Here is a 56,706-nt window from a genome sequence, read left to right on the forward strand (position 1 = left end):
GCCGCAGTTCGCCCGCAAAAGTGCAGAAGCCATTGCCGCCCATATCAACGGGAGCGTCGTAGTCGCAGACCCGCTGGCATACGACTGGTTTGCCAACCTGCGGGAAGTGGCCAGAAACCTTGCCGTATCCTTCAATCAATAGAACGGACAACGTACCAACCAGAGACACCAGATCATGTCTGAACAGATTCTCTCCATATCCGGCCTCAGCTTTGCCTACAACGGAGCCAGCGTGCTGGAAGACGTAAACCTTGCCGTGAACCGGGGCGACTACCTTGCCGTGCTCGGCCCCAACGGCGGCGGCAAGACCACTCTGATCAAGTGCATACTCGGCCTGCTCTCTCCACAGGAAGGTTCCGTTACGGTTTTCGGGCTCCAGCCGGCCAAGGTGCGCCACCGCATAGGATATGTCCCCCAATATGCCACCACGCAGGAAGGGTTCCCCATCTCCGTTCTGGATGTCGTGCTGCTGGGTGCCATGAACGGCACAAGCACCCTGTTTTCGCCTCATTGGAAACGCACCAAGGCCAATGTGGCCAAAGCCCGTGAGGCCCTGCACATGGTGGGACTGGATGGACACGAAAAAGACAGGCTGAACGACCTTTCGGGCGGCCAGCGCCAGCGCGTGATCGTTGCCCGCGCCCTGATGGGCGACCCCGATCTGCTCCTGCTGGATGAGCCCACGGCCAACATCGACCCGCAGGGCAAGTTCTGCTTCTATGAATTTCTGGCTTCCCTGCCACGCAAGATTACCACCATCGTGGTCAGCCACGACCTTTCCATCACCGCCTCGCCCTTTTCCGGCATTGCGGTAGTGAATCGCTCTCTCCGCTATGCCCCGGGCAACGCGCTGACGCAGGACCTGCTTGCCATGCTCTACGGCACGCACGAACCCACGTGCCCCATGGGCTCCTTCATCAACTCCGTTTCCAGCCTTTTTCCCGATGTGGCCAACCTTGAGCCCCCGCACATTGAAAGCAACGGCAGAACGGATGCTGCAGAACCAACCGGAGGAAAGGCCTGATGTGGCAGATGCTCAGTTTCGACTTCATGCAGTACGCCATTCTGGCGGGCATTCTCGCATCCATTGCCTGCGGCATTGTGGGCAGCCTTGTCGTGGTGAACAGGCTGGTATTTCTGGCGGGCGGAGTGGCCCATGCCGCGTATGGCGGCGTGGGACTGGCCTTCTACTTCGGCCTGCCTGTTCTGCCCTGCACAGTAGGATTTTCGCTGAGCGCTTCCATGCTCATGGCTGGCGTTTCCCTGCGCTACAAGGAAAAGGCGGATACGGCCATAGGCGTGCTCTGGGCCGCTGGCATGGCCTTCGGTATCATCCTGCTGGACCTGACCCCCGGCTACAACGTCGACCTGATGAGCTTTCTCTTCGGCTCCATTCTTGCCGTACCGGCACAGGATCTCTGGCTCATGGCCGTGCTGGACACGCTGGTGGTGCTCGCCACGGCCTATTTCTACCCCGGCCTTCTGCTGCTTTCATTTGACCGGGAATTCGCACGCGCGCGCGGCCTTGCCGTCACCTTCCTGCATTGCCTGATGATCGGCATGGCGGCACTCACAGTGGTTATGATTATCCGCGTTGTCGGCCTCATTCTGGTCATCGCCCTGCTGACCATTCCCCCATTCATGGCGCAACGCACTGCCAAGTCACTCGCAGGCATGATGATGCACGCCATCGGCTGGAGCATCCTCTTCTGCCTCGGCGGACTGACCATCTCCTACCACTTCGACATCACATCCGGCGCATCCATCATTGCCGTCGCTGCAGTGTGCTTCTTCACCGCCATGCTTGCAGATGCCCTGCGCCGTTCCCTCGCCAACGGCAAAGTATCCAGATAGCCATCAGCAGACTCTTCCGAAGCCATGGCGCCAATATTCCGGCGCCATGGCCCGCTCACAGCACTCTTATTCAAAATAAACAGCGCATTACAGACATGGCCCGATCATTGCTTCTGTTCCCCGTAAACAGGCGCGTTTCTGACGCTCACCGACAGCAAAAGCGCCTTAACCAATTGCATTGGAAGGGAAGCCATGAAACCAGAATCATCCGGACTGCTTGAAGAATTCGAAATGCTGGAGCGTATGCGTCAGGAACTGGGCGAAGCCCGCATGCAGGACGTAACGGACATGAATCTGCGTAACGCCATGATCACGGAATACAAACTGATGGCAGGCTCTTCACTGCAACTGCTGAACATGCTGGAGCGTTACGGCTTCATCTACAAACTCACGGAAGACGATCTGGCACGTTATCAACGAATTCTGCTGCAACTCGCCCAGTCCGGGTGCCGCTGTCAGGAATTTGTCGAACAGTGCCATTCCATTGATCAGGAGGCCCTGCTTGCCTCCATTCCGAAAAACGAATCCCGCGCCAATTAATCTTCACAAAAAAGATCATAAAAATCCCCCCGACCGTTTCCGGAAGGGGGGATTCTTGTTATCTTGCATGTCGCAGATAGCGCCTACCGCTCTGCCTACAGGTGCTGCCGCAGAAACTCCACCGCCCGCAGGTCGGACCAGTAGCAACCGTCCTCATGATTACGGATGAAGCCAACATGGCCGCCAGTAACCGGCATCTCCAGATGCAGGAATTCACTGGCTCGTGCCGTATAGACAGGATAGCACGTTGGGCTGAGAAAAGGATCGTTCTTCGCATTCACCAGAAGAGCCGGAACCCGCAGGGCAGAAAGAAACTGACCGCAGCCGCATCGCTGCCAATAGTCCATGGCATCGCGGAACCCGTGAATGGGGGCAGTGAACTGGTTGTCGAATTCCGCAAAGGTTTTCATATCATCCAGCCCCTCAATGTTCAGCTCCGGATGCAGCTCCTTTTTCTTGCGCATTTTCTCTTTCAGGGAACGCATGAAGTAGCGCATGTAGATCGAATTGGATGGACGATCCAGCACCTTGGCCGCCCCCACCAGATCGCAGGGGACGGAAAACGTCGCAGCAGCCACTATGGCGGGATGCACCGCGGCAGGATGCTCCCCCAGATACTTCAGTATCTGGTTGCCACCCATGCTGAAACCCGCCAGCGCAATGCGCGCATACCCGCGCTCTGCACAATATGATATGACCGTATGCAGATCGTCCGTAACGCCACTGTGGTACATGCGCAAGGCACGGTTGGTCTCCCCGCTGCACCCCCTGAAGTTCCATGCACACACATCCCAGCCTGCGGCGTTCATGCAGGCAGCCATGCCCCGCACGTACTTGCGGCGGGAATGACCTTCAAGGCCGTGGGAAATGATAACCAACGGCCTCGCCCTGACGCCGTCGGCATTCGGGCAGGCCGCTTCCGCCGTAGCCGGAAGGAAATCCAGATCGAGAAAATCGTCATCATGCGTGGCAATACGGACACGCTCGGCATCCAGAATCGCAACCTTGCGGAACAGCGGCGGATACAGAGTCTGCACATGCCCGTTGGAAAGCAATAACGACGTAGTGTAGGATGGGGTAGGTAGCAGGGGCATAGGAAGTCTCCGATAATCTATCAGCAACGAAAGAAAGGGATACGACGGAGAGCGCACGCAGCCCCAGCCTGTCGGCATGGACAATCCGCAAGGGAAAGGGTACTCACCCGCCATCGTTATGCCCGACGTACTCCTTTTTATCTGGAAAGGACAGCATGAATATTTTCGACGCAGTCATTCTCGGCGCAGGTGCCTCAGGCATGTGGTGCGCCCACACCGCCGCCGCACGCGGTCTTTCCGTGTGCCTCGTTGACCACGCCAAGCGCCCCGGCAAGAAGATCCGCATCGCCGGAGGCGGCAAGTGCAATTTCACCAATCTGGAAGTGACTCACGCCGATTACGTGAGCCGCAACCCACACTTCGTCAAATCCGCACTGGCCCGCTTTTCTCCTTGGCATATGGTGGAGTTTCTCTCCAAACACGACATTGCATGGGAAGAACGCGAGCACAGCCAGCTCTTCTGTCAGCGCAGTTCCGATGAACTGGCAACAGCCATTGAGGATACCTGCTCCATGCACGGCGTGGAGTGGCGGCTGCGTCACGCCATTTCCGGCATTACGCACACTGACGGGCTGTTCACCGTGGCAACCGATAATGGCCCTATCAAGGGCAGAAATCTCGTGGTGGCTCTCGGTGGCCCCGCATGGCCGCAGGCCGGCGCAACCGATTTTGGACACAGGATTGCTAAACAGTTCGGGCATGCCATCGTCGCGCCCTACCCTGCCCTTGCGCCCTTTGCCATGCCCAAAGGCTGGGCTCTGGAGGGGCTTTCCGGCATCGCCGTTCCGGCAACCATCGAGTGTGGGGAAAAACGCTTCACAGAGAACCTGCTCTTCACCCACACCGGCATCAGCGGGCCCGTTGTCCTGCACGCCTCCTGCCGGTGGAAGAAAGACATGCCCATCGTCATCGATTTCCTTCCTTCATCGCAGATAGAACAGGAACTGAAGGAAGCAGGCGGCAAGCCGCTGGTACGCACAGTTCTGGGCAGGCTGCTGCCCGACAGACTGGTCGCCGGACTCCTCCCTGCTGCTCTTGCTGACAAACAGGTAGCCCAGCTTTCACGGCAGGACCTGGACCACCTGACTCAGCGGGTCCACAGTTTCACTGTGACGCCCGCGCGCACAGAAGGCATGAAACGGGCAGAGGTAACCGGCGGAGGCGTGGATACCGACGGGATTTCCTCCAAGACCATGGAAAGCAAGCGGCTTAAGGGCCTCTATTTCACGGGAGAGGTTCTGGATGTGACAGGCCAGCTCGGCGGCTTCAACCTGCATTGGGCATGGGCATCAGGGCAGGCCGCAGGCATTGCGCTTGCGGAATCGGCGGAATCGATAAAAGCGTGAATGGATCAGGCAGACGAAAGAATCCCAACTACAACAGCGTAACCAGCCAAAGAAGTACGCCGCCGAGAACAGCCGCAATGCGGACATGCCGCAGCAGTGCATCAATACCGGCTGCATCCCATTGTCTGCCATAGGCTACAGTTTCGTCCCCCAAGCGCCGGGGGCCGAGTAGCGGCTTATCCTTGGCCTGTCCGAAATACCATGTCGTACCGCCCATGGAGCGCCTGTGCAGCCATGCGGCCATGGCCATGGGCCATCCGGCATTGGGGCTCTCCATCTGCGCTGCGTCGCTGGCAACATGCCGCCAGAGCCTGAAGACGGACATGCCTGCCCCCACTCCAGCAAGGGGAGCACTCAAGGCCAGAAGAAAGGCGGACAACCGCGCCGGAACATAGGCAAGCACATCATCAAGCCGAGCTCCGGCCCAGCCGAGCTCGCGCCACTGCTCCGTCTTGTATCCCCACATGGAATCGGTAGTGGACACAGCCTTGTACAGCCACAGCCCAAGCGGGCCTCCCAGCACCAGCCAGAAGAACGGCGCTACAAAACCGTCGTTGAAATTCTCGGAAAGGGTTTCCCCCAACGCGCGATACAGATCGCTCTGCTCCGCCTGCGAAAGATCACGGCTGACCAGCATGCTCACGGCAGCACGTCCGGCCTCAAGGTCCTGCTCTGCGACCAGCGTTGCGGCAGAACGGCACTCATGGAGCAAACTCCCCAGCGCAAGGCCGGACCACGCGAAATACAACGCAAGAAAAACACCCAATACAGGAATTGCAGTCAGACTCCAGACCGTCAGACCGACCGCAATCAATAGAACGGCCAGACACAGCGCTCCACTCAGCTTGGAGACATGGCAGGGCCTTGCGATACGTTCCAAACGATTCAGTGCCCACCCGACGGCCTGAACAGGATGCGGCAGGGCACAGGGGTCGCCCAGCACCACATCAAGGCCCAATGCCATCAATGGCAGCCATATGACCATGGCATCGCTCATGCTAACGCCCGTCCAGCACACCCAGAGAGGCATAGGCCTGATACAGCACGATGCCCGTAGCAGTGGAAAGATTAAGACTGCGCACTTCGCCCCAGATGGGAATGCGCAGATGGTCAGAATACCGATCCATCAACGACTCCGGAAGCCCGCGCGTTTCCGGCCCGAAGACCAGAGCATCATCGGGAGTAAAAGCGAACTTGTGCACGGCCGCTCCCTTGCGGGCGCTTGTCAGCACATGTCGCTTTCCGACACCGCCACCCGCAAGATACGCTTCCCAGTCCGGCCACACCTTGACCTGCACATGCGGCCAATAGTCCAGACCTGCCCGCTTGAGATAGCGATCATCAAGGCTGAACCCAAGCGGTTCAATAAGATGCAACGGCGTCTTCGTGGCTGCGCACAACCGGGCCACGTTGCCGGTATTGGGCGGAATTTCCGGCTCGAACAATACTATCTGCATAAATCTTCCTCAAAATGAAAAGGCCGGTTCAGGAATGCACCCGAACCGGCCCGAAAAGCAAGCTCAAATCAGACTAGAACTTGTACCCGACGGTGATACCGTAGATATCGGTACGGGCATTCTTGGAATGGGAGTCGGGCTGAACACCGGTAACACCGACAGTGTTGCCATAATCACGGCCCTTCATCCACAGGTAGGTATAAGACAGGTCAAGGGTCCAATCCTGCCAGTTGAAGCCCACACCAGCGCTGTAAAGCTGACGGTCATTGCCGGGAATGAGGTAGTCAAGACGGTTTTCGTTAAGCGGAGACTCGTCGTAGGTGTAACCGCAACGCAGGGTCAGCCAATCCAGAGCCTTGTATTCCACACCGATGTTGTAACGCCACACGTCCTTCCAATCCTTGGGGGTAACGCTGGTGTAAGAAGAGGTGGGGCCGACAGGATCATCGAATTCAAAACGCAGTTCGTTGTATGTGGACCAACGGGTCAGCACACCGCCGACTTCGATGCTCAGATCCTTGGTGGGATAGTAGGTCAGGCCAATGTTCAGCATATCGGGCAGAACCACAGAGCCTTCCACATCGGTGTCTACAAGATTGAAGGGAGCGCCATAGTTGGTGGCAAAGGACAGGTCACCTTCTGCATTGATTTCAGCTTGGCTATGATAGCCCACACCGAACTTCCACTGGTCATTGATCTGGTACAGCAAGCCGAGAGTCAGCGCATAACCGCTGCCTTCAGCCTTGGTCTGGCTGAGGTCATCCGGCAGAGGAGCCGGAGAAAGGTTCATTTTCTTCTGAATATCCATTTTGACGTTGATATACTCAACACCAACGGCCAGAGAAAGCTTGTCGTTTACCTTGTAGGCAACGTTCGGATTGATGGAATAGGTCTGAATGACAGCTTCGGTCACGTTATAACGGCCTGCCCAGTCAGCATCGAATTCAGTGCCAAGACCGAAACGGCTGTACAGACCAACGCCGAAGGACCATTTGTCATTATACTTGTGCGTGACGTAGAAATGCGGAGGTACCCAGATATTGTTCTGGCCATGCACCTCGTTTCCATTAACGGAAACGTCCATGTTGGGCATGATGAAGGAAGCACCGGCAGCTATCTGCGTTCCTTCAAGCTGGGTAATACCGGCAGGGTTGGTTACGATGGTGGACGGATCGTCAGCGCGACCGATAACAGCACCACCGAGGGCATTGCCTCGGGCACTGTATTCATACAGAGCAAAACCGGATGCGGATGCGGAAGAAATTCCCGCCAAGACAAACAGCAAGACAGCGGCAACGGAAATTAGACGTCGCTTCATGAGTACCCCTTGAGTTCTCGTCCGATGACGCATGGCATCCCAAAATCCGGTGCCCCGGATCGTCACCTGCCTCCTTCAACGAAACGCACTTCGCCAGATTTGGCAGATCGCCAGCCGTCCCCTACGGCCATCAGACAACATTATAGAGCCGCGGCACCGTAACCCCTCGCTTGCTGGCAACGCAGCGGGTGCGGGCGGCCTCCTCCTACAGACAAACTCTCGGGGTTATAATAGGAACACTCTCACTTAGGCAACACGTTAGAGGGCACTTTTGCGAAAAAAATGAAGTGAAGATCACAAAAAAGCAACAGTCACACTCATTATTTCGCAAGCACTTGCTCAACTATTGATACCAGGAGGGTAAAATCAACAGGCTTCGATATGTATTCGTCCATGCCGGCTTCGAGAAACCGTTCACGGTCTCCCTTCATGGCGTGCGCCGTCATGGCAATGATGGGTATGTTTTTATCCACATCGGGACTCTTGGATTCCCTGATGGCACGTGTAGCCTGAACACCGTCCATATCAGGCATTTGAATATCCATGAGAATGAGGTCAAAGGTCTCTTTTACCATGGCTTCCAGAACAGCAACGCCATTATTGACGCAGACAACCTCATGTCCCTGCTTCTCAAAAAAGTACAGTGCAAGCTTACGGTTGATGATGTCATCTTCCGCAAGCAGTATCCGTAACGGACGTCCGATTCCCCTGATAGTAGGCATGCCTTCCATTGCCCCGGTTTCCTCGTCCTTTCCAGCCTTGCGGAAACTTGCGGTAAACGTGAATGTGCTTCCATGACCGGAGACGCTCTCCACCTGAATATCGCCCCCCATCTTACGGGCTATTTCTCTTGAAATGGAAAGCCCGAGCCCGGCTCCGCCGTATTTCTTGGTCATGAAGCTCTCGGCAAGAGAAAATGGCTCAAACACGTATTCCAGTTTATCTGCAGGAATGCCCACTCCGGTATCCCGAACCACAAAGGCAAGGGTCAGCTCCTTTCGGGTGCTCTTCACCTTATGCACGTTGAGCGTGACTCCGCCTCGTTGCGTATACTTAATGGCGTTGACCACAAGGTTGCTGATGACCTGTTTAAGACGGCCGGAGTCTCCGGAAATCACCTCAGGCACATCCTCATCCACGACGGACTCCAGACGCAAATTCTTCCAACGGGCCTGAACATCCAGAACCTTCAGAACATCTGAAAGCGTATCGCGGATTGTAAAGGCAGATTCCCTGAGCACAAGACGCCCCGCCTCGATACTTGACATATCCAGCAGGTTGTTGACGATGGCCAGAAGCTCTCTGCCTGCCTGCTTGATCATCTGCAGGTACTCAGTCTGTTCGGCAGAGGCCTCTCCTCCCAGAAGCAGATCCGTCAGGCCAATGATCCCGTTCAGCGGCGTTCGCAGTTCATGGCTCATATTGGCCAGAAACTGCGATTTTGCCTTGCTTGCTGATTCAGCTTCGTCGCGTGCCTGCTCCAATTCCGTGGTGCGGACTACCACCTCTTCTTCAAGGTGTTTCTGGTAGTCCTGTTTCTCACGACGCTGCTTTGCCTGCTCAAGCGACTTGTCTACGACATATTCGAGAAAACTCAGATCATGAATGGGCTTGGTAATGTAATCCCAGGCACCACGACGCAAAGACTCGATGGCGTCACGAATGACACCGGTGCCTGAAACAACAACGAGGGGAATATCAGGAGCGCGCGCGGAAAGTGCGCTAAGAACATCAAGCCCGTCCATGCCGGGCATGCGCAGATCAATGAGGGCAAGGTCAGGAGCCTGACGGGCAAACTCTTCCAGCCCGTCCTTGCCATTGGCTACTTGAATGACTTTATATCCACTGTCTTCCAGAAAGGCAGCCATGCTCTGACGCACGATGGTTTCATCATCAATTGCGAGTATGGTGCCTTTGCTGGTTCGTGACACGGCATCACCTTTCCATTCCGAGAATGCGATAGATGCCTTCCACCAAGTCATCCATATTTTGCAGGGGCTTGATGAAAATCTCGTCTCTGGTCACGCCTATTTGCATGAGCTCAAACGGTAGCTTGTAGTTGGTTGATCCGGTGTGAATAAGGTACTTGAGTTCGGGTTTCACCTCATGAGCCTTGATAATGAAATCATTCCCGCTCATTCCGGGGAGGCGCATATCAATAATGCCCACTTGCGGATTCACCCCCGCAAGAACCTCAAGACCTTCTTCCCCGCTTCCGGCGGTATGGACGACAAAACCTTCATCTTCCAGATAGGCTTCAAGGTTCTCACGAACCATTTCCTCATCGTCCACAACGAGGATTTCTATCGAATCGTTGGTCATTGATTCTCCCGACAATCCCACCCACTGAAACAACTCAACAGAGCATTTCGTTCAACATTCCACGCCGATACCAGAAACTATAACGTTTCATTACAAAGTACGCAACGCTGAAACGATTATTTTTCACTATTTCGATTTCCTGCGCATAATCACGCCTTCCTTACGCAATGCACACCAGAAAGGACGGGGATCATCCGTCATGATAGGCCGACATCTGGGGTTGGCGATATTGCAACGGCGCTTGTCAGTCTCGAAATAGAACGGACAGGCTCCGCATTCGAACACACGGATATCGGCACACTGTGCGCAGGAGGCATCCTCAACGCTACCTGCTTCATGAACGACCATTCCCGCAGGTTCAAGAGGACACCATTCGGGACGTCCGGTCTTGGCAACTTCAGCTGGTACCACTCGCGCAGCTTCACTGCTCACCAGCTTTGAAGCACCGCAGTGCCCCTCATCGGCAGACCAGAACATGGGACAATCCTGACACTTTCCTACCATCCAGATCATACTCTCTCCTTTCGTGGCCTCCTCTCGGAAGGGAAGCACCCACGAGACAGACCTTACAATACAATTACAGCATGTTAACAGGGTCGATGTCCAGCGACAAACGCATCTTTCCGTCTCTTGGGGCAGCCTGCCGCATCTCATGAAACACAGCCCTGATGCTCGTCCATTCCTGAGCCTTGAAAGCCCACTGAAAACGCTTGCGTCCGCGCAGCAGCGGCAAGGGGGAAGGAGTGTGCCCAAGAACAAGAACTCCGGCCGCTCTCCCCTTTTCCCGCGCCAGCGCCGTCAGACTCTCCATCCACTCCGCGCCCTGAGCCCAATCCGTCGGAAAACTGGCCCGAACAAGCGCCAATTTTACAAAAGGAGGATACCTGCGGCGCTCCCGACGACGAATCTCTTCCTCGAAAAATCCATCATAATCCGCATTGCGGACAAATTCCCAGCAATAGTGCGCAGGATCGCGGGTCTGGATAAAAACCCTGCCGCGTTTCTCACCGCGCCCGGCACGTCCGGAGGCCTGCACAAGCAACTGAAATGTCCGCTCAGCAGCCCTGTAATCAGGCAGATTCAGCCCCAAGTCTCCGTCGGCAATAATAGCCAGCGTCACGTTGGGGAAATGGTGCCCCTTGGACAGCATCTGCGTGCCCACGAGAACCTGCGCCTCTCCCCTGCCAAAGGCGTCCAGAATGGCTTCCATACGCCCGGGCCGTCTGGTGGAGTCCCGGTCAAGCCGAAGCACCTTCGTGCCGGGGGGCAATTCGTGAATCAGCCCCTCTTCAAGCTTCTCGGTTCCCTCTCCCATAGGCAGATAATGCAACCCCTTGCAGGACGAACAAGTCACCGGATAGGGAGTCGCAAATCCGCAATAATGACAAATCAGACGTTCCCTGCCCTTGTGGTAGGTCAGCCCGATTTCGCAGTGCGGACAACGCGCTACGGTTCCGCAATCAAGGCAGTACATGAGCGGAGCATACCCGCGCCTGTTGAGCAGGATGACAGCCTGTTCACCTCTGGAAACCGTTTCCTTCAATGCGGTGAGGCTGGACGCAGCCAGCAGGCCATCTGAAGGAGAAAGTCCCTTTATGTCAATCAGTTCGACATCAGGAAGCGTACCGCCTCCCACGCGGTCCGCCAGACGGGCAAGAGGAATGCGTCCCCCGCGGGCGGCATGGTAGGTCTTGATATCTGGTGTTGCCGAGCCCAGTACAAGCAGCCCGTTCACCTGCTGCATACGGAAGTGGGCAACCTCCTTGGCCTGATAAACAAGGCGCTCGTCCTGCTTGAAGGAGCCGTCGTGCTCTTCATCAAGGACAATGGTTCCCAGCTTCGGCACTGGCAGAAACAGCGCGGATCGCGTTCCTACAATGACGCAGTGGCTGTCACGCCCAGCAAGCGCCCTGAAGGTTTTCTCCCTTTCAGCCGCGGTTTGATAACCATGGAACAGAAATATGTCCGTACCGGTCAGTGCACTGCGCGCAGCACGTTCAAGCTTGCAGGCCAACGCCACTTCAGGAGCCAGCAGCATGACCGACCTGCCGCGCTGCAGAGTTCTGGCAGCCAGCTCAAGATACACGGCCGTCTTGCCGCTGCCGGTAATGCCATAGAGCAGACGGGTTTCCGGGCATGTGGCATCCAGCGCGTCGACAAAGCCATCCACGGCCTCCTGCTGTGCCTGCGTCAATTGGAATCCGGCATCATGGGCCGGACCGTCCGGCTCACTTTCCTCAGCATCAGGCATGGGACACGAGCAGGCCCATCCGGCCAGCGACTCAAGAGCTCCAACAGCAACCAGCCCGCGTTCCGCCAGCGCATTCAGGGCCTGGCCCGCCTGAGCACCGCACTGGCTCAGCACGGTCTTGCGGGAAACGGCTCCGTTCTCCCAAAGATACTCCAGCACTTCAATCTGACGCTTGGCAGAAGGCCTGACAGGCCATGGAGGATCCTGCGTGACGACACAGACTTCCTGCACCTCAGCATCGAATCCGGCATCCAGCACTTCCACATTGCCTGCGCTCCAAGCATCCCCCAGAATCGACCGCTCGACCAACGAGGCTTTACCCACATCCTTCAGGTACAGGGTTCTTGGCTTGCCTGAGCCAAGCACCCGCAACCGGATCTGCGAAGTTCGCAGTCCGGCCGGCAGCAGGCTGCCTAAGACTTCGCCCGGAGTAAGCAGATGACGCACGGCGAGCTGGCGCACCATTTCGAGGTATTCAGGAGTAAGAAGGGGCTGACGCTCCAAAGGCCACAGAGCTTCTTTCACCTCGATTCCCGCCGGAGCCGCCGGAGCCTGTACGTCCATCACTACCCCGACACGTAATCCACCCGACTTGCCAAGCGGTACGGCGACCCGCATACCCGTCTTCCACAAATCGGCGGGCAACCACGCAGGTCTCGCGTAGCTCAGATTGGCAAAGGGAGGGCTTAGAAGAGCAATGGAGAGCAGTGTAGACATACGGAATTACCAGACAAGCGAAAACATTTTCTGAAAGGCGGAACAGACAAAACAAGCGACAAAGAAAAAAGGGCGGCCACCGGGACCGCCCCTTATCATCAACATTTCCAAGGCAGAAGCGGTTTAAGCTGTTTTACCAGATCATCCCGTATTTCCTCATCTTGCAGGGCAAAGTAGATGTTGGCAGTAAGATACTCAGCCCAGTCGCCCACGTCAAAGCGCATACCGCGCATCTTGACAGCGAGAAGCCCCCTGCCCTTGGCAAGGGTGCCCAGAGCATCCGTGAGTTGAATCTCGCCACCTGCGCCGGGCAAGGTTTTCTCAAGCGCGGGGAAGATATCCTGCGTAAGTACGTAGCGGCCGACAATTGCCAGACGGGAAGGCGCCTTGTTGGCAGCAGGCTTTTCCACAAGATCCGTCACACGATAGGTTCCGGGGGCGACTTCCTCGCCTGCGACAATACCGTAACGGCTTACCTTGTCGGGCTCCACTTCCATGACGCCCACAACAGGCAGCCTTTCCGCCGCAGCCACATCCATGAGCTGCTTAAGACCGGGCTCCATACCGAACATCAGGTCATCACCCACCATGACGCCGAAAGCTTCTTCGCTCACCACATGCTTGGCGCACAATACCGCGTGCCCCAAACCGAGCTGCTGCTTCTGACGAATGGAGATGATGTTCACCATGTTCGCCACTTCACGGATGACATCCAGCATGCCCTTCTTGCCGGCGCGCTCCAGAATGCCTTCCAACTGCAGGTTGTGATCGAAGTGATCCTCAATGATCTTCTTGTCACGGTTGGTGACAAAAACCACGTCGTTCAGACCGGAACGCATAGCCTCTTCCACAACATACTGCACGGCAGGTTTGTTGTAGACGGGCAGCATTTCCTTGGGGATATTCTTGGTGGCAGGAAGAGAACGGGTTCCCCAGCCTGCAACGGGAATCACGACCTTGCGAATGTTCATTGAGCGCTCTCCTTTCAGAAAATAGACAGATAACAGTCGAGGCTACTTCAAGTGCGCCTGCACGGCCTCAGCCAGATACGAGGCGAGACGGCTGACCTGATCGGAATGCTCCCCTTCAACCATGACACGGCACACAGCTTCAGTACCGGAGTATCTGAGCAGCACGCGCCCCCTGTCACCCAGTTCTTTCTCCACCTTTTCCTTGGCCGCCATGACTTCCAGGCTCTGCTCAAAGGGGATTTTCCTGCGCACATGCACGTTGATCAGTTCCTGCGGGAACAGCTGCAGCAGACCGGCAAGCTCTGAAAGAGGCTTGTCCCTTTCTTTCATGATACGCAAAAGCTGAAGAGCTGCAAGCAAACCGTCACCGGTAGTACCGTAATTCATGAAGATAAGGTGGCCGGATTGTTCACCGCCCATGGCGGCACCTTCACGACGCATGGCCTCAACAACATGACGGTCGCCAACGGCAGTGCGAAGCAGGCGTCCGCCGCGCTCCTTCATGAACACTTCCAGAGCCATGTTGCTCATGACGGTGGAAACCAGGGTATTGTTGGTCAGCTCTCCGCGTTCCATCATATCCAGAGCGCAGATGGCCATAATCTGGTCGCCATCCAGCACCTGACCCTTCTCATCCACCACGATGAGGCGGTCGGCGTCACCGTCAAGGGCAAGGCCGATATCCGCACGGGTCTCAACAACCTTCTCGGCGGCCACGCCAGGGTACAGCGAACCGCACTGCTGGTTGATATTCACGCCATCAGGAGAAACACCGATCTTGATCACGTCCGCGCCCAGCTCTTCAAGGGCAAGGGGGGCAACGCGGTAGTTGGCGCCATGGGCGCAGTCAAGCACAATGCGCATCCCGTCCAGCGTAAGATGGCTGGGGAAGCTGTTCTTCAGGTATACGATGTAGCGTCCCGGGGCGTCGTCAATGCGGTATGCACGACCAACCCGTTCAGGAGCCGGATAATCCCACTTATGGTCCATGTTCAGGACCATATCGGTGATGGCGTCCTCGGACTCATCAGGCAGCTTGAATCCCTGACGGTCAAAAAATTTAATGCCGTTATCCACAAAAGGATTGTGTGAGGCGGAAATGACAACGCCAAGGTCGGCCCGCATATTGCGGGTAAGGAAAGCGATGGCCGGAGTGGGAAGCGGCCCAACGAGAAAAACGTCCATGCCGGAAGCGCAAAGGCCCGAAGTCAGCGCGGTTTCAAAAATATAGCCGGAAAGACGGGTATCCTTACCGATCACCACCCGGTGGCGTTTCTTCCCGTTCCGGAAAAAAGTACCCGCAGCAAGCCCCAGACGCAGGGCAATATCGGGCACCATGGGATACACATTCACCTGACCGCGCAGTCCGTCAGTACCAAACAGCCTTTTTCCCATCTGTTCATATCCTCTTGTAAATTCACATAAACCAAAGGCGCATTCCGGCCTTCAGTCAATATACGATTCGAAGCAGCGGCAGCAGTACGCTATCTGCCGTCGATTGTCACTGTCAGGGTACTCGGCTCGGCTGATTTGAGCCATATCCCTTCCGGTAAATAGAGCCTGTATGGCAAGGTATGCGTTCCCGCCTCAAGCGATTCCGGAACAACCAGCTCCACCCGCACTTCATCAAACAGCGACTCATTACGGCTCTTGGACTCGGGCACTTCAAGACGCAGGTTCACCTTACGCGACTTGGCCGAAACCTTCATCCCTTCCGGTGCACTGATCTCTACGGTCCGCTTGACGGTCTTGGAAACAGTCTTAATACCGAGAAGCATGGCCACCTTGACCTGCGCCGGATTCGCCTCAAGTCCGTCCGGCGGATCAACAACCCCGGCCACTTCCACCACTCCGGCCTCCGTCACTTCCGGCACCGTGGCGATCACATCCACCTGCTTCACTTTGGCAAGCAGGCTTGAAGCACCACGAAGGGTAACCGTTTCCGGGGTGACGGTTGAGCGGGACACCCTGATATCAGCAGGAAGCGCTCCGGCCACCTGAATCTTCACCGGCACCTCGCGACTCTCAATGGCATCCACGTTCAGAGTCAAACGGGATGGTCTAAGTTCGACCACTTCATACGCGCTGCCCAAGGGCACTCGCTCCGGCAGAATGTTTATGACATTGAGCCCCGACGTAAGACCGGAAAGATCAAGGGAATAAGCAAGATTCCGCTCGCTGAGCCCCCTGAGCAACCCCTTGGGGGCACGAACGCGAACATCGACTGTAGGCTCCAGGCCATTCGTGACCACAAGATTGGCGGGCATGCCTTTCATTTCAATACGCAAGGTGGTCCAGGCTTCCACCTCTTCACGGCCGGAAACCATGTACCACAGCGTACAGGACATCAGCAGCGCCAGCAGAAAGTATTGCCAGTTTCCGCGCATGATTATCGCTCCAGAGCATTGCGCAGCACGCGCTTGAGTCTCGTGGCGTCCAGCGCCGTGGTCAGCTTGCCGCCAATGGAAACCGTAACGGCTCCCCGCTCTTCCGAAACCACAATAGCTACGGCATCACTTTCTTCGGTAATGCCCATGGCTGCACGGTGTCGAGTACCGTATTCAGGTCTGTCCTGCGGAGAAACAGCCAGAGGCAGAATGCACCCGGCCGCACCAAGCCTGCCGCCACGGATGACCACAGCACCGTCATGCAGAGGCGTGGAGGTTTGAAAAATGGAGATGAGCAGTTCCTTGGTCACCTTGGCATCAAGCGGAATACCTCGCTCCACGGTGTCACCGAGAGGAACGTTGCGCTCAAGCACCACAAGGGCACCCACTCTGCGTTGCGCCATGCTGAGCACGGCCCCGACCACTTCATTGAGCAGGTCATCTTCCACCACTTTCTTGCGCCAGAAACCCCGGGCTCCCATTTCCGTAAGGGCCCGACGGATATCACGCTGAAAGAGCACGATGATGACCAGAAAGATGGAACCAAGGAAATTGGCGAGCAACCAATGCAGGGTGTACAGCCCGACTTCTTCGGAAACGAAATACACCACCAGCACAAGCAGAAGCCCGTAAATGGCGGAAACGGCGCGTGTGCCTTTAACCATCAGAATGATCCGATAGAAAAGCAAAGTGACCAGGCCGATATCCACTATATCGCGCCAGCCAACACTGATATCGCCAATCTGCAGCATCGCGCAGCCGCCCCTCGGTATTGTTATCGTTATCCGTTGCCGGTTTACTCGTCCTTACAAAGCCAGAGCCTCGGCCACTTTCAGCGTCTGCACAGTGAGAGCCACATCGTGCACCCTGTGGGCAAATACGCCGCGTGAGGCCAGAATTGCCGTGGCAGCCTGCGTGGCATTCTGCCGCTGACCGGCAGGCGCATCGCACAGCGCTCCAAACATGGATTTATTGGAAATACCTGCCATGAGTGGCAGTCCCAGCGAGGCAAAGCGGTCCATCCCCCTCAGGAGCGCGATATTGTGCTCCAGCGTCTTACCAAACCCCACGCCGGGGTCGAGCATGATTCGGGACTCCGGTACGCCTGCCGTGATTAATTCTTTCAGTTTTTTCTCGAAAAAGTCCAGAATTTCCTCAACCACATCTGCATATTCAGGAGCCCGTTGCATGTCCTTGGGTCTGCCAAGGCTGTGCATCAGCACATAGCCCGGCTTGTACTGCCCCAAAACATCGAGCAATCCGGGATCAAAGGTAAACGCCGAAATATCGTTGATGATCTCCACTCCGGCATCAAGTACCGCAGCAGCAGTGCCCGCCTTGTACGTATCCACCGAAATAGCCCACGGCAAACCGTTCTCACACCGCATGCCCTGGAGTCCTTCAACGACAGGGAGCACACGCGCCAGTTCCGCTTCAAGTGGAACCGGATCGGCATAGGGTCGCGAAGATTCGCCGCCAATGTCCAGCACATGCGCACCAGCCTCGGCCTGCTCACGGGCATGAGCAAGGGCCGCATCACGTTGCAGGAATTGCCCTCCGTCATGAAAGGAATCCGGCGTAACATTCACGATGCCAAATACGAGAAAAGGGGCAGGGCCTAACGACCTGCCCCCTTTGATTTTCCATTCTACCGGGGAGAGCATCAACGCTTTTCTCCATCCTCGCTGTTCTTGTCCTGCGGCGTCTCTTCCTCAAGGGTGAAGTCACCACCACGGGAAGCGTTGTCCCGCTCTGCTGCAGGTGCAGCCACAGGGCGCGAACCGGAAGACTGCTGGTCGCGGTAGGCAGCGGCAGCCTTGGCAAAGGAGTCGCGCTCGGGCTCAACGGGAGTGGCCACAACCTCCGCAGGAGGCAGGTCCTTACCCGCGAGAAGCAGGTCGATATCTGCACCGCTGATGGTTTCACGTTCCAGCAGGGCGTCGGCGATCTTGTGCAACGCGTCCAGATTCTCTTCAAGCAGCTGACGGGCACGCTGACGAGCCTCTTCCATGATGCGCTTCACTTCGGCATCAACGAGACGCGCGGTTTCCTCGCTGTAGTTGCGGGAATGCGCCCATTCACGGCCGATGAATACTTCTTCGCCTTGTTCGCCGATGTTCATGGGACCGATGGCGTCGGACATACCCCATTCGCAGACCATCTTGCGCACCATCTTGGTGGCACGTTCGATGTCGTTGCCTGCGCCGGTGGTAATTTCGTTGAAGATCAACTCTTCAGCCACACGACCGCCGAGGAACACCACAAGACTGTTTTCCAGATAGGTGCGGGAGTAACCATGGCGGTCACCTTCCGGCAACTGCATGGTCACACCCAGAGCACGGCCTCTGGGAATGATGGACACCTTGTGAACAGGATCGGTTTCCGGCAGCAGAATGGCGGTAAGGGCATGACCGCCTTCATGGTATGCGGTAACTCGCTTCTCATGATCGCTCATCACGAGGCTGCGGCGTTCCTTACCCATGAGGATCTTGTCCTTGGCCATTTCAAAGTCGTACATGTTGACCTGGTCCTTGTTGTTCTTGGCAGCCTGCAGGGCTGCTTCGTTCACAAGGTTTTCAAGGTCGGCGCCGGAGAAACCGGGGGTGCCCTTTGCCAGCACCTCCATATTCACATCCTTTGCCAGCGGCGTACGCTTGGCATGCACTTCCAGAATATGCTTGCGGCCCTTCAGATCAGGCGTGGGAACCACAACCTGACGGTCGAAACGGCCGGGACGCAGCAGTGCGGGGTCCAAAACATCCGGACGGTTGGTCGCGGCGATAAGGATAACGCCTTCGTTGGATTCAAAGCCGTCCATTTCCACCAGCAACTGGTTCAGGGTCTGCTCACGTTCATCGTGACCACCACCGAGACCGGCACCGCGCTGACGGCCCACGGCATCGATTTCATCAATGAAGATCAGACAGGGAGCATTCTTCTTGCCCTGCACAAACAGGTCGCGCACGCGGGAAGCGCCCACGCCTACAAACATTTCCACAAAGTCGGAACCGGAAATGGAGAAGAACGGCACGCCGGCTTCACCTGCTACGGCGCGGGCCAGCAGAGTCTTACCGGTACCGGGAGGGCCCACCAGCAGCACACCCTTGGGGATGCGACCGCCAAGGCGGGTGAATTTCTTGGGGTTGGAAAGGAAGTCCACCACTTCGGTAAGTTCTTCCTTGGCTTCGTCCACGCCCGCCACATCGTCAAACGTGACGCGGGTCTGCTCCTGTGACACAAGCCGTGCCCGGGAACGCCCGAACGACATGGCCTTGCCGCCGCCGCCCTGCATCTGACGCATGAAGAACACCCACACGCCGATAAGCAGCAGCATGGGGAACCATGATACGAGCAGTGTCATGTACCAGGGAGCATCTTCCTGCGGCTGCGCGTTAACGCGAACGCCGTGAGAAAGAAGGCGCTGCACCAGCTGCGGATCTTCCGGTGCAAAGGTTATTATGGTGGAACCATCCTGTTGTCTGGCAGAAAGCTTCTGCCCCTGAATGTCCACTTCGGTCAGCTGGCCGCCGTCCACCATCTGCAGGAATTCGGTATAACTAACCTTACCCTGCTGGGTCTGCGGCTGGCTGAACAGATTGAACAGGACCACCATAAGAACGGAAATGACGGCCCACAGTAGCAAATTCCGTGAAAACTGGTTCAAGAGTCTATGCCTCCGAGTTTCGTTTCGGACAAATTCTGAGCTTGAATTGTTATTATTAAGGTCTAGTAATCGGTTTGACAATGACAAGAATAGCGTTTTTTTATGAATTCTCAACCAACTAAACAAGATGTATCAAAATGGTGCAAGCCGCTTGCCGGTTATTACAAAACCTGCTAGACATTCCCGACCTTTGAGGAATTCCTCAATACACCGATCGGAAGCGTTTCGTAACCGGTGTTGCGCCCGGTCTTCAAAACCGGTGGGGTGGCAGAGATGTCCCCGGTAGGTTCGACTCCTATACGCTTCCGCCAGTGAATTCAAAGCCCCAGCCCATGGGGCTTTCACTTTTTGAAGCTCCCCCCTTCCCGCATTCAACCTCCTTACAGCCAATCACTCTTCACCGCTCAGCCCCCGCCTCCTTTCGCCTAAAAACGGACGAACCGGCACCAGCCACAACGTGACAAGGATAGCCAGAAACCAAAGGCCATACATAACGCCAAAGGTCGTCCAGTCGGCATCGCTATACAGAATGCCGCCCAACGATTCCTGTATGAGGGTAATTTCCGGTCGACCGTAGCGAGCAGCGAGCAGCCGCAGTTGGTACTCCCAATCCGTGAACGGACAGATGGTTTCAAACAATACAAGAAGCAGCACCGCGCCCATACAGGCAAGGTGGCTGTAGCGAAACCACGGGTTGTGCACAAAACTCCGCCTGAACACCCTGCCTATCCATATGACCGGCAGACCGAGGACGTTGTAGGCCGCAATGCCAAAGTGCAACACCAGCATCGCATCCGCGAGCACCGCAAACAGTCGGCCATCCATCACCACCCTCCGAAGATACGCTGCACGAAGCGCTCAATGCCATCAGTGTACATCTGGCCGGAAAGAAGGAAGCCGCGATTGTGATCACCCGATATGCGCAAAAATTCCTTGGGCCCCTTATATGCCTCAAACAGCCTGAGACCGAATGCATAGGGTATGATGTTGTCGTCCGGACTATGCACAGACAGCAGGGGAATTCGCACCTTGGCGAGAGCTTCCACACTGTCATACCGGAAGCGGGCTATCAGACGCACTGGCAGCCAGGGATAAATGGATGCTCCCACGTCCGGGACAGAGGTAAAAGTGGATTCGAGAATCATACCCCCCGGCGCGACGCCTTCCGCGTTCAGCTCACCCGCCAGACCGGCAGCTACGGCTCCCCCCAGAGAGCGGCCGAAAAGCACCACAGACGAAGGGGCGACACCCTTATCGCGCAACAACCAATCCCATGCTGCGCGCACGTCCGCCTGCGTTGCGATTTCGGACGGGACACCTTCGCTCTGCCCGTAACCGGAATAATCGAAGATGAAGACGTTCAGCCCCATGGCGTGAAACATCAACAATGATTCAAGCCGGTGGGAGATGTTGCCCCCATTGCCATGACAAAACAGCAACGTGGGCCTCTTGGGGTCGCCGGGCACGAACCAGCCATGCAGTTTTGTCCCAAGCCTGTTGACCATTTGCACGGTCTCGTAGGGCAGCCCGACATCCGCAGGCGTTCCCCCCAGACGCTGTGCCGGAAAATAGAGCATGTGATGCTGGGAGAAGTACACATATACGACCAGCCCCAGATAACACAATGCAACAACAGTGACGAACTTGAATACAGCAGGCACGGCATGCCTCCCATTCGTGCGGATTTACTGTTCGGGCAAGCCAACGAGAGAAAGCATGAGCAGAACCTATTGTCCGCCCTTCTCTTTCAGCCCCATGTACAGCTTCCTGAAGGCTTCATAACGCCTGCGGTTGACCCCGAAATCCCAATACCCGACACGGGAGGCGGAGCGATAATGCACCAGACCTGCCCCTTCATCTATCAACAGTTCCACGTCGTCCTTGAAGCGGAATAACGAAGACACGAACACGCTGTGCACATACCGGTCATCCTGCTCTGCAATCGAATTCCCTCCCATGGCTTCAAGCGAACGAAGAATAAGCGCCATGGTTTGTGGCACGTCTCCCGCCATAGGCAAAGGATCCACCAGCCGTGACGGGACGTCCGTCAGGCTTGAAACCGCATTGGGCGTGGTGGGAAGCGGAGGCAAGGTGCGCACGCCTGCTACGGCTTCTGCGGACGAATTTCCCGCCCCGTTTCCGGACTGGACAGCGTCAGGCGCTCCCACAGCAGTGTGGCATGATACAAGCCCTGCAACGAGCAGAAGCAAAAGAATGGTTATTGTCATACGCATGAGCAGATCTCCTTTCAGCAACTGGTTATCGAAGCATACCACGAGCACGCCAGAGAACAATAGCTGGCGGGATGAGATAGGTACATGGAAGACAAAATAAAAAAGCCCCCGCTTGCGCGGGGGCTTCGTGATTCGCTTTTCGATCGTTCGCTTAGTAGCGGGGACGGCTCGGACGGCTCTCACGGGGCTGAGCTTCGTTAACCTTCAGGTCGCGGCCGCCAATGCTCTTGCCATTCAGTGCCTGAATAGCCTGTGCTGCGCCGGCATCGTCCATTTCCACAAAACCAAAGCCGCGGGAGCGACCGGTTTCACGGTCAGAGATGACACGGGCGGAAATCACTTCACCGAATTCAGCGAAGAGGTTGCGAAGATCCGCATCAGTGGTGGCCCAAGCCAAATTGCCGACATAAATGTTCTTAGCCAAGTGAATAACTCCAAAATAAAAATGGGAAGGGGATGTGCTGCCTTCCTCCCGAGCCTGCTCAAGAAAATACAGCACCGCTATTGTTTAGAAACCCCCTTATACACCTCTACCAAGGTGTGTCAATATTTATTTTAGGGTCATTCATAATTATTTTTTCCATTACAACCCTCAATAAATTCTGACCATTTTTATCAACATTATGTATTGGACGCAAAATTGCCTCCTCCTTACACAAACAAACTACGGAGGAAACTACCATGTACAAACACGTCCCACACATCATGAACCACACGGCCCGCGCGCACCTGCTGCTGGTCATCCTGTCTTTCTTTCTTGCCCTGCCGTTTGCAGCACATGCCGCCGCGCCGTCTGCAGCCGGAACCGTCACGATGCAGTTCGATCTCTCTGCTCAACCGCAAAGCGAAAGCGTATCACTGTGGATTCCCTACCCCGTCTCCGATGCAGACCAGAACATTACCAACGTCCGCATCAACGGCAATTATGCTGAAAGCGCCATATATACTGATAAGGCCAACGGCAACCCCATGCTCTTTGCCCGTTGGGATGCCGGATCAACCGAACGGAAACTCTCCTTCACCTTCAATGCCGAACGCCTTGAGGTATCGCGCCGCAGCATCCCGGCCACCGAGCCCGCATGGAACCCTGCCGATTACGCGGCCTATCTTGGCGCAACCCGTCTCGGGCCGGTGGATGGAGAAGTACGCGAACTGGCCCTGAAAATCACGGAAGGCAAGCTCACCGTAGTTGAAAAGGCAAAAGCCATCTATGACTGGATGTGCGAAAACACCTACCGCAATCCCCAGACCCGTGGCTGCGGAGCCGGTGACGTATGCGCCCTGCTCAAGGATCCGGGGGGCAAATGCGGCGACCTGAGCTCCCTGTTCATCGCCCTGCTCCGCTCGGCAGGCGTACCCAGCCGCGAGGTTTTCGGCATTCGCCTCGGCAAGAAGAACGGTGACGACATCTCCACGTGGCAGCATTGCTGGGCCGAGTTCTTCGTTCCCGGCTACGGCTGGGTACCCGCAGATCCCGCCGACGTGCGCAAGATGATGCTCACCCAGAATCTGAAGCTGGAAGACGCCAAGACCAAGGAGTACCGCGAGTACTATTGGGGCGGCATAGACCCCTACCGCATCCGCCTTTCCGAAGGGCGCGATCTTACGCTCACACCACCCCAGCAGGGCGAACCCGTGAACTACTTCATGTACCCCTTTGCCCAGAGCGGCAACAAGACGCTGGACTGGCTTGATCCCAAATCGTTTTCCTACACCATCACCTTCAATAACTAGGTCTCGCTGAGCATGCAGCATTCCAACGCCGCCCTCACGGGCGGCGTTATTTTTTATTGCCGGCCCCAGCACCTCCTCACCTTACTGCCGCTTGCGCATACTGTAGCCAGACACGCGTTACCCAGCCCAAGCAGACCTCACCCTCATCCATTTTTCCTTTCGCAACCCACTGTTCCGCCATTGCCCCATTGACAAAACAGCGCACTCGCGGAATGGTAGACACCCATAAGACCACTCGGGCTCCTTGCACCGTGCATGTTTTACGGTGCCCATGCGACAACCGGCCCGACACGAAATAGTTCTTGAACCGAAGGGATGAACAATGGAAATTTCTCTCAATCTGTTGCCGGAATCCGAACGTCGGCATTCCGTTCTCAAGGGTATGGACAGCCTGCCCTTTGGCAAACTCCGCTGCGATCACATGTTCGTCATGGACTACGCTGACAAGGAATGGTCCAACCCGCGCATTGTTCCCTACGCCAATTTCAGCATTCCCCCCGGTGCGATTGCACTGCATTACGGTCAGGCCATTTTCGAAGGTGCCAAGGCATTCCGCCATGAAGACGGCGAAATCTACACCTTCCGTTTCGAAAAGAACGCCGAACGTCTGAACAAGTCCGCAGACATCATGTGCATGCCCCACGTTCCCGTGGACATGCAGGTTCAGGGGCTCATGCGCCTGCTGGACATTGAACGCGAATGGTGCCCGACCATTCCCGAATCTTCGCTCTACATCCGCCCCTTCCTCTTCGCTACCGAAGACGCTCTGGGCGTGAAGCCCAGCGACAAGTTCACCTACTGCATCATGCTGTCTCCCAGCGGCCCCTACTATGCCGGCGGCTTCAACAAGACGGTTACGCTGCTCATCACCGAACAGTTCCACCGCGCCACCCCCGGTGGCACCGGCGCAGCAAAGGCCGCAGGCAACTATGCAGCCTCCCTGCGCGCTCAGCTTTTTGCCCAGTCCAAGGGCGCAGCGCAGGTACTGTACCTGGATGCAACCAACACCTATCTGGAAGAAGTGGGCGCCATGAACCACTTCCACGTCATGCGTGACGGTTCCGTCGTCATTCCCGAATTCACGGACACCATCCTGCAGTCCATCACCTCGGAATCCGTTCTGGAACTGCTGCCCAACGCCCGTCAAGAACGCGTGAAGCTCAGCGACTTCACCGCAATGGTGAAGTCCGGAGAAATCACTGAAGCCGGCGGCTTCGGCACCGCAGCCGTTATCACCCCCGTGGGCAAGTACATTACCGACGCCGGAGACTCCTTCACGGTGGGCGACGGCTCCATCGGCCCCGTTACCCGCAAGCTGTACGAAACCTACACCGGCATCCAGAAGGGTGTTCTTCCGGACACCAAGGGCTGGCTCAAGAAGGTTCCGCACTTCTAACCGCTCCCCTGTCATCAGAAAGAATAAAGCCCCGCAGCAATGCGGGGCTTTTCTTATCCTTCGAGACAGGCAACGAAACGGCAGACTACTTCTTGCCGTTCTTACGTTCCCACCAGCTCCGATCAGGGCCTATGAACCACCAATCGGTATGATCGGTCTCCGAGATGGTCTGAGCAAGCGCATTCCCCTGAGGAGTACGCAACCGCTGCAGAGCAGCCTCCATCCACTTGCCCGCATACTTGTTGCCCAGATCAAGCTCCTGTTTGAGATTGAGGATCAGATCGATCTGATCAGCATCCTGCGCAAGGCGGGCTTCCAGAGAAGTCGCTTCCTCAAGCTCATCCCACAACCCCAGCAAGGAATCTTCAAGGCCGGTACCTTCCGTGGCATGTTCAATGGCCGCACGAGGCTTGGTCGTATTATAGATGCGGTTTACGTAGTTGAAATCGCCTATCCGCGCCTCGTGGAAATCATGAAACAGACACATAAGCGCCGTATGCTCGGCATTGGCACCAGCTTCCCGCGCCAGCACCCAGCCGATTACGGCAGTGCGGAAAGAATGCTCCGCCACATTCTCATTGCCTGTTCCCAGAAACTGATATCCGCTCCGCGGCGTCTTACGCAGCATTCCTGCCTCGAACAGGAAGTCGGCAAGGCGCGTAAGCCTCTCCCTTCCCTGCAGATTCTGCTGCGGATTGCATGCTGTCATCATCATCTCCTGCGAATAATGCCCGATGAGGGCGAAATGAAGAATCTGGCTTACCCCCTTTTGCCAAAGCTGTACAGCCTGCATGCCCCCTTCCCAACTCCCCCACCCATGCCGCCTTTCCTATTGAAGCCAGCTTACTGCCATTGACAGACACAAAAGATAGTCATATTGCTATATGGCAATATGGAGAAATAACCATGAACGAACTAGACATCTTCACCCGCGTCACCAAGGCCATCTCCGACCCAGGCAGGGTCAAGATCCTGAAAATGCTTGAAATCCGAGAAATGTGCGCCTGCGAGATCGTCGCAGCTTTGAACCTTGCCCAACCCACCATATCCAAGCATTTGAAGCAGCTTGTGGAAGCTGGCCTGATCGTCGCACGACGAGAGGGCTCGTGGATCCACTTCAGACTGGCAAGACGTGAGGACATGCCTGACACAGCACCAGGCACGGGACAAGACATTCGGGAGTCGACCCTCGCCTTCCTGCGCCAACACCTCAACGGTGACCCCGCAATACGCATCCTGCGCCAACAATTGCCTGAACTGTCACCCGAAAAACTGCAATGCAACAAAGGATAAGCCATGGACACCCCTAAATCTCCCTTTGCTCAGACCTCCTGCGGCTGCCAATCCCTGACTTCACAACCGGCTTCCGGAGACTTTGCCAGAAGCGCCTTCGACGCCCCGGGGTCAGCCGCCTCTGCAACATTCGGCGCTCCCCAGACGTCCACCGCCATCCCATCTGATCCGTTCAAAGGCAGTTGTGCCTGCCAAAGTCCCAAGGCACACGTGGCAGCACAGCAAAGCAAGGGCACCTATCTTTTCGGAAGCATACTCATACTTGCATTGTGGATAGGCCTCTATATGCGACTCAACCCCATGGCCCGCGCCCTGACAGACCTCATCCCCGGACTGGAGCGCGGCAGCCACTGGTACGAAGCCGTTGCCTTCTTCATCTACGACACCCCGAAAGTACTCATGCTGCTTGGGATCGTTGTCTTCGGCATCGGCGTGCTCAGAACATGGGTAACTCCGCAACGCACCCGCAAACTGCTGGCTGGCGACAGGGAATCCGCAGGCAATGTTCTGGCATCCCTGCTCGGCGTCATAACGCCCTTCTGTTCCTGCTCTGCAGTACCGCTGTTTCTGGGATTTGTGGCCGCAGGTGTGCCGCTTGGTGTCACGTTCTCCTTCCTGATCGCCGCCCCCATGGTCAATGAGATAGCACTGGTACTCCTCTACGGCCTGTTCGGCTTCAAGGTGGCCGCCATCTACTTCGCCACCGGCGTAGGCATAGCCATCGTTGCAGGCTGGGTTCTCGGCCGGCTGCATCTGGACAACTGGCTTGAGCCATGGGTCCTGCAGGTACGCAACGATGCAGAGGAACACGCCCCCCATTTCAGGGACTGGCGCGACAGGATTGACTTCGGCCTGAACGCGGTCAGGGACATCGTCGGCAAGACGTGGAAGTACATACTGGTCGGCATTGCCGCCGGGGCCGGAATTCACGGTTTTGTGCCCGAAGGCTTCATGGCGGACATTATGGGCAGCGAGGCGTGGTGGAGCGTACCGGCAGCGGTTTTGGTGGGTATTCCCCTCTATGCCAATGCCGCAGGAATCATCCCCATCGTCTCCGCTCTGCTGGGCAAAGGGGCTGCCCTCGGAACAGTTCTGGCATTCATGATGTCAGTGATTGCTCTCAGCTTTCCGGAAATGGTAATACTCCGAAAAGTGCTGACCACCAGACTTATAGCCGTTTTTGCTGTGACTGTGGGCACTGGTATTCTTCTGGTCGGCTACCTGTTCAACGCCATCCTCTAACCATGGGGCACGCATATGACCACCTGCATGGAAGACATTCTGGAAGCCGGAGATGAAGCGACCGTCTGTTATTGCAATCAGGTGAACAAGAAAGAGCTGGTGAGCCTTATCCGTCAGGGAAACACCGATCTCGGAGCCCTCAAACGCCTCATCGGAGCCGACGGCAACCGTTGTGCAGAACTGTCCCCGCGCGGACGCTGCTGCACACCGGAAATCGTCCGGCTGCTGCGCCATGAAAAAGGCATGCTTCCCATGGCATGACGCAGACCAACTCCTGCATGAAAAAGCCCCGCAAAAGCAGGGCTTATCTATTTCTTGTCGTAAAAGAACGGCTAACGGCTACCCCACCGTTTTCCGCCCCACCAGAAAAGCACAAGCGAGAATATGGCGCCAAGGGTATCCGCAAGCATATCCTTCTGGGCATCCCAGATATCGCCCTGACTCCCCAGAAACTCCACGCCCGCATTTCCCCCCTCAGCCACGGCATACCACCACTCAATGATCTCGTACCCAGCTGCGATGGACATAATGAAGAAGAGACCGAACAATGTGGTCACGATGGGACCTGCCAACTTACGGCGGATAAGCAATTCCGCGATGGCGTAAGCGTAAAACCCAACGGAAAAATGCCCTATTCGATCAAAGTGATTGCGCTCTGCTCCAATAAGCTCGGAAAACCAGCCAAACGGAACATTGGCAAAGGTGAAATGCCCGCCTATGGTGTGCCAGAACAGCCAGACCGCCATAAGCCCGTAGGCCACGTTGGAAAAGCGGAACCGGTGATAGGTTGCCGCCAGCAAAAGGAAGACAAAGGCCACAGGAATAACCTCAGCAATCCACACATCACGGGAAACTGGATTAATCGCGAGAAGTCCGAAAAAGAGGGCGAACACGCCCCCGAGAACCAAAGGAAAATTGTCTGACGTTACGGTAAGTCGCATTGACACCTGCCTGTTTGGAAAAATCAGTTTGAGGCACTCTGCATCAGCATGCGGACAAAGTAAACGGGCTGTGTTCTCCATGCCCATCAAAAGCCGGATACTTTGCCATAGAAAAGGGCCGCCTTGCGGCGGCCCAGGATTTCGGAGTCTGAACTCCCACCCCCCATGTGGTGGATGTTAGCCACCGAGGAGCTGCATGGCCATTCTGGGCAGGCTGTTTGCCTGAGACAGCATGGCGACTGCGGCCTGAGTGAGAATCTGCTGACGAACGAATTCCGTCATTTCGGAGGAAACGTCTACGTCGGAGATTCGGGATTCTGCAGCCTGCAGGTTTTCTGCCTGGATCTGCAGGTTGGAAATGGTGTTTTCCAGTCGGTTCTGCAGAGCACCAAGGTTGGCGCGGATCTTGTCCTTGGAGATAATGGCGTTTTCGATACCTACCAGAGCCTGCTGAGCGGCAGACTGAGTGGAGATGGAGTATCCCTTGTTGGCAGCGTTAGCCTGGTTGCCAAGGCCGAGAGCGGAAGCGGTGGCGGTACCGATCTTGATGTAGTAGTAGTCTTCCGCACTGTCGTTCTTGGTACCGAAGTGGATCTTCATCTTGCCGGTTGCCTGCAGAGCGGAACCGGAGTGGGTGTCGCCGGACAGGTTACCGTTGAGCAGATGAATACCGTTGAAGTCCGTTGCGTTCGCGATACGGGTAATTTCCGATGCCATTGCCTGATATTCGGAGTCGATGATCAGACGCTGGTCAGAGGTGTACGTACCGGTTGCGGCCTGTTCTGCCAGTTCCTTCATGCGGATGAGCTTTTCGTCGATAACGGAAAGCGCGCCGTCCGCAGTCTGGATCAGCGAGATAGCGTCGTTGGCGTTACGTACGCCCTGGTTCAGAGCGGAAATATCGGAACGCATGAGTTCACGAATCGCCAAGCCGGCTGCGTCATCAGCAGAGGTGCCCACACGCAGACCTGAAGACAGGCGGCGTACGGAGGTTGAAAGGTTGCCGAAAGAGGTGCCCAGGTTACGAGCAGCGTTCGCGGCCATCATGTTATGATTTATCACCAGAGACATAATATTCCTCCCTGAATATTTGTGTCACCAAGGCGGTAGCCCTATGCTCGGCCGCATCCATGCAGCCTTGTCCGCCAATGCTTGCAGTACTGATCGACCCGTCTTCAGACTTCTTAAGGGGTGTTAAGAAAAAAAGTCATTTCAAAACACACAGCACAGCCAGCAAGCATCATTATACAAATCAGCCCAGTACGAGCACATACCTGCTGACAAGCGAAATGCATGGCTCACAACACCAAAGGCCGTAACCATCTTTACCTCCCCCGAAACCATATGCCGCTGCACGCGTTCCCTTTCTTGCCCTGTCCGTACCAATCATATACAACCCCCAGCCCATACGGCATAATCAGTCGGAGCCGTCAAGACATCCCAACTGCCCAACAGAAAGGAATCATCATGAGCAAGCACACACAAGACGCCCCCACCGTTACTTCAATGACCGTCCGGTCCGCCAAGGAAAAGCGCAAACTGACCATGCTCACCGCATATGACTACTCCTCCGCCACGCTGGTGGACGAGTGCGGCATAGACATGATTCTCGTCGGCGACTCACTGGGCATGGTCATGCTCGGACGCGATGACACCATCAGCGTCACCATGGACGAAATGATCCACCACTGCAGAGCCGTAACCCGCGGAACACATCAGGCCCTGGTCATCGCCGACATGCCCTTCATGAGCTACGAGCCCGGCGTGGAAACAGCCATGAAGAACGCTGCGCGTCTGTTTCAGGAAGGCAACGCGCGCGCAGTAAAGCTGGAAGGCGGACACGAGGTGGTGCCCCAGATCACGGCACTGGTGAAGGCTGGCATCCCGGTCGTGGGTCACATAGGCCTTACTCCACAGCGCGTCGCAACGCTTGGCGGATTCAAGGTGCAGGGAAAAACAGCCGACGCTGCCATCAGACTCATAGAAGAAGCCAAAGCCCTTGAGACGGCTGGTGCCTTTTGCATTGTGCTGGAAGCCATCCCTTCAAGCATAGCAAAACGCATCACCGAAGCCGTAACCGTCCCCACCATAGGCATCGGAGCAGGAAAGGATTGCGATGGGCAGGTTCTGGTATTTCATGACCTGCTCGGCCTCTTTGACAGATTCGTTCCCAAGTTCGTCAAGCAATACGCAAACCTGAGGGAAATCGCGGCCAAAGCCATCACCGAATACAAGGAAGAGGTGGAAAGCGGTGCCTTTCCTGCGCAGGAGCATGGCTTTACCATGCCCAAGGGAGAAGAAGACAAGCTGGAATCGTAAAGCAGGGCCCTTTACAACCGGCTAACGGGGCTCCATGAGAAAAATGGAGGCAGGTTCTATAAGCAGCAGGTGCGAGGGAGAAATATGCTCCCGCTGCGAAACAAAGCCGTACCTGTCGATAAGGTGCACGGCTGTATCCTCCATGCTGGCGTCAAAAAGAAAAAGGGTGTCGCCCATGATCCTGTCTGCTGTAGTCCAGTGACAGACCACCGGCTCATCCCTCACCGGCATGAAACGCTGAAAACGGAAAACAGCCGTACGACGGGGCTCTGCCTGTATCCAGTCATTCATCCCCGCCCATATGTCTGATGGATGTGCATATGGCGAACCAGTCCAGGGACGATGGAAACGAACCGGAAAAAGCTCCCTGCCGTATTCGGCAATCAGCCACTCCACCAGCCAGACATAGTCCGTCCGATTCCATACCAGGTCATCCCACTGGTCGGGCAGTTCCACCGGCACCCTCGTAAGCAATTCACTCAACACCTTCTTCCCCTGCCACGCAGACATGGCATGAAGCAGTTGAAAGGCATTCAGAACCGCATACACCGCGCAAAAGACATCCAGTTTTCCCTGATAAAATGGACGCATGGCGTTCTCCTTGCCCGAAACATACTCCAGACTAATCCTGCAAGGCAATGCATCAGATATATTCCTGCCGAGTATCGCCTGATAGCGCTCTGCGATAAGTGGACTCCGTCAGGCTGGCAAAATTTCAGCAATCCGTTATCATCCGTATCCCGCAACGCGCACACGGCCAAATGCAACACGAAATTATTCATAAATACAGCACATTAGGCTGCAAGCTTTTTTCTGGACAAAGATTACTATGCAGGCTATATGCTACACAACCATATGCGGATAACTTGATATGCAGATAATTACAGATCCTTCCGAGCTTCAGAATTGCTGCCTCACATGGCGCATGCAGGGGTTGAAGACAGCACTCGTTCCTACCATGGGCTATTTTCATGCAGGCCATGAGAGCCTTATGGCATGTGCCCGTTCCGCTGCCGACAAGGTCATTCTTACTCTCTTCGTCAACCCCACGCAGTTTGGTCCGAACGAAGACCTTGCCGCCTACCCGCGCGACCACGAGCGGGACATCGCTATAGCAAAGGCACAGGGTGTGGACGTGCTTTTCCTGCCGGAAGCTGGCTCCATGTATGCTCCTGATCATGCCACCTGGGTAGAAGTTCCCGAGCTGGCGCAGGGGCTGTGCGGTCTCAGCCGCCCCACGCATTTCCGCGGGGTGTGCACAGTGGTTATGAAGCTCTTCATGCTTACCCTGCCCTCTCTGGCTGTTTTCGGTCAGAAGGACTGGCAGCAGGTAGCCATTATCAAGCGTATGGTACGGGATCTCAACGTTCCGGTGCAGATATTGCCAAGCCCCATCGTACGCGAGCATGACGGACTGGCGCTCAGCTCCCGTAACGTATATCTTACCGAATCGGAACGGGCGCAGGCTCCGGCCATTCAATCCAGCCTGCGGCTTGCAAAAAAGCTCGTTTCCGAAGGAACAATGGAAATTTCTGTCCTTGCCGAAGCCATTCGCGCCCACTGGGCAGCCAACCTGCCGGACGGAGAGGAAGATTACCTTTCTTTCGTACATCCGGACACACTGGCCCCGCTCTCGCGCATAGACGGCCCTGCCCTCTGCGCAGTAGCTGTTCGCCTCGGCAAGGCGCGACTGCTTGACAACATACTGCTGACCGAAGGTACCGCATAAGCAACCTGGCGGTTGGCAAGGCTGAAACGCACGATAGCGATTTGAAAAGAGAAGGAAACGAACAGCAGCGGCACACTGCTTAACTGCGTGTTCCGCCGGAGGTTGCATGCCTCATTCGACACAGGAACCAAAGGGACTGCTGAGTGCAATAAAACGCTTCTTCAGAGTCAACCTGATTGCCGGAATACTGTTCCTGATTCCACTGGTTGCCACATTCCTGACCCTGCGGGTCGTGGTCAACTGGATGGACAAATCTCTTCTGCTGCTGCCCCCCGCCTACCGGCCTGAGGCATTCTTGCCTTTCAAGGTACCAGGCCTGGGAGCAATTCTGGTTTTCGTTATCGTACTGACAACCGGGATACTGGTACGCAACCTTCTGGGACGCAAACTGGTGGCCCTGTGGGATGCCATAGTGGACCGCATCCCCTTTGTGAGCAATTTTTACAAGGCCGTGAAACAACTGGCGGAGACCATTTTTCACGGCCCCGTGCGGGACTTCAAACGGGTGGTGCTCATTGAATACCCGCGCAAGGGTCTGTTTACGCTAGGCTTCGTTACCGGCGTAGCAGTGGGAGAAATACAGCAGAAGACGGAAAAGAAGGTCTTGAACGTCTTTGTCGCCACCACTCCCAACCCTACTTCCGGCTTTTATCTGATGGTGCCTGAAGAGGAAATCATCCCACTTGAGATGAGTGTGGAAGACGCCTTCAAGGTGCTGATATCCGGCGGCATTCTCAATCCGGATGCAGCCGCAGGCAAGAAGAAATCTCAAGCGACAACTAACGCGGAAACCGCTCAGGAGGACTCCCCGCAATGATGATCAACAACAAGGGCAAGTACCACTTCACGTCCGAATCCGTTACCGAAGGCCATCCCGACAAGGTTGCAGACGCCATTTCCGATGCAGTTCTTGATACTCTTCTTGAGCAGGATCCTGACTCCCGCGTTGCATGCGAAACCCTGGTAACCACCGGCATGGCAATCATCGCCGGCGAAATCACCACCAAGGGTTACGCCGACCTGCCGCAGGTTGTTCGCGACACCATCCGTGAAATCGGCTACACCAGCTCCGACATGGGCTTTGACTGCGACACCTGCGCTGTCATTTCTTCCATCGACAAGCAGTCCCCCGACATCGCACAGGGCGTTGACCGCACTGCTCCTGAAGAACAGGGTGCCGGTGACCAGGGCATGATGTTCGGTTTTGCCTGCAACGAAACCCCCACCCTGATGCCCGCCCCCATCTACTGGGCGCACCAGCTTTCCCAGACCCTGACCCGAGTACGCAAGGAAGGCGTTCTGAACTTCCTGCGCCCCGACGGTAAGACTGAAGTTTCCTTCGAATATGAAAACGGCAAGCCCACCCGCATCGACACCGTTGTCGTTTCCGCGCAGCATTCCCCTGAAGCTACGCAGGAAGAAATCGTGGAAGGCATCAAGAAGGAAGTCATCTTCAAGACCCTGCCTGCCGAACTGCTCGACAGCGCCACCCGCATCTTCATCAACACCACCGGCCGCTTCGTTATCGGCGGTCCCATGGGCGACTGCGGTCTCACCGGCCGTAAGATCATTCAGGATACCTACGGCGGCATGGGCCATCATGGCGGCGGCGCATTCTCCGGCAAGGACCCCTCCAAGGTTGACCGCTCCGCAGCGTACATGGGCCGCTACATCGCCAAGAACGTTGTTGCAGCAGGCCTTGCACCCACCTGCGAAGTGCAGATCGCATACGTTATCGGCGTCGCCGAACCCGTATCCGTTCTGGCTACCTCCTTCGGCACCTCCGAGATTCCGGACGAAGTGCTGACCAAGGCAGTCAAGGAAGTATTCGACCTGCGCCCCTACGGCATCACCAAGACTCTGGACCTGAAGCGCCCCATCTACAAGAAGACCTCTTGCTACGGCCACTTCGGTCGCGAGCTTCCCGAATTCGTTTGGGAACAGACCAATGCAGTCGACGATCTGCGTACCGCTGCAAAAATCTAGACAGCGAACGCGGAATATGGTTTTCAAAAGCCGGGGCTATGCCCCGGCTTTTTATATCGTCCGTTATGAGGTTACCCCTTGCGTCCCGTCACACGCACCCTCTTGTTGCTGACCCTTCTGCTAGCGCTGCACTCCCCCGCCCACGCGGGAACAGTCACGCTCGCCTATGAACCAGCCAGCAGAGAAGACGTACACATAGCTGAAATGCTCATCGAAAGCCATGTGGGGGACGATGCAGCGCGGGTTATCAACGTTCTCAACTGCCTCCCCCGCAACGTGGTCATCCGCTTCGGCACCGAAGAAGGACCGCAGTACGCTCCCGCCATGAAAGGCAGGCCGGCGGAAATCCACTTCCCTTACACGTTCGTTGCTGAATTGCAGCGCATTTTCACGCGCAACGGCTACACGGACAGCCCGCAGACACTGGAACGCGCCACTCTGGATGCCGTACAGCACACCCTGTTCCATGAACTGGGACATGCCATCATCTCCATGCGCGGCATCCCGACAGATGGCGGCGAAGAAGACGCCGTGGACTCGCTGGCAACCATCCTGCTCATCGAATCCTTCGAGAACGGGGGCGATATCGCTCTGAATGCGGCCGACGCCTTCTCCTATCTTGCCAGTGAAGAAGAACTGGAATCAGCAATACCGGACGGCACTATGCCTTCAGACGATGACCGCGCCACAATGCAGCCCAACATCGCCGCCGCCCTCGATGAACACAGCCTGAACGTTCACCGCTACGAAGCAATCGCCTGCCTCATCTACGGCAGCAATCCCGAGCGTTACAGCTTCATTGCTGAAGATATCCAGCTTTCTCCTCAGGACGCCGCCAACTGCGTCGACAACTACACCAGACAATCCGAATACTGGTTCTCACTGCTCCAGCATTGATGTAAAAAAAGCCCCCGCGGCAACTCCGCGAGGGCTCAGCGTACTATCCCCTGAACAATCTATTTTCCGTGATACTGCTTGATAAGTCCCTTGGCTCGTTCCGTCAGGGTAGGCAAGTCAGGCTTGGAAACCTGGTCGTCCGCGCCCACGGCAATACCCTTGTGGCGCAAGGTTTCCGTGATCAGTGACGAGAAGAGAATAACTGGCAGATTCTTCAGGACAGGGTCTTCCTTCACGCGCTTGGTGAAGTTATGCCCATCCATTTCCGGCATTTCAATGTCGGAAACAATCAGGTCGACAAAATCCGTCAACGGCCTGTTCTGCTCAGCCGCCAAACGCTTCCACTCCAGCACGATATCCCATGCCTCGCGGCCATTGAGCGCCTGCGTACACGTAAAACCGGCCTTTTCCATCGTCCGCACAATCATATTGCGGATGGAGCCGGAGTCATCAGCGACAAGCGCCTTGTAGCCTTCGCCTGTTGCAGCTTCCGCAACCTCCCCAATCCGCGTATCCATCTGCAGGCGCGGGTTAAGGGAGGCAACAACCTTCTCCATATCAAGAATGAAGACAATGCGGTCGTCAAACCGGACAACGCCCGTGACGGAATCATTACTGAAGGCCCGCACGTGGCCACTGGGAGCCTCTACCTGACTCCAGCTCAAGCGGTGGATACGGGTAACGCCGGAAACCAGAAAGGCCGTAATGACGCCGCTGAACTCGGAAACGATAACCTTGTGGGCATCGGATGACGCCATGTTCTTGCCAAGCCAGATGGACAAATCCACAAGAGGCAACACCCGGCCACGCAAATTGAAGGTACCGAGCGCCGCGGGATGATGCTTGTTCGGCATGCCGGTCACATCCGGCTTGCGGATGATCTCCAGCACCTTGGCAACGTTCATACCGTAAAAACCGGTATACTTGTTGCCTTGCCCATCCTCTTCAGCGATGAAAAATTCGATAATCTCGAGTTCGTTGGTTCCCGATTCGAGAAGGATATTACTTTGCGTCATGCTGCGTTCACCCCGTTAATCATGATCATACGTCAGTCGTTGCACCCTCGCGTTGGTTCTTCCACCGCACCGGCAACCAGCACCAGCCCGTTCCCGCCGGACTGGTATCAGCCAGCGTCTCCCGCAAACCACCACCGGCTTGGCAGCCGGTTTCGCAAAGATTACACGCCACCTGTTACAGCATACAATATCTCACGGGAAGCGGCAAACGGATTCTCCGGAACCGCATGCTCCGGCAGCCGCTTGAGCGTCGCAAACGGCGTGGAGACCAGATGTTCATTGTATGCCCATATGGCCAGCGGCAGTAGATTAAGCACGTCTTCCACGTTGTAGGCCAACAGCGTTTCCAGAGCCCGCGCATCCCCCGTGCGGCGATAGTGACGCCACAACAGCACGGCCAGAAACCCGTCCACCCCGGAAAGATCGCCGCGATCTATGCCGAGAACCTTTTCCACATTCTTCAACCCGCCAGACAAGCCCAGCGCCTTGAACACATAACGCAGATCGATATGCCCGCATTGCAGGGAAATACCGAAGCTCCGCTCTATGAATGGCACGTCAAAACACTTTCCGTTGAAGGTCACCAGCAGGTCATACTTACGTATATCGTCCGCAAATGCCTCAAGATTATCCCCGTGGATGTAAGTTTTAACCTCTGTGCCGTCATACAGGGCTATGGTGGTGATATGCGCCTGCGGCCATGACAGTCCTGTTGTTTCAATGTCCACGCAGGCCACGGAGTCCATGAAGTCCGGCAGAAGGCGCCATTGCTGGTTTGCCGGCATACGCGATCCGAACCATGCGGCATCGCGGCTGGTCAGGCGCTGACGGGACTCATCAAGCAGACGCCGCATGTTCTCCGGCGAAGGTCTCTTCACCGGCAGAGAAGCAGCATCCAGCGCATCCTGCCACGAAAGGACGCCGGCATTCCATAGGCGCTGCTCGGAGGCACCCCCAACCCCGTCCAGATGACAGAACGAAAATTCAAGCATGTATCACAATCCTATTTGGAGACTTTCTTACGGGAAGCAGCCTTACGTTCGGGAGCAGATGCGGATTCATCGCACACGACACTCCCTACGCCGCACTGCGGGCATATATCCAGCATGTCGCAACGATCGCAATCAGGTTTGCGGGCATCGCAGACATGCCGCCCGAACCAGACCATACGGTGGTTCACGTTGCCCCACTCCGCTTCGGGGAACAGGGGAAGCAGATCCCTTTCAACCTGCACAGGATCAGAAGCTTCCGTCAGGCCAAGACGAAAGGCAATGCGCTTGACGTGCGTATCCACCGCCATGCCTTCATTGATACCGAATCCGCCCCAGAGCACCACATTGGCGGTCTTGCGGGCAAGCCCCGGCAGAGTGACAAGCTCCGCCATGGTCTGCGGCACCTCCCCGCCGAACACGTCCGTCACCCGCTTTGCAGCGGCAATGAGATTCTTGGCCTTATTTCTGAAAAATCCGGTGGAGTGCACCACCACTTCCAACTCCTCCTGCGCGGCGAGTGCCAGCTCAGCGGGACCGGGCCAGCGCCGGAACAATTCAGGAGTAACCTTGTTCACCCGCTCGTCTGTGCACTGGGCCGCAAGCACGGTGGCAACCAGCAGTTCCCACGGAGACTGATGAATCAGATGGGTCTCAGGTTCAGGGTAACGGGCATGCAAACGTTCAAGGACCAGAAGGGCGCGTTGCTCTTTATTCGGCATTATTCGGTATTCCTGCTGACAAACACTTTAGGCCGGGATAAATTGAAAGAAGCGTCGGATATGGCATAGCCTTACAGATAACGCAACCGATGTCCCCACCGCAAGGAGCGAGTGCATGCAACGCAACAAGACCACAACATTCCTCGGCCTCGGCGGCATCATTCTGTGTGCCGTCCTGTCTCTCGGCACCACAACGGCGCAGGCAGATGGCATTTCAACCAAGATTCGAACCGGCTGCACCACCTGCCACTCACTTGACCGCATCTGCAAAAACCTCAGAGTCAAATCGAAAGAAGGATGGACCACCACCGTCCAGCGCATGCTTAACAGAAAACCAGTCCTGCAGGGTGAGGATGTTGGACACGCCATTGACTATCTCGCCACCCTGCCTGCCGGAAGCCCTGATATTTGCCGTTAATGCAACATTGCCCGCAAGGCAAAGTTTCTGTATTGCTAACCCAGCCTGCAGCATGAATACCATCATGGTCACAGGCTGGGTTTCCGTCGGCTTTTGCCCCCCCCCGCGCACCTGATACGCAAAACAGGAGGTACCATGCACGCCACACAGCATTCGCCCATACTGGTCTATATGACCGCATCCGGCGAAGCCGAGGCGCGCAGCATCGGCGAAGCTCTTGTTGCGAAACGCCTTGCCGCCTGCGTCAACATCCTTAGCGGAATCCGTTCCATATTCCGCTGGGACAGCAAGGTGCAGGATGAAAACGAAGTAGCGTTCATGGCGAAGACCACGGCAGACCGTCTGGATGAACTGACAGCAGTAGTAAAGGACCTGCACAGCTACGAGGTGCCCTGCATTGTTGCCCTGCCCATCGTGGGTGGAAGCGCCGAGTTCATCGACTGGATACGAACAGAGACAACCGAACAGGGCTAAGCCGCCCAGACCATTCCCGAGGAGAAGCCATGGCCATCTATATTTCCGGCTCCATCGCATATGACCGCATCATGAACTTTCCCGGCAAGTTCTCCGATCATATCCTGCCTGACAAGATTCACATTCTCAACGTCTGCTTCCTGATCGACAGGCTGGAAGAAAAACGCGGTGGCACGGCCGGCAACATCGCTTACACCCTTTCCCTGCTGGGCGAAAAGCCGCTGGTACTTTCTGCCGTGGGAAAGGATTTTGACCGCTATGAAGAAGCCATGCGAGCCGCAGGCCTGCCTTTGGACGGCATCAGAAAGTTCGACGACCTGTTCACGGCCGGCGCATACATCACCACCGACCAGAACGACAACCAGATTACCGGTTTCAACCCCGGCGCCATGATCAACCGCTGCGGTTACGAATTTCCCACGCTTGATCCCGCAAAGGATATCGCGCTCATCTCTCCCGGTAACAAGGACGACATGATCGAACTTCCCCGCGCCTATCGTGCCGCAGGCGTGCGCTACATCTTCGATCCGGGCCAGCAGATTCCCGTCTTCAACGCCGAAGAAATGCTGGAATGCATTACCGGCGCCCACATGCTGGTGACCAACGACTACGAACTGGAAATGATCATGAAGACCACCGGCTGCACCAAGGCGCAGTTGCTGGAGAAATGCGACTATATCATCACCACCTTCAGCGAAAAGGGCTCCCGCATCGACAACGGCGCTCCCATTGAGGTGGGAATTGCAAAGGCCGACAAAGTGCAGGACCCCACCGGTGCAGGCGACGCCTTCCGTGCAGGCCTCATCAAGGGCATCATTGATGGCAAAACTGTGGAAGAAGCCGCGCGCATGGGCGCCGTATGTGCCAGCTACTGCGTTGAGCACTACGGCACGCAGGAACACTGCTTCACCATGGATGCATTCAACGCCCGTTACGCCGCAGCGTTCGGCAACTAATCCGGCCCAGTAAGACAGACAAAGAAGCGCCGCCGCGAAGACCGCGACGGCGCTTCTTTTTTCTGTCCCCTGAAATCTACTCTTCCACTTCGTAACCGGCCTGTTCCACCGCTTCCTTCAGAATGGACATATCCACACAGGCGCTGGGGCCGTAGGTCACTTCGCCTGTGGCGAGGTTCACATTCACAGTTTCCACCCCATTCACAGTAGAGACAGCCTTGCTCACAGTCGCTGCGCAATCAGGGGTCTGCATCCCCCGAACCTTGATCTTCTTCATGCTTTCCTCCGAAATACCGATTTGGCCGGTATGGTTTCAACAACCCATATCGTGAGTTCCAAACAATTACCACTAGTTGCCTATACCAAAAACAACACGCATCATCGTCCTGCCGGAAAACGCCGGAGCGGTCGCCATACTTGCGTCCATGGCGGTAATGCCGTATTGCAATGCCAGCCCTGTAGGGCCCAAAACTCCGGCCACGCCGGATACAGGACAACCATGCTTAAACTGGACTTTACCACAACCGGCTACATCCTCATGTGCCTCATCTGGTCACTGGCCGGAATCATAGGGGCCGTTCTTGCCCACAAGAAAGGACGCAACCCGTTCTTCTGGGGTACCCTCTGCCTCATCGCTCCCATTGCGCTTTTTGCCATCGGCGGCATGCGCGCACCGGGAGAACCGCTGCCGCCCATTTTCCAGAGAGAAAAGGAAGAGCTGGAACGGCAGGCGCGTGAACGCGCAGAGCAGCAATCTCGCCAGTAAACCCCGGCCCACTCGCTCTCTGAGGAGCCGGAGCACATGAACCATGCATTGTTCACGGTCCGCATAGAAGTATCTGCCGGTCCGCCTTGCCTCGGCAATATGTCAGAACCAGCATAACACAATTCCGAGGGACACCAGCGGCCCGGACCGGGCGTTCCCTTATTTCCCTGCATAGAGATAGTCATGATCGAACGTACTTTTCATATTATGACCTTCGGCTGCCAGATGAACTCCAATGACTCTGACTGGCTGAAGCGTTCCCTTGTTTCCCGTGGCTTCACCGAAGCGGCACAGCCCGAAGAAGCGTCTGTCTTCATTCTGAACACCTGCTCGGTTCGTGAAAAGCCCGAACAGAAGGTCTACAGCCTGCTGGGCCGCATCCAGACCATGACCAAAGGACGCGAGGATATTCTCGTTGCCGTGGGTGGCTGCGTGGCGCAGCAGGTGGGACGCGGTTTCTTCAACCGCTTCAAGCAGGTGCGTCTCGTCTTCGGAACGGACGGCCTTGCCTCCGCGCCGCAGGCCCTTGACCGGCTTGTGGAAGAGCCGCAAGTGCGCATGAGCCTGCTGGATTTTTCCGAAGACTATCCCGAGAAGGATCAGGAATGGTCCGACGGCGACGTACCCGCTGCCGGTTTCGTCAACATCATGCAGGGCTGCGACAACTTCTGCGCCTACTGCATCGTGCCCTACACCCGCGGCAGACAAAAATCCCGTTCCAGCCAGGTTGTTCTGGACGAATGCCGCAGCCTTGTTTCCCGCGGTATGCGCGACATCACCCTGCTGGGCCAGAACGTGAACTCCTTCGGGCAGGATTCCCACGGCGACGGCACCTCCTTTGCGGCTCTGCTGCATCAGGTGGCCGACATCGAGGGACTGGAACGCCTGCGCTTTGTCACATCGCACCCGAAGGACATCGCCGATGAAGTCATTGATGCCTTCGGCACCCGCGAAAATATCTGCCCCCGCCTGCACCTGCCCATGCAATCCGGCTCCGACCGTATTCTCAAAAGCATGGGCCGCAAGTACGATATCACCCGCTATCGCAGCATCGTTGAAAAACTCCGCGCCGCACGCCCAGACCTGCAGCTGACTACAGACATCATTGTGGGCTTTCCCGGCGAAACCGAAGAAGACTTCCTGCAGACCCTGCACGTAGCGCAGGAAATCGGCTTTGCCCAGTCCTTCTCCTTCAACTACTCAGACCGCCCCGGCACCCGTGCGGAAATGCTGGCCGACAAGGTTGCCAAAGAGGTCATGCAGGACCGCCTGCAACGTTATCAGGACTGGCAGTCGGAATATACTGAACAGATTCTGCAAAGTATGGTAGGAAGGAAGCTGGACGTACTTTTCGAAGGCATGAGCAAGAAGCCCGGAGGCGATGAGCAGAACGAAGCATGGCAGGGACGGGACGTCTTCGGCCAGCTGGTTCATGTAACTCTCCCCTCCGGAAGCGCAATGGCGGGAAAAATCATGCCGGTGACCATTACCGAAGCGAAAAAGCACTCCCTTATCGGAGAGAAGGCTGGTGAACCATGGTAGTGATGCAGGTTGCGGGACTGACCCTTGATGAACAGACCAAGGCTCCCATCCTTGTCCTCAAGAGCGCGCAAGGAAACGAGACGCTGCCCATCTGGATAGGTGCCATGGAAGCGATGGCCATCTCGGTGGTCATCAATGCGGTCAGCGTACCCCGCCCCCTGACACACGACCTCATGCTCAGCACCATCCGCAAGCTGGGTGCCAAACTCATCGGCATAGAGATCATGGACCTGCGGGATGGAACCTACTTCGCGGAACTGGATATCCTCGCCTCCGGTGTCCGCCACCGCGTGGATTGCCGTCCTTCCGACGGCATAGCTCTTGCCCTGCGCGCGGGCGTCCCCATACTTGTCCGCCAAAGCGTGCTGGATGCCGCCGCCACGGACAACCTCAGGCCTTCCAACTCGAAACCTGCCCATCTTATCGAACCTGCAGACGCCGCCACAGAAATGTTGCGCAAGGCTGAAAGCGCCCGCGCCCGCAGCGAGGGAAGCGAAGGCGTGGACGAAGGGCCGGATGAAGAGACGCTCAAGGAGCTTCTGAAACATCTTGAGCCCGACACCAAGACCAAGATGTAACACCACACCCTGAAAGCCGGAGCAATCCGGCTTTTTTCACGCCTGAACCTGACAACTCTTAAGAAAAGCCAATACCCCGTTAAGCCCCCGCGGTTACGGGCTTGCACGCATCGCACATGACACCGCCACAGGGCAAGAATTGCCCTATGGCCAACCCTAACAGAGAGGTAAGTCATGTCGATCTACGGAGTAAGCGGCAGCTCCTCCAGCAACATGGCGGAGATGCTCGCCCAATTGCGCAATGCGAAGCAACAGGATTCCGGCGGCTTCGCAACGTCCTTCATCGCCGATCATGATACGGACGAAGACAGCCTGCTGAGCATGAGCGAGACGGATTTCGGCGAAGAGCAGTTCAGTGCCATCGACAGCGACGGCGACGGCTATCTGTCCGCAGACGAATTGACCGCGGAGGAACAGCGCAGGCAGGAAATGGGAGCTTTCAACATGGGCATGCGGCAGCCACCTTCGGGCGGAGACATGGCCGCCTCCCTCATTACCGAACTGGACAACGACGGCGATGGCAGCCTGAGCCAGACCGAACTGGAAATGGTTGACGAGCTGTTCAGCATGCTGGACACGGATGGAGACGGCACTCTTTCCGCTGAAGAGATTGCTGAAGACATGCAGTCCCGCATGGATGAAATGCAGCAGACCGCCATGAACATGGGGGCCATGCCGCCCCCGTCTGAAGACAATGCAAGCGGCACAGCAAGCGCCTTTGAGTCTTCCTCCGGTAACAGCGAAGAGGAATATGACGATCTGGACCTGAACAAGGACGGCACGGTCAGCTTTGATGAACTCAGACAAGCCATGATGTCCGGCATGCTGGGCGAAAACGCCGCATCCGAACTGCTGGGCAACAGCACTGGCCAGTCGGAAACGGGCAGCGGCCAGGTCCCGGGATTCATGCGTCGGATGGCGGATCAGGCATATCAGGCCCAAATGGCCAACGCAGGCTCCACCACGGCGGCAGACCTGTAGCGTGCCTTGTACGCGGTCTGGGGCGAAACCTGAGCATCGACCAGCCCCAACACATTTGAATCACAATGGCCTCTGTCCGACGGACAGAGGCCATTGCGTTTGCATCCTCACCCGCTCTGGCGTATATCGCTTTTGACCCGTAACACACGACACCTTACCGGACAGGAACACATATGATCGACCTGCACGTGCACACCAGCTTCAGCGACAGCAAACACACACCGGCTCACATGCTGCACCTTGCCAAACTGGCAGGCTACCGCGCCATCGCCTTCACCGACCATGCGGATGCCAGCAACATGCGGCATATACTGGAAAACATGCTGCCCATGGCGCGCACCTATTCACTCCATGAAGGCATTGATCTCTTCGTGGGCGTGGAACTCACCCATGTACCGCCCGCACTGATACCGGACTGCATCCGTGAAGCACGCGAACTGGGCGCGCAGATTGTCGGCGTACATGGCCAGACCCTCTCGGATGTGGTGGAAGAAGGCACCAACCTCGCCGCCATTGAAGGCGGGGCAGACATTCTCTGCCATCCCGGCCTCATCACCGAACAGGAAGCCGTGCTTGCCGCCGAAAAGGGGGTGCTGCTCGAGCTTTCCACACGGCCTTCCAACGCCCTGTGCAACGGCTACCTTGTCAATATTGCCCGCCGTACCCAGGCAAAACTCGTGATCAATAACGACGCCCACGAAAGCAAGGATTTCATTCCCCGCGACAAACGCAGGGCCATTGCCATCGGGGCGGGCATGACGCCGGACGAATACCGCGCTGCGGAAGAGAACAGCCGGGAATTCATTGCAAGGTTGCTCCGTCCATCATAACGGTATATTACAATTTCCAGTACGCCTTGAACCGCTCCGGTGCGCTTCTCGGCAGATGAACCATTCAGTCCCATCGAGGAGATTTTCATGATCAGACTGGCCGCACTGATGCTGATGATCATAACCGTGATGAGTCCTGCGCTTGCTTCTGGCAAGCAGGCGTTTTCCCAGAACGAGAAGACCACAATAATCTTCTTCGATACCATCCGGGAAAACCCGCCCATGCTGCGCGGCTTTCTTGCCGCCATGCCCAAGGGAGCCGACCTGCACTCCCATCTTTCCGGCGCGGTCTATGCCGAGGATTATCTTCAGTGGGCCATTGAAGACAACCGGTGCATCAACACAAGAACCTTCGAAATCAGCGCCGCTACCGAAAAGACCGAGAAATCCGGCAAAGTGCGCACGCTGTGTGCCGAAGGCTCCGTACCTGCCACCAACATGGCGCAGGATACGGGCTTGTACTCTGACGCCATCAATGCCCTCTCCACCCGCAATGTGCAGTATACCTCAGCCATGTGGGGACATGATCATTTCTTTGATACCTTCGGCAAATTCGGCGCTTCCCAGCAGGGACGGCAGACAGACATGCTGGCCTCTGTGGTCAGGCGTGCCGCCGCCCAGAACATCATGCATCTGGAACTTATGGCCTCCATCTATCCGCCGGATATCAAGGCAATCGCCACATCCGTCGGCTGGAACGGCGATGCCGCAGCCACTTTTGCCGCGCTCAAGCAGGCCGGTCTTTTCAAGACAATACCGGCTTCCGTTGCAGCACGCCGTCAGTTGCTGGATGACTTGAAGAGCCGACTTAACGAAAAGGAAGCGGCAACCGGCGTCGACTTCATCCAGCAGGTTATCCGCACCATGCCTCCGGAGATCGTGTTCGCACAGATCGCCTACAGTTTCGAGATGGTCCGGCAGGACCCCGACACCGTTGCGTTCAACCTCGTGGCTCCGGAAGACAACCCCGTGGCCCTGCGGGATTATTCGCTGCACATGAGCATGATCGATGCCCTGTATTCCCTGCCGGAATACAGGGATACCGCCATCACCCTGCATGCAGGCGAGCTTACCATGGGACTCGTCCCCCCCCGGGAACTGGCCTTCCATATCCGCGAAGCCGTGGAAAAGGGCCATGCACGCCGCATCGGACACGGTGTGGACATCATGTATGAAAAGAGTCCGTTCGAGCTGCTGCGCAGCCTGCAGAGCAAACCTGTTGCCGTGGAAATCTGCCTCAGCAGCAACGACCGCATTCTGAACGTTTCCGGCGCCGAACACCCCTTCCCCATCTATCGCCAGTTCGGAGTTCCCGTGGTGCTGAACACCGATGACGAAGGGGTCTCCCGCATCGACCTGACCAACGAGTACGTCCGGGCTGCCAAGGATTACGATCTGGGATACAGCGAGGTGAAAACCCTCTCGCGCAACAGCCTTGAATACAGCTTCCTTCCCGGCCAAAGCCTGTGGGATGATCCTTCCGCGTTCACCATGGCCAACGCCTGCAAGGACTCGCTCATCGGACACGAAACCGCGCCCTGCACCAAGCTCCTTAATGAAAGCGAAAAAGCACGGGCCCAATGGAATCTGGAAATCGCCTTCTCCGAATTTGAACGCGAGGTGTCGGAGTCCATGGCAAACCGCTAACCTCCACATGCACTTGCAAGCGGCACCTTCCGGGTGCCGCTTTTTTTATCGACTCCCAACACATCACCTGCCACTTTCGCGGATCAGTCTGGCGCTTCGATTTTTGAGGCACTCTGTAAAACAACACGCGGCTTTACTGTTTTCCACGGCATGAGTACACTGACGCCGAACCTCAGCCAGCGAGTTACTTCATGGACTTCATCCAGTTTTCCATACGCAAGCCCGTTGCCGTCTTCGTCGGCGTCATTCTTGTGGTTCTGTTCGGCACCATCGGCCTCCTGAGCATGCCCTACCAGCTCAGCCCCACCGTCACGGAACCGGAAATCACGGTTACCACGGACTGGACTGGGGCAACTCCCTACGAAGTGGAACGCGACATCATTGAAGAACAGGAGAAGGTGCTCAAAGGCCTGCCCAATCTGATCACCATGGAGTCCACCGCCTCAAGCGGCAGAGGCCAGATCACCCTGCGATTCAAAATAGGCACCGACTCGGATAACGCCCTGCTCCGCGTTTCCAACAAACTCAACGAGGTGCAGAGCTACCCGCTCAACGTGGACAAGCCCATCATCAGCGCAACGGGCGAATCATCCTCCCCGGTCATCTGGCTGGTTCTGAAGGCGCTGCCGGAAAACTCCGTCTCTGCGGAGCGCTACAGAACCTTCTTTGAAAATGACATACGCCAGTATCTTGAGCGCGTGGACGGCGTTTCGGACCTGTTCGTGTTCGGCGGCACCGAGCGCGAGATGCAGGTTGTTGTCGATCCCCGAAAGCTTGCCGCACATAATCTGACCGTCAGCGACCTCATTGCCGTACTGAAAACAGAGAACACCAACGTCTCCGCAGGCACTCTTGATCTGGGTCGTCGGCAGTACCGCATCCGCACCGTTGCGGAATTCAACTCGCCCGAATCCATTCTGAACGCCGTCATCAGTTCCAGCGGCGCCCGCCGCATCACCGTTGCAGATGTCGCAGAGGCTTCCTACGGATATGCCAAACACACCACTGCCATGATGCACAACGGCGAAACCGGCATCGTCTGCGGCGTTCGTCCTGAGGCAGGGACCAACATTCTGACCATGACAGACGACGTGGAAGCCGTGGTGAACGACCTCAATGCAGGCATTCTCAAGGAAAACGGCCTGCGCATAGACTGGTCCTACGACCAACGTCCCTACATCAACGGCGCCATTGATCTGGTAAAGGAAAACATCATGATCGGCGGTGTACTGGCCATTCTGGTACTGCTGATCTTCCTGCAATCCATCACCTCCACCGTGGTCGTGGCTGTCGCCATTCCCATAAGCGTGGTGGGCACCTTCATCTTCATGAACATGCTGGGACGCAACCTGAACGTGGTGAGTCTTGCGGGCATCTCCTTTGCCGTGGGCATGCTCGTGGATAACGCCATTGTGGTTCTTGAAAATATCGACCGCCACCGCAGCATGGGCAAAACGCCTTTCCGGGCCACCTATGACGGCACATCGGAAGTGTGGGGAGCTGTCGTGGCTTCCACGCTGACCACTGTGGCGGTTTTCCTGCCCGTCGCGTTCATTGAGCAAGAGGCAGGGCAGCTCTTCAAGGATATCGCCATAGCCGTTACCTGCGCCATTACGCTCAGCCTTTTTGTCTCCGTTTCCGTCATCCCCATGTTGGCAAACTTGTTCTTTTCCTTCAGCAAACGGCGCGGATCCGACAGAAAGCTCATTCCCTTCCTAGATACTCTCGGCAAACAACTGGCCAACGCGTTCATGGCGCTGGTGCATCTTGCCATCAAAAACGCGCTGACGCGCACCGCCACCATCGTTCTGCTCACGGCAGTTTCCGTTTTCATCACATGGGCCGCATTTCCCAAAATGGAATACCTGCCGCAGGGCAACAGAAACCTCGTGCTGAACATCCTCATTCCACCGCCCGGTCTTTCCTATGAAGAGCGCAAGGATATCGGCGACTACATCCAGAACAAATACCGTCCGCTGTACACTACGGAAGAGGACGTGAACGGCCTGCCGCCCATCAACGCCCTGTTTTACGTCGGTGCGCCGGATTTCATGCTCTTCGGCACCACCTCCAGGGTCGAGGACCGCGCAGGGGAATACATCCCCGAATTCACGCGCACCATACGCTCCATTCCGGGCATGTTCGGCGTGTCCATGCAGGCGGGCATATTCCAGAACAGCATCGGTAAAGGGCGTACCATCGAGGTAGACCTGTCCTCAGGTAATCTGGACAAGCTCGTGGGCGGAGCAGGCGCTTTGTTCGGCACGCTCATGCAGGCCATTCCCGGCTCGCAGATTCGCCCAATTCCTTCGCTGGAACTGCTCTTCCCCGAAGTGCGCCTGCACCCTGAGCGCGACAGACTGAAGGCTGCCGGGCTCTCGTCCAGTGAGCTCGGAATCGCTGTGGATGTCCTGATGGACGGCAGAAAGATCGGCGACTTCAATGAAGAAGGGAAAAAGAAGATCGATCTGGTGCTCAAAGCCGGAGATCGCGACATTCAGTCACCCGAGGCCCTCTACTATTCGCAGGTTGCCACCCCCAACGGCGTGCCAGTTCCGGTTTCATCACTTGCCGGTCTGGAACGCACCAACGGCATTACCCAGATTCGCCATCTGGAACGCCAGCGCACCATCACGCTGCAGGTTACCCCGCCCCAGACCATGCCGCTGGAACAGGCCATGGACATGATTCGCGGCGACATCATTCCCAAGCTGCAGCAGGGACCGCTGGCCGGAATCAAATACCGTCTTTCCGGTGCTGCAGACAAACTTACCCAGACGCGGGATGCCCTGCAGTGGAACTTCCTGCTGGCCGTCGCCATTACCTATCTGCTAATGGCTGCCCTGTTCGAAAACTTCATCTACCCACTGATCATCCTGTTCACCGTTCCGCTGGCATCGGCAGGCGGCATTCTGGGACTCAAGCTGGAGAACATCTTCATTGCCCAGCAGCCCATGGATATCCTGACCATGCTCGGGTTCATCATCCTGATTGGCGTGGTGGTGAACAACGCCATTCTCATTGTGCACCAATCCCTCAACAACATCCGGGAAGGCGGGATGTCGCACAAAGAGGCCGTTCTGGAATCGGTCCGGACGCGATTGCGGCCGATCTACATGAGCGCCACCACATCCGTCTTCGGCATGCTGCCTCTGGCCGTGGCTCCCGGACCAGGCTCAGAACTGTACCGGGGCCTCGGCTCTGTGGTGCTCGGCGGGCTTGCCCTTTCCACTGTGTTCACTGTTTTCGTCATTCCTGCTTTGCTGCTCTTCGTCATCGGCATGGAGAAGACCTCGTCAGGTAACGACTGATCCACCGATAACGACAGACTTACCGAGGCAACAAACGCCGGACACGCACGTCCTCGTAGTGCTGACGCTGAAACAGGAAAGACTCCCCACCAATTTGTCTGCCAACCTCATTACCCCTGTGGTGTTTTCTGTATGTGGGGCTAAAGTTTCCTCTCCCGCTGCCGATAGGGTTTTTGTGTTACCCTAAATGGCAACTCTAAGACGGTACGAGGGAATGTATCATGCTTAACTATTACCGATACAAAGAGGTGTACGAGCTTTTCCTGAAGGGAAAATGCGAAGAAGCAAAGCACCTGCTCATGGAGTTGCAGTCACGCTACATTGAAACATGTGACGAAAACAGTGTTCTCAAATCCCAGATTCAGGAATTTGAGGACATTCTCTATTTATCCAAAAACCTCATCTTCGATGGCAGTCATTACTGGCTGATCACCGGAAACATTAAACAGGGCCCGTTCTGCTCTGCCTGCTACAACAGGGATGGAGCCCTCATCCGTCTGCACGACAACGAAAGCACGCGAAGATGCTATCACTGCGGAACGGAATACGACAGAGACAACGCCATTCAAAAAGAGGGAGCGGAGAAGGCGGTAACCCCGCCACGGCTGGCAAAGGTCATTCCTCTTTACAAGTAGAAGCTGAGTATGCGCCAGACTCACGCTGCAACAATGGAGTATGATTTGTTTCTGCAACGCATGTATATCGCAACCGGTCTGTTCTCATTACTCGCGTTATGCTTCCTCGCATACATGACGATGTAGCCCCCAACCGAAACCAAACGTGCATAACCGGCCCGCCTCATGGCGGGCCTTTTGTTGTCCGCCGCAAAGACTAAAGTTCCCCGACCGGCATGCCGATATGACAGGCAAGCTCACGCCGCCACTCTCCCCCGACGGGCGGCACAACAGCGAGGCCCTGACAATGCGAAAAAAAACAGTTTCTCCCTTTGCGTCCGCACTCATCATTGCGGACGTCGAAGGCGTTGCCGCCATAGATCGTAGCGCCCTGCACAGCCAAGGTATACGGCACGTGCGTATACTCTCGTCCGGCGAAGAGGCGGCAAGACTTCTGGCAAAACAGACTGCCGACGAAACCGCGCGGAACGATATTCCTCCTTTTGATCTGGTCATCTGCAACGCCACGCTTGCCGACATGCGAGGAGCCGATTTTATCGGCATCATCCGTAAGCACCCCAAACTTGCGGCGCTGCCTGTGGTGCTGGCATCCGCCAACGCCACGCGTGCTGACGTGCTTGCAGGCATCAAGGCAGGATGCTCAGGCTTTCTCCTGCGCCCCTATACCACTACAGCCTTTGAGGAACAGTTGTTTCTGGCCGCCAAAGCCCTGACCGGATCATATTTCGAAAACAGAATGCGCAAGGGACAACAGGCTCTGGAAACCAGCGACTTTGACAAGGCGCTGGAAGAACTGCACGCAGTAGCGGATGTTGCCCGTCCGCGTGCAGAAGTGCTGTATGAGGCAGGCATGGATAAACTTGCCGCCGGAGATTACAACGGGGCCATCAGCGCCTTCAACAAGGCAGTCCGCCTCAACGTGCTGTATGCCGAGGCGTATCTGGGCCTTGCCCGTGCATGGCGCGGCAAGGGCGATTCCAGACAGGCACAGAAATATCTGCGCATGGCTGCGGAAGCCTATGCCCGCCTTGAGCAGTTTGCCGAATCCCGCAGCGTCTTCCAGCAGCTTGCCAAGGAACGGCCGGACGTGCCCAACCCCTTAACCGGCACAGCCAACTTCCTGCTGAAACAGGGAAATTACACGGCCGCAGCCCGCGCCTTTGCAGAAAGCCACCGGCTTGAGCCGCAGGCAGACCTGACCACCCAGATATCCCGAGCATGTCACTTCACCGACAAACCGGAAGCGACTGCCAAGGCACTGTACCTTGCTCTGGAGCATCTGGGTGAAAAGGACATTGCCGAACGCATCCATCGCAGGATCCTTTCCGATCCTTCTCCGCGGGATGCCCATCCATCCTCTGCCTTGCTGTCCCGCTTCCCGCGGCTCACCGAGATGCTCTCCGTCGCCCGATACACCATTCGGCTGTATCGTGAGACAAAACTGGCTGACGACGCAGCGTAAGCGCAATCAGAAGAAAACAGAAAAGCCGGGCAGTGCCCGGCTTTTTCATGCGATCAACCTACTCCTGTTCCTCAAAATCTCTCAGATATCGGAACAGTGTTCTGGCTGCCTTGGGTGGCTTACCCGCAGCAATTTCCTTCTTGCCGTTGCGCACCAACTGGCGCACGTACTGCACATCCGCTGCCGGATACATTTCCAGCATGTCGTCCAGTGCATCGGCCTTTTCGGCCATAAGCCCATCCCGCAGCCTCTCAAGATGATGAAAGTCGGCTGTAGCGGAAGCGCGTCCGGCATGATAGTCGTTCAAGCGGGCTTCAATCTCGGTGATATCGATCTCTCGCAACATTTTTCCGATGAATTGCATCTGTCGGCGTTTGGCTTCATGCTTGGAATACTTGTGATAGTCTTCAAAGGCCGCCACAAGGGCAGGCGGAAGCCCGAAGCTGCGCACTGCCGTTATGGGCATGCACGCCAGATCTTCGCCGATCTTCTGGCGGGCCGTGCTTCTGCGCTTCTTTTCTGAACGGCTGAGATACTCCTCGTCCCCGTTCTCATCCAATTCGTCGTTCATGATATCAAAATCTTCAGTCATGCGTCCTCCGCTGCCAAGCCCTGTACGCTACCAAGGCATATACGTCCACCCCCCACCCGCGCCGTGGGGATATAAAAAAGCGGCCCTCAGGCGGGCCGCTTCATCATACTCGCAATGGTAATTTCATGCACGCTTTTCCGGTGTGGTTATCTTCCAGAGGGCCGGCGGCAATTCCACATTGAACTCCACATCCCGTTCCGGCACCGACAGCACCAGCAGCAAGTTGCCCGAAGGTTCCAGCCGGAAGACATACTGGAACAGCCTGTCATGGATGATCGAAACGGGAACCCCTGCCTCTGAGGCGACGTGTTTGGAAGCCTCTTCCAGGACCTTTGCAGCTTCCTGATGCAGGGCGAGGTTCTCGGGATCCATGCATATGACTCTCTGTTCCGGCCTGAGTACCTGCAAACGCTTGCGGATATACTCCTGGCGCATGGGAATCTGCATGACCACACACTCCTTTGCGTAACACGCACCGGCTGCCCAATTACCTCCAGTGCTTCTGCTGCGAACAATCAGATCATGGCGCAAAGTCATAAGAATTCACAGATGTTACTCAAAGAATAATTAATGATTCCGCATACTCCGTCAAGCCTGTTTTCGAAACTCCGCCCTTGTCAATTCAAGTAATGGCTCTGGCCCTTGAACGTCCACATGCGCGCAGGCACTTCAGCAAACAGCTCAAGCCCGTGCTCCGGCATGTAAATGGCCATGACCAGTGATCCGGAAGGCTCCACATAATACATGTTATCGAACAGATTGTTCACCACATCCTGTCCTCGCAACCCCACGGCTTCTGCGACCTTGATGGCTGAACGGGCAATGGCCCGCTTGCCCTCCATGAGGATGAGAATGTCAGAAGCGCTCACATGCACAGCGCGTTGGCCCTCGTAGAGCGCCTCAACCCTTTCCACAACTTGTGCTTCAATGGAATATTCCTGCATGACAGCCTCCTTTCGGATAATCTCCCCTCAAATCTTGATGAAAGACTTGCAATGGCAATGCCACAAATACTAAATGTATTACTATCGACACAATAGCTGCACCCGTGTTAGAGAAAGGAATCACAAGCCCCAGATAGCGAGCACCAGGAAAAGAAAATGCGGAAAATCTGACCATGAGAAATGTATTTCCCGCCGCTACATTGACACAGCTTGGGCATCCACTTACCATTCCGAAACAAGTGCTCAACATTTCTTACAGGAATTAAAGCAAGATGGCAGCAACCAAAACCGCCCTCTCCTCTGACCTCACTGCCTCAAGAGAGAAAGGTTACTACCGGGAAAACAAGCTCTTTCCTTTGCTGCTTTGCGCCTTGTTCCTGCTGTTGGCACTTCCGCAAACAGCATCTGCCACATTCCGGAAAGTTACCTTGCAGCTGCACTGGCAGAATCAATTCGAGTTTGCCGGTTACTACGCCGCCATTGAACAGGGCTACTACCGGCAGGAAGGCTTGGATGTAACCATTTTGGAAGGTGGCCCGGGAATTGTTCCCATTACGCAGATCATGCAAGGCAAGGCAGAGTTTTGCGTCGGCGGCTCGGAAATGCTGCTGGCCCGCCTGCGTGGGCAACCCGTTGTAGCCCTTGCCGCCATTTTCCAGCACTCTGCAGCAACCCTGCTGGTCAGATCCGACTCCGGCATCTACACCCCGCAGGATCTTGCCGGTCGCATACTGGAAATGGGCGATCTTGAAAGCGATGCCGAAATCTATGCCCTGCTCATGAACGAAGGGCTGACCAAGGACAAGGTCATTCACGTGCCTTCCACCTTTACCATGGATGGCATCGTCAACAAAAAGGTGGAAGCCCTCTCCAGCTACCTTTCCAACCAGCCATTTTTTCTGAAGAAGGCCTCCATCCCCTACCGCCTGCTCCGCCCCCTGTGGTACGGCATCGACTTTTATGGCGACAGCCTGTTTACCACAGAAACTCTTGCCGCTCAGGACCCTGATCTGGTTGAGGCATTCACCCGTGCGTCTCTCAAGGGATGGCACTATGCCCTGAACCATCCAGATGAACTCATCCGCACCATCTCCACCAAATACCCGCCATCCCTCATCCCGAGAACGCAGGAGCATCTCTGGTTCGAGTACCAGGAGATGAAGAAGCTGATCATGCCCACGGTAATCGAGATCGGGCACATGAATCCGGGACGATTCCGGCACATGGCAGATACATTTGTCCAACTCGGTCTTGCCAAGCCAGGATACAACCTGAACAATTTCATCTACCGGCCCACGCAGGCCATCATCGACTGGCATAGCTACGAAACGCAGTTCGTTCTCTACGCCACTCCGGCGACTGCCCTGTTGTTTCTGATGTGGTGGACATTCCGACGCAGACTTTTCTCTGAGCATACCCTTCGGGTGCAGACCGAATCCGATCTGGATACCATGCGCTTCAAAACACGCCAGATTCTTGCCAGCACGCAGGCGGGATATTGGGAGTGGGATATCCGACAGAACGAATTCTATCTGGATGAACGGGCGGCTTCCCTGCTCGGCCTGCCATCAGTGCCCATCCTGCTTACCCCGGAAGAAATCGATAAGCTTGCCGAATCACCGGTAAGCACCTTCCATGCGGCACTGAAGGCCGCGCTGCAGGACAGCACCGAGACAATCAATCTGGAATTCCGAACCAGCGCCAGCGGCCTTCGCTGGGTTGCCTGTAACGGCACTCTGGTGCAAACCGGCAGCCTGCCTCCCCGACAGGCTTCAGGCACACTGCAGGATATTACTCCCTTCAAGCAGTTGACGAGAGAAGTACAGGAGATTACCCACACCGGCGCTCTGAACGCCATTCCGAACAGACACCTCTTCTTCCAGAAAGCAGAAGCCTGCTTCGATCAGGTCAGGGAACGGGGTACACCGGCTAGCATTGCCATTCTGGACATCGACCAGACCAGTGAGCTCTCAGGCACACACGGCATCATCGCCACAGAGCAACTCATAAAGCATTTCAACGCGGCGCTCACGGCATCGTTACGTCATCAGGACACGGTGGCACTCATGGGCACCAGTGAGTTTTTCATCCTTTTCCCCGAGGCCGACAAGACTCTCTGCCGTACGTTGATCGACTCCTTCCGCGCCACAATGGAAACGACAAGCTTCAGTGCCAATGGAACTCCCGTGAAGGTCACATTCTCAGGCGGCATTGCAGACACGATGGAACTGCCCGCCGAAGACCTGCGCCCCAGAGCCCTTATTGCCATTGCGGACAAGCGGCTGAACATGGCCAAGAAGACCGGTCAGGACAGAGTCGTCGCCGACTGATATCGCCTGCAGCTTCCAGCATAATTCACCCCCTCATCATGCTCCCATCCCCGCGCTCTCCGGGCGGGGGACACCTTGTCGCGTCCACAGACAGGACCTACAACTCCGGCCGCAGGGCGCATGCTTCGAGATATTGACGCATCGCTTTCGCTGACATAGAGCTATCTCACGGGAGCATTGCATGCGTACACGATTCACGGAAGCGATATCGCGCTACGTCCGGGTAGCCCCTTTTCCCCATATGACCACAATCAGCATGGCGGGGCTCTCTCTGCTGTGCGGAGCAGAAGCCAGCCTTGAAAGCGATTCCGGCAATCGTTTTCTTGCTGCCGTGTTCTGGGTTCTTTCAGCCCTGTTTGCATGGGGCATTTTGCTGTGTCAGGCAGACGCCCTTTCGCGCTTCAGGGAGTTCGAGCGGGTTCGCGCCACATTACGACGCTACGGCTTCAAACCGCGCATTCTGCGACCGGTCTCCTCTTCCCGTTGCCAGCGGGATGCGGCTCTCCTTGCTGCCTCGGAGACGGGATTCCGTGCACAGGCCCATCGGTATTTCCGCGAGCTTGGCTACCGGTGGTATCACATCCTGCCCGACCGCATTGTGGCCAACCCACTGTATTTCTTCCATCCCGATTTTTTACGCAGCACCTTTCTGCCCCGCCGCAGCACACAGGAATAGCGCCCATCCCAAAAACCTCCTTTTTCGGGAGGACATCTCATGACATCCGGAATGAAAGTACTTATAGTCTCCGTGATTCCATCTGACATTCGCATACGGAGAACGCCATGCAGTACAAGATCCACCCCATTGTCATGGGCACCAA

Annotated in this window: 59 protein-coding genes and 1 tRNA gene (2 of these 60 running past the window's edge); 31 read left to right on the forward strand and 29 right to left on the reverse strand. The window is 56.2% G+C overall.

What is annotated here, in order from left to right:
* From N1030_RS06665 to N1030_RS06680, 4 genes are all read left to right on the forward strand, one after another.
* Nucleotides 1–142, forward strand: the 3' portion of a protein-coding gene (locus N1030_RS06665) for a metal ABC transporter solute-binding protein, Zn/Mn family (RefSeq protein WP_265828453.1). 782 nt of this gene lie to the left of the window's left edge; the window shows 142 of its 924 coding nt (coding positions 783–924); its start codon lies beyond the left edge, outside the window; its stop codon occupies nt 140–142.
* A 33-nt stretch (nt 143–175) separates the two neighbouring features.
* Nucleotides 176–1,024: a metal ABC transporter ATP-binding protein gene (locus N1030_RS06670; protein ID WP_265828454.1), complete on the forward strand. Its 849-nt coding sequence runs from the start codon at nt 176–178 to the stop codon at nt 1,022–1,024.
* On the forward strand, nt 1,024–1,854 hold the full coding sequence (locus N1030_RS06675) for a metal ABC transporter permease (RefSeq protein ID WP_265828455.1): 831 nt from the start codon (nt 1,024–1,026) through the stop codon (nt 1,852–1,854). The genes N1030_RS06670 and N1030_RS06675 overlap by 1 nt, the downstream gene beginning before the upstream one ends.
* A 192-nt stretch (nt 1,855–2,046) precedes the next feature.
* Nucleotides 2,047–2,394 (forward strand): hypothetical protein, encoded by a 348-nt coding sequence (locus N1030_RS06680; protein ID WP_265828457.1) that lies wholly within the window; start codon nt 2,047–2,049, stop codon nt 2,392–2,394.
* A 95-nt stretch (nt 2,395–2,489) separates the two neighbouring features.
* On the opposite strand, the gene N1030_RS06685 is transcribed toward N1030_RS06680, so the two are convergent.
* On the reverse strand, nt 2,490–3,488 hold the full coding sequence (locus N1030_RS06685) for a YheT family hydrolase (RefSeq protein ID WP_265828458.1): 999 nt from the start codon (nt 3,486–3,488) through the stop codon (nt 2,490–2,492).
* Nucleotides 3,489–3,643: 155 nt separating this feature from the next.
* Here N1030_RS06685 and N1030_RS06690 point away from each other — a divergent pair, with 155 nt between their 5' ends.
* On the forward strand, nt 3,644–4,834 hold the full coding sequence (locus N1030_RS06690) for a BaiN/RdsA family NAD(P)/FAD-dependent oxidoreductase (protein WP_265828459.1): 1,191 nt from the start codon (nt 3,644–3,646) through the stop codon (nt 4,832–4,834).
* Between the two features lie 28 nt (nt 4,835–4,862).
* On the opposite strand, the gene cbiB is transcribed toward N1030_RS06690, so the two are convergent.
* The 13 genes from cbiB to ftsH form a co-directional block, all read right to left on the reverse strand.
* Nucleotides 4,863–5,831: an adenosylcobinamide-phosphate synthase CbiB gene (cbiB, locus tag N1030_RS06695; RefSeq protein ID WP_265828461.1), complete on the reverse strand. Its 969-nt coding sequence runs from the start codon at nt 5,829–5,831 to the stop codon at nt 4,863–4,865.
* 1 nt (nt 5,832) lies between these two features.
* The gene (locus N1030_RS06700) at nt 5,833–6,291 is read right to left on the reverse strand and encodes a tRNA (cytidine(34)-2'-O)-methyltransferase (RefSeq protein WP_265828462.1); all 459 of its coding nucleotides are present in this window, start codon (nt 6,289–6,291) and stop codon (nt 5,833–5,835) included.
* 73 nt (nt 6,292–6,364) lie between these two features.
* Nucleotides 6,365–7,609, reverse strand: coding sequence for an OmpP1/FadL family transporter (locus N1030_RS06705; protein ID WP_265828463.1), 1,245 nt, complete (start codon nt 7,607–7,609; stop codon nt 6,365–6,367).
* 320 nt (nt 7,610–7,929) lie between these two features.
* Complete coding sequence (locus N1030_RS06710; RefSeq protein WP_265828464.1) at nt 7,930–9,540, reverse strand: response regulator; 1,611 nt, start codon at nt 9,538–9,540, stop codon at nt 7,930–7,932.
* A gap of 4 nt (nt 9,541–9,544) precedes the next feature.
* Complete coding sequence (locus N1030_RS06715) at nt 9,545–9,931, reverse strand: response regulator (protein WP_265828465.1); 387 nt, start codon at nt 9,929–9,931, stop codon at nt 9,545–9,547.
* A 126-nt stretch (nt 9,932–10,057) separates the two neighbouring features.
* Nucleotides 10,058–10,444 (reverse strand): hypothetical protein, encoded by a 387-nt coding sequence (locus N1030_RS06720; protein WP_265828466.1) that lies wholly within the window; start codon nt 10,442–10,444, stop codon nt 10,058–10,060.
* Nucleotides 10,445–10,508: 64 nt separating this feature from the next.
* Nucleotides 10,509–12,899, reverse strand: a complete 2,391-nt coding sequence (gene priA / locus N1030_RS06725) for a replication restart helicase PriA (protein WP_265828467.1) — start codon at nt 12,897–12,899, stop codon at nt 10,509–10,511.
* Between the two features lie 98 nt (nt 12,900–12,997).
* On the reverse strand, nt 12,998–13,870 hold the full coding sequence (gene galU / locus N1030_RS06730; RefSeq protein ID WP_265828468.1) for a UTP--glucose-1-phosphate uridylyltransferase GalU: 873 nt from the start codon (nt 13,868–13,870) through the stop codon (nt 12,998–13,000).
* 42 nt (nt 13,871–13,912) lie between these two features.
* Nucleotides 13,913–15,265 (reverse strand): phosphoglucosamine mutase, encoded by a 1,353-nt coding sequence (gene glmM / locus N1030_RS06735; RefSeq protein WP_265828469.1) that lies wholly within the window; start codon nt 15,263–15,265, stop codon nt 13,913–13,915.
* 89 nt (nt 15,266–15,354) lie between these two features.
* Nucleotides 15,355–16,257 (reverse strand): CdaR family protein, encoded by a 903-nt coding sequence (locus N1030_RS06740; RefSeq protein ID WP_265828470.1) that lies wholly within the window; start codon nt 16,255–16,257, stop codon nt 15,355–15,357.
* Between the two features lie 2 nt (nt 16,258–16,259).
* Entirely contained in the window at nt 16,260–17,009 is a 750-nt protein-coding gene (gene cdaA / locus N1030_RS06745) for a diadenylate cyclase CdaA (protein WP_265828471.1), read from the reverse strand.
* A gap of 54 nt (nt 17,010–17,063) precedes the next feature.
* Nucleotides 17,064–17,921 (reverse strand): dihydropteroate synthase, encoded by an 858-nt coding sequence (folP, locus tag N1030_RS06750; protein ID WP_265828472.1) that lies wholly within the window; start codon nt 17,919–17,921, stop codon nt 17,064–17,066.
* The gene (ftsH, locus tag N1030_RS06755; protein ID WP_265828474.1) at nt 17,921–19,921 is read right to left on the reverse strand and encodes an ATP-dependent zinc metalloprotease FtsH; all 2,001 of its coding nucleotides are present in this window, start codon (nt 19,919–19,921) and stop codon (nt 17,921–17,923) included. The genes folP and ftsH overlap by 1 nt, the downstream gene beginning before the upstream one ends.
* Before the next feature lie 216 nt (nt 19,922–20,137).
* Between ftsH and N1030_RS06760 the strand changes: the two genes are divergently transcribed.
* A tRNA-Sec gene (locus N1030_RS06760) sits at nt 20,138–20,232 on the forward strand.
* A 79-nt stretch (nt 20,233–20,311) separates the two neighbouring features.
* Here N1030_RS06760 and N1030_RS06765 read toward each other — a convergent pair.
* From N1030_RS06765 to N1030_RS06780, 4 genes are all read right to left on the reverse strand, one after another.
* On the reverse strand, nt 20,312–20,746 hold the full coding sequence (locus N1030_RS06765; RefSeq protein WP_265828475.1) for a DUF2784 domain-containing protein: 435 nt from the start codon (nt 20,744–20,746) through the stop codon (nt 20,312–20,314).
* A complete protein-coding gene (locus N1030_RS06770) occupies nt 20,746–21,582 on the reverse strand; it encodes an alpha/beta hydrolase (protein WP_265828476.1) in 837 nt (278 codons plus the stop codon). The genes N1030_RS06765 and N1030_RS06770 overlap by 1 nt, the downstream gene beginning before the upstream one ends.
* Nucleotides 21,583–21,648: 66 nt before the next feature.
* Nucleotides 21,649–22,155, reverse strand: coding sequence for a DUF1499 domain-containing protein (locus tag N1030_RS06775; RefSeq protein WP_265828477.1), 507 nt, complete (start codon nt 22,153–22,155; stop codon nt 21,649–21,651).
* A gap of 151 nt (nt 22,156–22,306) precedes the next feature.
* Nucleotides 22,307–22,579, reverse strand: coding sequence for an RNA recognition motif domain-containing protein (locus N1030_RS06780; protein ID WP_265828478.1), 273 nt, complete (start codon nt 22,577–22,579; stop codon nt 22,307–22,309).
* A gap of 257 nt (nt 22,580–22,836) precedes the next feature.
* On the opposite strand from N1030_RS06780, the gene N1030_RS06785 reads away from it, so the two are divergent.
* Nucleotides 22,837–23,889: a transglutaminase-like domain-containing protein gene (locus tag N1030_RS06785; RefSeq protein ID WP_265828479.1), complete on the forward strand. Its 1,053-nt coding sequence runs from the start codon at nt 22,837–22,839 to the stop codon at nt 23,887–23,889.
* A gap of 322 nt (nt 23,890–24,211) precedes the next feature.
* Nucleotides 24,212–25,285: a branched-chain amino acid aminotransferase gene (locus N1030_RS06790; RefSeq protein ID WP_265828481.1), complete on the forward strand. Its 1,074-nt coding sequence runs from the start codon at nt 24,212–24,214 to the stop codon at nt 25,283–25,285.
* 85 nt (nt 25,286–25,370) lie between these two features.
* Here N1030_RS06790 and N1030_RS06795 read toward each other — a convergent pair whose 3' ends face one another.
* Nucleotides 25,371–25,994: an HD domain-containing protein gene (locus tag N1030_RS06795; RefSeq protein WP_265829031.1), complete on the reverse strand. Its 624-nt coding sequence runs from the start codon at nt 25,992–25,994 to the stop codon at nt 25,371–25,373.
* Between the two features lie 197 nt (nt 25,995–26,191).
* Between N1030_RS06795 and N1030_RS06800 the strand changes: the two genes are divergently transcribed.
* The 3 genes from N1030_RS06800 (at nt 26,192) to N1030_RS06810 (ending at nt 28,081) form a co-directional block, all read left to right on the forward strand.
* A complete protein-coding gene (locus N1030_RS06800; RefSeq protein WP_265828483.1) occupies nt 26,192–26,578 on the forward strand; it encodes an ArsR/SmtB family transcription factor in 387 nt (128 codons plus the stop codon).
* Nucleotides 26,579–26,863: 285 nt separating this feature from the next.
* Nucleotides 26,864–27,820 carry a permease gene (locus N1030_RS06805; RefSeq protein ID WP_265829032.1) on the forward strand — a complete coding sequence of 319 codons (957 nt, stop codon included), beginning with the start codon at nt 26,864–26,866 and terminating at the stop codon, nt 27,818–27,820.
* A 15-nt stretch (nt 27,821–27,835) separates the two neighbouring features.
* Complete coding sequence (locus N1030_RS06810) at nt 27,836–28,081, forward strand: (2Fe-2S)-binding protein (RefSeq protein ID WP_265828485.1); 246 nt, start codon at nt 27,836–27,838, stop codon at nt 28,079–28,081.
* 71 nt (nt 28,082–28,152) lie between these two features.
* On the opposite strand, the gene N1030_RS06815 is transcribed toward N1030_RS06810, so the two are convergent.
* Together N1030_RS06815 and N1030_RS06820 are read right to left on the reverse strand one after the other, a co-directional pair.
* Nucleotides 28,153–28,761, reverse strand: a complete 609-nt coding sequence (locus N1030_RS06815) for a DUF2238 domain-containing protein (RefSeq protein ID WP_265828486.1) — start codon at nt 28,759–28,761, stop codon at nt 28,153–28,155.
* A 177-nt stretch (nt 28,762–28,938) separates the two neighbouring features.
* Nucleotides 28,939–29,832: a flagellin N-terminal helical domain-containing protein gene (locus tag N1030_RS06820; RefSeq protein ID WP_265828487.1), complete on the reverse strand. Its 894-nt coding sequence runs from the start codon at nt 29,830–29,832 to the stop codon at nt 28,939–28,941.
* Between the two features lie 396 nt (nt 29,833–30,228).
* Between N1030_RS06820 and panB the strand changes: the two genes are divergently transcribed.
* Nucleotides 30,229–31,080: a 3-methyl-2-oxobutanoate hydroxymethyltransferase gene (gene panB / locus N1030_RS06825; protein ID WP_265828489.1), complete on the forward strand. Its 852-nt coding sequence runs from the start codon at nt 30,229–30,231 to the stop codon at nt 31,078–31,080.
* 21 nt (nt 31,081–31,101) lie between these two features.
* Here panB and N1030_RS06830 read toward each other — a convergent pair whose 3' ends face one another.
* On the reverse strand, nt 31,102–31,671 hold the full coding sequence (locus N1030_RS06830; protein WP_265828490.1) for a hypothetical protein: 570 nt from the start codon (nt 31,669–31,671) through the stop codon (nt 31,102–31,104).
* A 280-nt stretch (nt 31,672–31,951) separates the two neighbouring features.
* On the opposite strand from N1030_RS06830, the gene panC reads away from it, so the two are divergent.
* The 4 genes from panC to N1030_RS06850 all read left to right on the forward strand — a co-directional run bounded on the left by panC (nt 31,952) and on the right by N1030_RS06850 (nt 35,692).
* Entirely contained in the window at nt 31,952–32,809 is an 858-nt protein-coding gene (gene panC, locus N1030_RS06835) for a pantoate--beta-alanine ligase (protein WP_265828491.1), read from the forward strand.
* Nucleotides 32,810–32,915: 106 nt separating this feature from the next.
* A complete protein-coding gene (locus N1030_RS06840) occupies nt 32,916–33,626 on the forward strand; it encodes a DUF502 domain-containing protein (RefSeq protein ID WP_265828492.1) in 711 nt (236 codons plus the stop codon).
* Complete coding sequence (gene metK / locus N1030_RS06845) at nt 33,626–34,795, forward strand: methionine adenosyltransferase (protein WP_265829033.1); 1,170 nt, start codon at nt 33,626–33,628, stop codon at nt 34,793–34,795. The genes N1030_RS06840 and metK overlap by 1 nt, the downstream gene beginning before the upstream one ends.
* 78 nt (nt 34,796–34,873) lie before the next feature.
* Nucleotides 34,874–35,692, forward strand: a complete 819-nt coding sequence (locus N1030_RS06850; RefSeq protein WP_265828494.1) for a DUF4344 domain-containing metallopeptidase — start codon at nt 34,874–34,876, stop codon at nt 35,690–35,692.
* Between the two features lie 59 nt (nt 35,693–35,751).
* On the opposite strand, the gene N1030_RS06855 is transcribed toward N1030_RS06850, so the two are convergent.
* The 3 genes from N1030_RS06855 to nth all read right to left on the reverse strand — a co-directional run bounded on the left by N1030_RS06855 (nt 35,752) and on the right by nth (nt 38,419).
* Nucleotides 35,752–36,708, reverse strand: a complete 957-nt coding sequence (locus N1030_RS06855) for a chemotaxis protein (protein ID WP_265828495.1) — start codon at nt 36,706–36,708, stop codon at nt 35,752–35,754.
* Nucleotides 36,709–36,869: 161 nt separating this feature from the next.
* Entirely contained in the window at nt 36,870–37,700 is an 831-nt protein-coding gene (locus N1030_RS06860) for a ribonuclease H-like domain-containing protein (RefSeq protein WP_265828497.1), read from the reverse strand.
* Nucleotides 37,701–37,711: 11 nt separating this feature from the next.
* Nucleotides 37,712–38,419, reverse strand: a complete 708-nt coding sequence (gene nth, locus N1030_RS06865) for an endonuclease III (protein WP_265828498.1) — start codon at nt 38,417–38,419, stop codon at nt 37,712–37,714.
* Between the two features lie 115 nt (nt 38,420–38,534).
* On the opposite strand from nth, the gene N1030_RS06870 reads away from it, so the two are divergent.
* The 3 genes from N1030_RS06870 (at nt 38,535) to N1030_RS06880 (ending at nt 40,267) form a co-directional block, all read left to right on the forward strand.
* Nucleotides 38,535–38,837, forward strand: a complete 303-nt coding sequence (locus N1030_RS06870; RefSeq protein ID WP_265828499.1) for a hypothetical protein — start codon at nt 38,535–38,537, stop codon at nt 38,835–38,837.
* Nucleotides 38,838–38,972: 135 nt separating this feature from the next.
* Entirely contained in the window at nt 38,973–39,311 is a 339-nt protein-coding gene (gene cutA / locus N1030_RS06875; protein ID WP_265828500.1) for a divalent-cation tolerance protein CutA, read from the forward strand.
* Between the two features lie 29 nt (nt 39,312–39,340).
* Nucleotides 39,341–40,267 (forward strand): carbohydrate kinase family protein, encoded by a 927-nt coding sequence (locus N1030_RS06880; RefSeq protein ID WP_265828502.1) that lies wholly within the window; start codon nt 39,341–39,343, stop codon nt 40,265–40,267.
* Between the two features lie 76 nt (nt 40,268–40,343).
* Here the strand turns inward: N1030_RS06880 and N1030_RS06885 are convergent, their stop codons facing one another.
* On the reverse strand, nt 40,344–40,544 hold the full coding sequence (locus tag N1030_RS06885; RefSeq protein WP_265828503.1) for a heavy-metal-associated domain-containing protein: 201 nt from the start codon (nt 40,542–40,544) through the stop codon (nt 40,344–40,346).
* 222 nt (nt 40,545–40,766) lie between these two features.
* Here N1030_RS06885 and N1030_RS06890 point away from each other — a divergent pair, with 222 nt between their 5' ends.
* The 9 genes from N1030_RS06890 (at nt 40,767) to N1030_RS06930 (ending at nt 52,019) form a co-directional block, all read left to right on the forward strand.
* Nucleotides 40,767–41,033 (forward strand): hypothetical protein, encoded by a 267-nt coding sequence (locus tag N1030_RS06890; protein ID WP_265828504.1) that lies wholly within the window; start codon nt 40,767–40,769, stop codon nt 41,031–41,033.
* 183 nt (nt 41,034–41,216) lie between these two features.
* Nucleotides 41,217–42,575 (forward strand): tRNA (N6-isopentenyl adenosine(37)-C2)-methylthiotransferase MiaB, encoded by a 1,359-nt coding sequence (miaB, locus tag N1030_RS06895; protein ID WP_265828505.1) that lies wholly within the window; start codon nt 41,217–41,219, stop codon nt 42,573–42,575.
* On the forward strand, nt 42,569–43,153 hold the full coding sequence (locus N1030_RS06900) for a bifunctional nuclease family protein (RefSeq protein WP_265828506.1): 585 nt from the start codon (nt 42,569–42,571) through the stop codon (nt 43,151–43,153). The genes miaB and N1030_RS06900 overlap by 7 nt, the downstream gene beginning before the upstream one ends.
* Nucleotides 43,154–43,327: 174 nt before the next feature.
* On the forward strand, nt 43,328–44,134 hold the full coding sequence (locus N1030_RS06905; RefSeq protein ID WP_265828507.1) for an EF-hand domain-containing protein: 807 nt from the start codon (nt 43,328–43,330) through the stop codon (nt 44,132–44,134).
* A gap of 173 nt (nt 44,135–44,307) precedes the next feature.
* The gene (locus N1030_RS06910; RefSeq protein ID WP_265828508.1) at nt 44,308–44,964 is read left to right on the forward strand and encodes a histidinol phosphate phosphatase domain-containing protein; all 657 of its coding nucleotides are present in this window, start codon (nt 44,308–44,310) and stop codon (nt 44,962–44,964) included.
* 87 nt (nt 44,965–45,051) lie between these two features.
* Entirely contained in the window at nt 45,052–46,611 is a 1,560-nt protein-coding gene (locus N1030_RS06915) for an adenosine deaminase family protein (protein ID WP_265828509.1), read from the forward strand.
* A gap of 191 nt (nt 46,612–46,802) precedes the next feature.
* On the forward strand, nt 46,803–49,922 hold the full coding sequence (locus N1030_RS06920; RefSeq protein WP_265828510.1) for an efflux RND transporter permease subunit: 3,120 nt from the start codon (nt 46,803–46,805) through the stop codon (nt 49,920–49,922).
* A 221-nt stretch (nt 49,923–50,143) separates the two neighbouring features.
* Nucleotides 50,144–50,557 (forward strand): hypothetical protein, encoded by a 414-nt coding sequence (locus N1030_RS06925; protein ID WP_265828511.1) that lies wholly within the window; start codon nt 50,144–50,146, stop codon nt 50,555–50,557.
* A gap of 286 nt (nt 50,558–50,843) precedes the next feature.
* Nucleotides 50,844–52,019 carry a tetratricopeptide repeat protein gene (locus N1030_RS06930; RefSeq protein WP_265828512.1) on the forward strand — a complete coding sequence of 392 codons (1,176 nt, stop codon included), beginning with the start codon at nt 50,844–50,846 and terminating at the stop codon, nt 52,017–52,019.
* 58 nt (nt 52,020–52,077) lie between these two features.
* On the opposite strand, the gene yjgA is transcribed toward N1030_RS06930, so the two are convergent.
* The 3 genes from yjgA to N1030_RS06945 all read right to left on the reverse strand — a co-directional run bounded on the left by yjgA (nt 52,078) and on the right by N1030_RS06945 (nt 53,555).
* Nucleotides 52,078–52,611: a ribosome biogenesis factor YjgA gene (gene yjgA, locus N1030_RS06935; protein ID WP_265828513.1), complete on the reverse strand. Its 534-nt coding sequence runs from the start codon at nt 52,609–52,611 to the stop codon at nt 52,078–52,080.
* 123 nt (nt 52,612–52,734) lie between these two features.
* A complete protein-coding gene (locus tag N1030_RS06940; RefSeq protein WP_265828514.1) occupies nt 52,735–53,058 on the reverse strand; it encodes a hypothetical protein in 324 nt (107 codons plus the stop codon).
* Nucleotides 53,059–53,228: 170 nt separating this feature from the next.
* Entirely contained in the window at nt 53,229–53,555 is a 327-nt protein-coding gene (locus N1030_RS06945; protein WP_265828516.1) for a hypothetical protein, read from the reverse strand.
* A gap of 272 nt (nt 53,556–53,827) precedes the next feature.
* Here N1030_RS06945 and N1030_RS06950 point away from each other — a divergent pair, with 272 nt between their 5' ends.
* The 3 genes from N1030_RS06950 to N1030_RS06960 form a co-directional block, all read left to right on the forward strand.
* Nucleotides 53,828–55,885, forward strand: coding sequence for an ABC transporter substrate-binding protein (locus N1030_RS06950; RefSeq protein ID WP_265828517.1), 2,058 nt, complete (start codon nt 53,828–53,830; stop codon nt 55,883–55,885).
* Between the two features lie 181 nt (nt 55,886–56,066).
* Nucleotides 56,067–56,561 carry a hypothetical protein gene (locus N1030_RS06955; RefSeq protein ID WP_265828518.1) on the forward strand — a complete coding sequence of 165 codons (495 nt, stop codon included), beginning with the start codon at nt 56,067–56,069 and terminating at the stop codon, nt 56,559–56,561.
* Between the two features lie 107 nt (nt 56,562–56,668).
* Nucleotides 56,669–56,706: the 5' portion of an N-acyl homoserine lactonase family protein gene (locus N1030_RS06960; RefSeq protein WP_265828519.1), read on the forward strand. It continues 709 nt past the right edge of the window; the window shows 38 of its 747 coding nt (coding positions 1–38); it begins with the start codon at nt 56,669–56,671; its stop codon lies off the right edge, out of view.

This window comes from Desulfovibrio mangrovi (assembly GCF_026230175.1).
GTDB lineage: Bacteria > Desulfobacterota > Desulfovibrionia > Desulfovibrionales > Desulfovibrionaceae > Halodesulfovibrio > Halodesulfovibrio mangrovi.

Coding starts and splice junctions, on each gene's coding strand:
- N1030_RS06945 (WP_265828516.1), bottom strand. CDS start 53,555: ATGCAGGAATATTCCATTGAAGCACAAGTTGTGGAAAGGGTTGAGGCG.
- panB (WP_265828489.1), top strand. CDS start 30,229: ATGAGCAAGCACACACAAGACGCCCCCACCGTTACTTCAATGACCGTC.
- N1030_RS06840 (WP_265828492.1), top strand. CDS start 32,916: ATGCCTCATTCGACACAGGAACCAAAGGGACTGCTGAGTGCAATAAAA.
- N1030_RS06675 (WP_265828455.1), top strand. CDS start 1,024: ATGTGGCAGATGCTCAGTTTCGACTTCATGCAGTACGCCATTCTGGCG.
- N1030_RS06870 (WP_265828499.1), top strand. CDS start 38,535: ATGCAACGCAACAAGACCACAACATTCCTCGGCCTCGGCGGCATCATT.
- N1030_RS06830 (WP_265828490.1), bottom strand. CDS start 31,671: ATGCGTCCATTTTATCAGGGAAAACTGGATGTCTTTTGCGCGGTGTAT.
- N1030_RS06795 (WP_265829031.1), bottom strand. CDS start 25,994: ATGACAGCATGCAATCCGCAGCAGAATCTGCAGGGAAGGGAGAGGCTT.
- N1030_RS06805 (WP_265829032.1), top strand. CDS start 26,864: ATGCGACTCAACCCCATGGCCCGCGCCCTGACAGACCTCATCCCCGGA.
- N1030_RS06860 (WP_265828497.1), bottom strand. CDS start 37,700: ATGCTTGAATTTTCGTTCTGTCATCTGGACGGGGTTGGGGGTGCCTCC.
- cbiB (WP_265828461.1), bottom strand. CDS start 5,831: ATGAGCGATGCCATGGTCATATGGCTGCCATTGATGGCATTGGGCCTT.
- N1030_RS06920 (WP_265828510.1), top strand. CDS start 46,803: ATGGACTTCATCCAGTTTTCCATACGCAAGCCCGTTGCCGTCTTCGTC.
- N1030_RS06810 (WP_265828485.1), top strand. CDS start 27,836: ATGACCACCTGCATGGAAGACATTCTGGAAGCCGGAGATGAAGCGACC.
- N1030_RS06680 (WP_265828457.1), top strand. CDS start 2,047: ATGAAACCAGAATCATCCGGACTGCTTGAAGAATTCGAAATGCTGGAG.
- yjgA (WP_265828513.1), bottom strand. CDS start 52,611: ATGACTGAAGATTTTGATATCATGAACGACGAATTGGATGAGAACGGG.
- N1030_RS06820 (WP_265828487.1), bottom strand. CDS start 29,832: ATGTCTCTGGTGATAAATCATAACATGATGGCCGCGAACGCTGCTCGT.
- N1030_RS06690 (WP_265828459.1), top strand. CDS start 3,644: ATGAATATTTTCGACGCAGTCATTCTCGGCGCAGGTGCCTCAGGCATG.
- N1030_RS06930 (WP_265828512.1), top strand. CDS start 50,844: ATGCGAAAAAAAACAGTTTCTCCCTTTGCGTCCGCACTCATCATTGCG.
- cdaA (WP_265828471.1), bottom strand. CDS start 17,009: ATGCTGCAGATTGGCGATATCAGTGTTGGCTGGCGCGATATAGTGGAT.
- N1030_RS06905 (WP_265828507.1), top strand. CDS start 43,328: ATGTCGATCTACGGAGTAAGCGGCAGCTCCTCCAGCAACATGGCGGAG.
- N1030_RS06720 (WP_265828466.1), bottom strand. CDS start 10,444: ATGATCTGGATGGTAGGAAAGTGTCAGGATTGTCCCATGTTCTGGTCT.
- N1030_RS06685 (WP_265828458.1), bottom strand. CDS start 3,488: ATGCCCCTGCTACCTACCCCATCCTACACTACGTCGTTATTGCTTTCC.
- N1030_RS06855 (WP_265828495.1), bottom strand. CDS start 36,708: ATGACGCAAAGTAATATCCTTCTCGAATCGGGAACCAACGAACTCGAG.
- cutA (WP_265828500.1), top strand. CDS start 38,973: ATGCACGCCACACAGCATTCGCCCATACTGGTCTATATGACCGCATCC.
- N1030_RS06670 (WP_265828454.1), top strand. CDS start 176: ATGTCTGAACAGATTCTCTCCATATCCGGCCTCAGCTTTGCCTACAAC.
- N1030_RS06950 (WP_265828517.1), top strand. CDS start 53,828: ATGGCAGCAACCAAAACCGCCCTCTCCTCTGACCTCACTGCCTCAAGA.
- glmM (WP_265828469.1), bottom strand. CDS start 15,265: ATGGGAAAAAGGCTGTTTGGTACTGACGGACTGCGCGGTCAGGTGAAT.
- priA (WP_265828467.1), bottom strand. CDS start 12,899: ATGTCTACACTGCTCTCCATTGCTCTTCTAAGCCCTCCCTTTGCCAAT.
- N1030_RS06900 (WP_265828506.1), top strand. CDS start 42,569: ATGGTAGTGATGCAGGTTGCGGGACTGACCCTTGATGAACAGACCAAG.
- N1030_RS06885 (WP_265828503.1), bottom strand. CDS start 40,544: ATGAAGAAGATCAAGGTTCGGGGGATGCAGACCCCTGATTGCGCAGCG.
- N1030_RS06785 (WP_265828479.1), top strand. CDS start 22,837: ATGTACAAACACGTCCCACACATCATGAACCACACGGCCCGCGCGCAC.
- N1030_RS06815 (WP_265828486.1), bottom strand. CDS start 28,761: ATGCGACTTACCGTAACGTCAGACAATTTTCCTTTGGTTCTCGGGGGC.
- N1030_RS06715 (WP_265828465.1), bottom strand. CDS start 9,931: ATGACCAACGATTCGATAGAAATCCTCGTTGTGGACGATGAGGAAATG.
- N1030_RS06700 (WP_265828462.1), bottom strand. CDS start 6,291: ATGCAGATAGTATTGTTCGAGCCGGAAATTCCGCCCAATACCGGCAAC.
- N1030_RS06910 (WP_265828508.1), top strand. CDS start 44,308: ATGATCGACCTGCACGTGCACACCAGCTTCAGCGACAGCAAACACACA.
- N1030_RS06790 (WP_265828481.1), top strand. CDS start 24,212: ATGGAAATTTCTCTCAATCTGTTGCCGGAATCCGAACGTCGGCATTCC.
- N1030_RS06915 (WP_265828509.1), top strand. CDS start 45,052: ATGATCAGACTGGCCGCACTGATGCTGATGATCATAACCGTGATGAGT.
- N1030_RS06925 (WP_265828511.1), top strand. CDS start 50,144: ATGCTTAACTATTACCGATACAAAGAGGTGTACGAGCTTTTCCTGAAG.
- N1030_RS06955 (WP_265828518.1), top strand. CDS start 56,067: ATGCGTACACGATTCACGGAAGCGATATCGCGCTACGTCCGGGTAGCC.
- N1030_RS06800 (WP_265828483.1), top strand. CDS start 26,192: ATGAACGAACTAGACATCTTCACCCGCGTCACCAAGGCCATCTCCGAC.
- N1030_RS06775 (WP_265828477.1), bottom strand. CDS start 22,155: ATGCGTATGACAATAACCATTCTTTTGCTTCTGCTCGTTGCAGGGCTT.
- N1030_RS06740 (WP_265828470.1), bottom strand. CDS start 16,257: ATGCGCGGAAACTGGCAATACTTTCTGCTGGCGCTGCTGATGTCCTGT.
- nth (WP_265828498.1), bottom strand. CDS start 38,419: ATGCCGAATAAAGAGCAACGCGCCCTTCTGGTCCTTGAACGTTTGCAT.
- panC (WP_265828491.1), top strand. CDS start 31,952: ATGCAGATAATTACAGATCCTTCCGAGCTTCAGAATTGCTGCCTCACA.
- N1030_RS06940 (WP_265828514.1), bottom strand. CDS start 53,058: ATGCAGATTCCCATGCGCCAGGAGTATATCCGCAAGCGTTTGCAGGTA.
- galU (WP_265828468.1), bottom strand. CDS start 13,870: ATGAACATTCGCAAGGTCGTGATTCCCGTTGCAGGCTGGGGAACCCGT.
- N1030_RS06890 (WP_265828504.1), top strand. CDS start 40,767: ATGCTTAAACTGGACTTTACCACAACCGGCTACATCCTCATGTGCCTC.
- folP (WP_265828472.1), bottom strand. CDS start 17,921: ATGCTCTCCCCGGTAGAATGGAAAATCAAAGGGGGCAGGTCGTTAGGC.
- miaB (WP_265828505.1), top strand. CDS start 41,217: ATGATCGAACGTACTTTTCATATTATGACCTTCGGCTGCCAGATGAAC.
- N1030_RS06765 (WP_265828475.1), bottom strand. CDS start 20,746: ATGGATGGCCGACTGTTTGCGGTGCTCGCGGATGCGATGCTGGTGTTG.
- metK (WP_265829033.1), top strand. CDS start 33,626: ATGATCAACAACAAGGGCAAGTACCACTTCACGTCCGAATCCGTTACC.
- N1030_RS06705 (WP_265828463.1), bottom strand. CDS start 7,609: ATGAAGCGACGTCTAATTTCCGTTGCCGCTGTCTTGCTGTTTGTCTTG.
- N1030_RS06880 (WP_265828502.1), top strand. CDS start 39,341: ATGGCCATCTATATTTCCGGCTCCATCGCATATGACCGCATCATGAAC.